49 protein-coding genes (2 of these 49 only partly in view) are annotated in these 57,671 nt (G+C 60.8%); 31 read left to right on the top strand and 18 right to left on the bottom strand.

The window, feature by feature from the left end:
- The 3 genes from V3W40_RS23335 to V3W40_RS23325 all read left to right on the top strand — a co-directional run.
- Positions 1 to 2,174, top strand: the 3' portion of a protein-coding gene (locus V3W40_RS23335) for a TonB-dependent siderophore receptor (protein ID WP_330215712.1). It extends 250 nt beyond the left edge of the window; 2,174 of the gene's 2,424 nt are visible here — the last part of the coding sequence; its start codon lies off the left edge, out of view; its stop codon occupies positions 2,172 to 2,174.
- A 352-nt stretch (positions 2,175 to 2,526) separates the two neighbouring features.
- A complete protein-coding gene (locus V3W40_RS23330; RefSeq protein WP_330215711.1) occupies positions 2,527 to 3,684 on the top strand; it encodes an AAA family ATPase in 1,158 nt (385 codons plus the stop codon).
- 310 nt (positions 3,685 to 3,994) lie between these two features.
- The gene (locus tag V3W40_RS23325) at positions 3,995 to 6,124 is read left to right on the top strand and encodes a M48 family metallopeptidase (RefSeq protein WP_330215710.1); all 2,130 of its coding nucleotides are present in this window, start codon (positions 3,995 to 3,997) and stop codon (positions 6,122 to 6,124) included.
- A gap of 73 nt (positions 6,125 to 6,197) precedes the next feature.
- Here the strand turns inward: V3W40_RS23325 and V3W40_RS23320 are convergent, their stop codons facing one another.
- Positions 6,198 to 7,514: an OprD family porin gene (locus tag V3W40_RS23320; protein ID WP_027605121.1), complete on the bottom strand. Its 1,317-nt coding sequence runs from the start codon at positions 7,512 to 7,514 to the stop codon at positions 6,198 to 6,200.
- Positions 7,515 to 7,922: 408 nt separating this feature from the next.
- On the opposite strand from V3W40_RS23320, the gene V3W40_RS23315 reads away from it, so the two are divergent.
- A complete protein-coding gene (locus V3W40_RS23315) occupies positions 7,923 to 10,010 on the top strand; it encodes a TonB-dependent receptor (RefSeq protein WP_330215709.1) in 2,088 nt (695 codons plus the stop codon).
- A gap of 199 nt (positions 10,011 to 10,209) precedes the next feature.
- Here V3W40_RS23315 and V3W40_RS23310 read toward each other — a convergent pair whose 3' ends face one another.
- From V3W40_RS23310 to V3W40_RS23300, 3 genes are all read right to left on the bottom strand, one after another.
- Complete coding sequence (locus V3W40_RS23310) at positions 10,210 to 10,425, bottom strand: hypothetical protein (protein WP_065925789.1); 216 nt, start codon at positions 10,423 to 10,425, stop codon at positions 10,210 to 10,212.
- A gap of 234 nt (positions 10,426 to 10,659) precedes the next feature.
- Entirely contained in the window at positions 10,660 to 11,766 is a 1,107-nt protein-coding gene (gene aguA / locus V3W40_RS23305; protein ID WP_330215708.1) for an agmatine deiminase, read from the bottom strand.
- A gap of 121 nt (positions 11,767 to 11,887) precedes the next feature.
- Positions 11,888 to 14,788: an aminotransferase gene (locus V3W40_RS23300; protein WP_330215707.1), complete on the bottom strand. Its 2,901-nt coding sequence runs from the start codon at positions 14,786 to 14,788 to the stop codon at positions 11,888 to 11,890.
- Positions 14,789 to 14,941: 153 nt separating this feature from the next.
- Between V3W40_RS23300 and rfbB the strand changes: the two genes are divergently transcribed.
- Genes rfbB through V3W40_RS23265 form a run of 7 tightly spaced genes read left to right on the top strand, consistent with a single transcriptional unit; the run spans position 14,942 to position 22,006 of the window.
- Positions 14,942 to 16,024 (top strand): dTDP-glucose 4,6-dehydratase, encoded by a 1,083-nt coding sequence (gene rfbB, locus V3W40_RS23295; RefSeq protein WP_259244605.1) that lies wholly within the window; start codon positions 14,942 to 14,944, stop codon positions 16,022 to 16,024.
- Positions 16,021 to 16,914: a glucose-1-phosphate thymidylyltransferase RfbA gene (gene rfbA, locus V3W40_RS23290; protein ID WP_065925793.1), complete on the top strand. Its 894-nt coding sequence runs from the start codon at positions 16,021 to 16,023 to the stop codon at positions 16,912 to 16,914. Before rfbB ends, rfbA begins: the two co-directional genes overlap by 4 nt.
- Positions 16,895 to 17,440, top strand: coding sequence for a dTDP-4-dehydrorhamnose 3,5-epimerase (gene rfbC, locus V3W40_RS23285; protein WP_065925794.1), 546 nt, complete (start codon positions 16,895 to 16,897; stop codon positions 17,438 to 17,440). The genes rfbA and rfbC overlap by 20 nt, the downstream gene beginning before the upstream one ends.
- Positions 17,437 to 18,306 carry a dTDP-4-dehydrorhamnose reductase gene (rfbD, locus tag V3W40_RS23280; protein ID WP_330215706.1) on the top strand — a complete coding sequence of 290 codons (870 nt, stop codon included), beginning with the start codon at positions 17,437 to 17,439 and terminating at the stop codon, positions 18,304 to 18,306. Before rfbC ends, rfbD begins: the two co-directional genes overlap by 4 nt.
- Positions 18,307 to 18,342: 36 nt before the next feature.
- A complete protein-coding gene (locus V3W40_RS23275; protein WP_065925796.1) occupies positions 18,343 to 20,151 on the top strand; it encodes a sensor histidine kinase in 1,809 nt (602 codons plus the stop codon).
- Positions 20,148 to 21,524: a sigma-54-dependent transcriptional regulator gene (locus V3W40_RS23270; RefSeq protein ID WP_065925797.1), complete on the top strand. Its 1,377-nt coding sequence runs from the start codon at positions 20,148 to 20,150 to the stop codon at positions 21,522 to 21,524. Before V3W40_RS23275 ends, V3W40_RS23270 begins: the two co-directional genes overlap by 4 nt.
- Positions 21,525 to 21,550: 26 nt before the next feature.
- Positions 21,551 to 22,006, top strand: a complete 456-nt coding sequence (locus tag V3W40_RS23265) for a YiiD C-terminal domain-containing protein (protein WP_065925798.1) — start codon at positions 21,551 to 21,553, stop codon at positions 22,004 to 22,006.
- A gap of 65 nt (positions 22,007 to 22,071) precedes the next feature.
- Here V3W40_RS23265 and cysQ read toward each other — a convergent pair whose 3' ends face one another.
- Both cysQ and nudE read right to left on the bottom strand, forming a co-directional pair.
- Positions 22,072 to 22,908 (bottom strand): 3'(2'),5'-bisphosphate nucleotidase CysQ, encoded by an 837-nt coding sequence (cysQ, locus tag V3W40_RS23260; RefSeq protein WP_027605133.1) that lies wholly within the window; start codon positions 22,906 to 22,908, stop codon positions 22,072 to 22,074.
- A complete protein-coding gene (nudE, locus tag V3W40_RS23255; RefSeq protein ID WP_027605134.1) occupies positions 22,905 to 23,471 on the bottom strand; it encodes an ADP compounds hydrolase NudE in 567 nt (188 codons plus the stop codon). The genes cysQ and nudE overlap by 4 nt, the downstream gene beginning before the upstream one ends.
- 87 nt (positions 23,472 to 23,558) lie before the next feature.
- Here nudE and yrfG point away from each other — a divergent pair, with 87 nt between their 5' ends.
- Complete coding sequence (yrfG, locus tag V3W40_RS23250) at positions 23,559 to 24,221, top strand: GMP/IMP nucleotidase (RefSeq protein ID WP_065946703.1); 663 nt, start codon at positions 23,559 to 23,561, stop codon at positions 24,219 to 24,221.
- Positions 24,222 to 24,328: 107 nt separating this feature from the next.
- Here yrfG and lysM read toward each other — a convergent pair whose 3' ends face one another.
- Positions 24,329 to 24,769 (bottom strand): peptidoglycan-binding protein LysM, encoded by a 441-nt coding sequence (lysM, locus tag V3W40_RS23245; protein ID WP_065946704.1) that lies wholly within the window; start codon positions 24,767 to 24,769, stop codon positions 24,329 to 24,331.
- Between the two features lie 132 nt (positions 24,770 to 24,901).
- Here lysM and V3W40_RS23240 point away from each other — a divergent pair, with 132 nt between their 5' ends.
- From V3W40_RS23240 to V3W40_RS23225, 4 genes are all read left to right on the top strand, one after another.
- Positions 24,902 to 25,789 carry a LysR family transcriptional regulator gene (locus tag V3W40_RS23240; protein WP_065925803.1) on the top strand — a complete coding sequence of 296 codons (888 nt, stop codon included), beginning with the start codon at positions 24,902 to 24,904 and terminating at the stop codon, positions 25,787 to 25,789.
- A gap of 97 nt (positions 25,790 to 25,886) precedes the next feature.
- Positions 25,887 to 26,726 carry a formate dehydrogenase accessory sulfurtransferase FdhD gene (gene fdhD / locus V3W40_RS23235; RefSeq protein ID WP_065946706.1) on the top strand — a complete coding sequence of 280 codons (840 nt, stop codon included), beginning with the start codon at positions 25,887 to 25,889 and terminating at the stop codon, positions 26,724 to 26,726.
- On the top strand, positions 26,723 to 29,071 hold the full coding sequence (locus tag V3W40_RS23230; protein ID WP_065925805.1) for an FdhF/YdeP family oxidoreductase: 2,349 nt from the start codon (positions 26,723 to 26,725) through the stop codon (positions 29,069 to 29,071). Before fdhD ends, V3W40_RS23230 begins: the two co-directional genes overlap by 4 nt.
- A 205-nt stretch (positions 29,072 to 29,276) precedes the next feature.
- Entirely contained in the window at positions 29,277 to 29,750 is a 474-nt protein-coding gene (locus V3W40_RS23225; RefSeq protein WP_027605140.1) for a glycine zipper domain-containing protein, read from the top strand.
- A gap of 83 nt (positions 29,751 to 29,833) precedes the next feature.
- Here V3W40_RS23225 and V3W40_RS23220 read toward each other — a convergent pair whose 3' ends face one another.
- The 3 genes from V3W40_RS23220 to V3W40_RS23210 form a co-directional block, all read right to left on the bottom strand.
- The gene (locus V3W40_RS23220) at positions 29,834 to 30,265 is read right to left on the bottom strand and encodes an acyl-CoA thioesterase (protein ID WP_065925806.1); all 432 of its coding nucleotides are present in this window, start codon (positions 30,263 to 30,265) and stop codon (positions 29,834 to 29,836) included.
- Positions 30,266 to 30,288: 23 nt separating this feature from the next.
- The gene (locus tag V3W40_RS23215) at positions 30,289 to 32,226 is read right to left on the bottom strand and encodes a RecQ family ATP-dependent DNA helicase (RefSeq protein WP_330215705.1); all 1,938 of its coding nucleotides are present in this window, start codon (positions 32,224 to 32,226) and stop codon (positions 30,289 to 30,291) included.
- A 226-nt stretch (positions 32,227 to 32,452) separates the two neighbouring features.
- Positions 32,453 to 33,628, bottom strand: a complete 1,176-nt coding sequence (locus V3W40_RS23210) for a tetratricopeptide repeat protein (RefSeq protein ID WP_065925808.1) — start codon at positions 33,626 to 33,628, stop codon at positions 32,453 to 32,455.
- A 176-nt stretch (positions 33,629 to 33,804) separates the two neighbouring features.
- On the opposite strand from V3W40_RS23210, the gene V3W40_RS23205 reads away from it, so the two are divergent.
- From V3W40_RS23205 to V3W40_RS23190, 4 genes are all read left to right on the top strand, one after another.
- Complete coding sequence (locus tag V3W40_RS23205) at positions 33,805 to 33,975, top strand: YhfG family protein (RefSeq protein WP_003236014.1); 171 nt, start codon at positions 33,805 to 33,807, stop codon at positions 33,973 to 33,975.
- A complete protein-coding gene (locus V3W40_RS23200) occupies positions 33,975 to 34,574 on the top strand; it encodes a putative adenosine monophosphate-protein transferase Fic (protein ID WP_330215704.1) in 600 nt (199 codons plus the stop codon). The genes V3W40_RS23205 and V3W40_RS23200 overlap by 1 nt, the downstream gene beginning before the upstream one ends.
- Positions 34,575 to 34,875: 301 nt before the next feature.
- The gene (locus V3W40_RS23195; RefSeq protein ID WP_330215703.1) at positions 34,876 to 35,172 is read left to right on the top strand and encodes a hypothetical protein; all 297 of its coding nucleotides are present in this window, start codon (positions 34,876 to 34,878) and stop codon (positions 35,170 to 35,172) included.
- A 1,040-nt stretch (positions 35,173 to 36,212) separates the two neighbouring features.
- Entirely contained in the window at positions 36,213 to 36,569 is a 357-nt protein-coding gene (locus V3W40_RS23190; RefSeq protein WP_027605145.1) for a DUF1493 family protein, read from the top strand.
- A gap of 127 nt (positions 36,570 to 36,696) precedes the next feature.
- On the opposite strand, the gene V3W40_RS23185 is transcribed toward V3W40_RS23190, so the two are convergent.
- Together V3W40_RS23185 and hslO are read right to left on the bottom strand one after the other, a co-directional pair.
- Positions 36,697 to 38,238, bottom strand: coding sequence for a phosphoenolpyruvate carboxykinase (locus V3W40_RS23185; RefSeq protein ID WP_065925812.1), 1,542 nt, complete (start codon positions 38,236 to 38,238; stop codon positions 36,697 to 36,699).
- A 179-nt stretch (positions 38,239 to 38,417) separates the two neighbouring features.
- On the bottom strand, positions 38,418 to 39,320 hold the full coding sequence (hslO, locus tag V3W40_RS23180) for an Hsp33 family molecular chaperone HslO (RefSeq protein WP_027605147.1): 903 nt from the start codon (positions 39,318 to 39,320) through the stop codon (positions 38,418 to 38,420).
- Positions 39,321 to 39,446: 126 nt separating this feature from the next.
- Here hslO and V3W40_RS23175 point away from each other — a divergent pair, with 126 nt between their 5' ends.
- Complete coding sequence (locus tag V3W40_RS23175) at positions 39,447 to 40,250, top strand: phosphatase PAP2 family protein (protein WP_330215702.1); 804 nt, start codon at positions 39,447 to 39,449, stop codon at positions 40,248 to 40,250.
- Positions 40,251 to 40,292: 42 nt separating this feature from the next.
- On the opposite strand, the gene V3W40_RS23170 is transcribed toward V3W40_RS23175, so the two are convergent.
- A complete protein-coding gene (locus V3W40_RS23170; RefSeq protein WP_027605149.1) occupies positions 40,293 to 40,700 on the bottom strand; it encodes an RNA-binding S4 domain-containing protein in 408 nt (135 codons plus the stop codon).
- Positions 40,701 to 40,816: 116 nt separating this feature from the next.
- On the opposite strand from V3W40_RS23170, the gene rimA reads away from it, so the two are divergent.
- Genes rimA through rimK form a run of 3 tightly spaced genes read left to right on the top strand, consistent with a single transcriptional unit; the run spans position 40,817 to position 42,994 of the window.
- Positions 40,817 to 41,596, top strand: a complete 780-nt coding sequence (gene rimA, locus V3W40_RS23165; protein WP_330215701.1) for a S6 modification regulatory phosphodiesterase RimA — start codon at positions 40,817 to 40,819, stop codon at positions 41,594 to 41,596.
- Positions 41,597 to 41,609: 13 nt separating this feature from the next.
- Positions 41,610 to 42,092, top strand: a complete 483-nt coding sequence (gene rimB / locus V3W40_RS23160) for a retropepsin-like aspartic endopeptidase RimB (protein ID WP_017526050.1) — start codon at positions 41,610 to 41,612, stop codon at positions 42,090 to 42,092.
- Positions 42,089 to 42,994: a 30S ribosomal protein S6--L-glutamate ligase gene (gene rimK / locus V3W40_RS23155; protein WP_003171022.1), complete on the top strand. Its 906-nt coding sequence runs from the start codon at positions 42,089 to 42,091 to the stop codon at positions 42,992 to 42,994. The genes rimB and rimK overlap by 4 nt, the downstream gene beginning before the upstream one ends.
- Before the next feature lie 97 nt (positions 42,995 to 43,091).
- Here rimK and V3W40_RS23150 read toward each other — a convergent pair whose 3' ends face one another.
- Positions 43,092 to 44,405 (bottom strand): ATP-binding protein, encoded by a 1,314-nt coding sequence (locus V3W40_RS23150; RefSeq protein WP_065925816.1) that lies wholly within the window; start codon positions 44,403 to 44,405, stop codon positions 43,092 to 43,094.
- 116 nt (positions 44,406 to 44,521) lie between these two features.
- Entirely contained in the window at positions 44,522 to 45,262 is a 741-nt protein-coding gene (gene ompR, locus V3W40_RS23145) for an osmolarity response regulator transcription factor OmpR (RefSeq protein ID WP_330215700.1), read from the bottom strand.
- A 356-nt stretch (positions 45,263 to 45,618) separates the two neighbouring features.
- Here ompR and V3W40_RS23140 point away from each other — a divergent pair, with 356 nt between their 5' ends.
- From V3W40_RS23140 to tauD, 7 genes are all read left to right on the top strand, one after another.
- A complete protein-coding gene (locus V3W40_RS23140) occupies positions 45,619 to 47,955 on the top strand; it encodes a Tex family protein (RefSeq protein WP_330215699.1) in 2,337 nt (778 codons plus the stop codon).
- Positions 47,955 to 48,338, top strand: coding sequence for a PaaI family thioesterase (locus V3W40_RS23135; RefSeq protein WP_090401099.1), 384 nt, complete (start codon positions 47,955 to 47,957; stop codon positions 48,336 to 48,338). Before V3W40_RS23140 ends, V3W40_RS23135 begins: the two co-directional genes overlap by 1 nt.
- Before the next feature lie 214 nt (positions 48,339 to 48,552).
- The gene (gene gshA, locus V3W40_RS23130) at positions 48,553 to 50,136 is read left to right on the top strand and encodes a glutamate--cysteine ligase (protein ID WP_330215698.1); all 1,584 of its coding nucleotides are present in this window, start codon (positions 48,553 to 48,555) and stop codon (positions 50,134 to 50,136) included.
- A 188-nt stretch (positions 50,137 to 50,324) separates the two neighbouring features.
- Positions 50,325 to 51,302, top strand: a complete 978-nt coding sequence (tauA, locus tag V3W40_RS23125) for a taurine ABC transporter substrate-binding protein (protein ID WP_330215697.1) — start codon at positions 50,325 to 50,327, stop codon at positions 51,300 to 51,302.
- 18 nt (positions 51,303 to 51,320) lie between these two features.
- Positions 51,321 to 52,100 carry a taurine ABC transporter ATP-binding subunit gene (tauB, locus tag V3W40_RS23120; RefSeq protein ID WP_065925820.1) on the top strand — a complete coding sequence of 260 codons (780 nt, stop codon included), beginning with the start codon at positions 51,321 to 51,323 and terminating at the stop codon, positions 52,098 to 52,100.
- The gene (gene tauC / locus V3W40_RS23115) at positions 52,097 to 52,933 is read left to right on the top strand and encodes a taurine ABC transporter permease TauC (protein WP_027605156.1); all 837 of its coding nucleotides are present in this window, start codon (positions 52,097 to 52,099) and stop codon (positions 52,931 to 52,933) included. The genes tauB and tauC overlap by 4 nt, the downstream gene beginning before the upstream one ends.
- A gap of 11 nt (positions 52,934 to 52,944) precedes the next feature.
- Positions 52,945 to 53,781: a taurine dioxygenase gene (gene tauD, locus V3W40_RS23110; RefSeq protein WP_065948521.1), complete on the top strand. Its 837-nt coding sequence runs from the start codon at positions 52,945 to 52,947 to the stop codon at positions 53,779 to 53,781.
- 64 nt (positions 53,782 to 53,845) lie between these two features.
- Here the strand turns inward: tauD and mgrA are convergent, their stop codons facing one another.
- From mgrA to betT, 3 genes are all read right to left on the bottom strand, one after another.
- Positions 53,846 to 54,883 carry an L-glyceraldehyde 3-phosphate reductase gene (gene mgrA, locus V3W40_RS23105; protein ID WP_092489293.1) on the bottom strand — a complete coding sequence of 346 codons (1,038 nt, stop codon included), beginning with the start codon at positions 54,881 to 54,883 and terminating at the stop codon, positions 53,846 to 53,848.
- A 108-nt stretch (positions 54,884 to 54,991) separates the two neighbouring features.
- The gene (locus tag V3W40_RS23100) at positions 54,992 to 56,341 is read right to left on the bottom strand and encodes an OprD family outer membrane porin (protein WP_330215696.1); all 1,350 of its coding nucleotides are present in this window, start codon (positions 56,339 to 56,341) and stop codon (positions 54,992 to 54,994) included.
- Positions 56,342 to 56,499: 158 nt separating this feature from the next.
- Positions 56,500 to 57,671, bottom strand: partial view of a choline transporter BetT gene (betT, locus tag V3W40_RS23095; protein WP_162844283.1) — the 3' portion only. It continues 790 nt past the right edge of the window; only the last 1,172 of its 1,962 coding nucleotides appear in the window; the start codon falls outside the window, past its right edge; the stop codon is at positions 56,500 to 56,502.

The following is a 57,671-nucleotide window of genomic DNA, read 5'->3' as shown; positions in this document are numbered from 1 at the left end:
TGGCGCAGCTCTTGCTCGGCTCTGGGCTGACCTATAAGCGCCAGGACGACGGTAGCCTGCTGCTGGTACCGAGCAACGGCGACGTGCTGGAGCTAGCGCCGACCGCCATCAGTGGCACCGCCTACGACACCTCGTTAGGCCGCAACGATGGCCTGGTCGCCAGCCGGACCATGAGTGCCAACAAGACCGATACGTCGATCATGGAAACGCCGCAATCGATCAGCGTGGTCACCCGTAAGCAAATCGATGCCCAGCAGCCACAAAGCATCGGGCAGGTGCTGCGCTACACCGCCGGGGTCAATGGTGAAGCCAACGGTGTCGATACCCGGCGCGACACGATTAGTATTCGTGGCTTTGACGCGACGACTGGCGGTGGTATCTATCGCGATGGCCTGCGCCAGTACAGCTTTGCCAACCAGAGCCGTGCCGTGGGTGAAGTCTATGGGCTGGAGCGCGTGGAAGTGCTGCGCGGGCCATCGTCGGTGCTCTACGGGCAAAGCTCGCCGGGCGGCATGGTCAACGTGATCAGCAAGCGTCCCACCGATGAGCCGCTGCATGAACTGGTGGCGCAGGCAGGCAGTTTTGATCGCAAGCAATTGGCTGCGGATTTCGGCGGGCCGCTTAGCGATGACGGCGTCTTGACATATCGCCTCACCGGGCTGTGGCGAGACAGCGGTACGCAAATCGACTACGCCCGTGATGACCGTCAATTCATCGCCCCGGCAATCAGTTGGCGCCCCTCGGACGACACCTCGCTGACGGTGCTGGCGTCCTTTCAAAAAGACCGCAATGTGCTGGGCTACTACGCGTTGCCCCGGGTAGGCACCCTCGACAGCTCGCGTTACGGACGGATCGCTACGGATCGTTTTGTCGGCGACCCTGACTTCGACAAATATGATGTAGAACAGTGGTCACTGGGGTATCAGTTTGAACATCACCTCAATGATATCTGGACATTCCGCCAGAACGCCCGTTACAGCCGTTCCTACCAGGAACAGCGCACGATTTACCAATACGGCCTGGATGACGACCAGCGCACCGTGGGCCGCTTCGGTTATCTGGGCCACGAAAAGGTGAAGAATGCCCTGCTCGATAACCACTTCCAGGCCCAGTGGAACGCCGGCCGTTTCGAACATACAACGCTGGTCGGCATCGATTTGCAACACGCCAGTACCAACCAGTTGGGGGGTGGCAACGTGGTTGATCCCCTGGATATCTATGCGCCGGTCTATCACCAGGATTACAGCGACCTGGACGCCTTTTACGACATCAACCAGCGTCGTCAGCTAGACCAGGCGGGTGTGTATCTCTCGGAACAGCTCAAGTTCGACGAACATTGGGTCTTCAACCTGGGCGGTCGCCAAGACTGGGCACGCTCGAAAACGGTCCATTACGCCACCGATACGGCGGCAGACCTCAAGCAGCGCGATCACGCCTTCACGTGGCGGACCGGTGTGATGTACCTGGCAGACAACGGCCTGGCGCCCTACGCGAGCTATTCGGAGTCGTTTTTCCCTAACATCACGGCGGTGGCGCGTGACGGCAGTGCGTTCGAACCCGAAACCGGTCGCCAGTACGAAGTCGGGATCAAATTCCAGCCCAAGGGCAGTGACAGCTACGTGACCGTCTCGCTGTTCGACCTGACGCGGCAAAACGTACTGACTGCCGATCCTGCCAACAATCGTTTCTCGGTGGCGACCGGAGAAATCCAGTCGCGCGGTATCGAACTGGAAAGCAAGGCGCAGGTGTCCGATGCTCTGGAGTTGATGGCCAACTACAGCTATTCACACCTTGAAATTACCCGCAGCAATACGGCCGATGAGAAAGGCAATCAACCTGGCAATACCCCTGAACAACTGGCCTCGCTCTGGTCGCAATACACCATTCAGGGCGGCGCGCTATCGGGCTTGGCGATAGGGGGAGGAGTACGCTATGTCGGCAAGAGCTATATCGACTCGCAAAACAGCGAAGGCATTCCCCACTACACGCTGTTTGACGCCAGCCTGAGCTACGACCTGGGCAAGCTGTCTTCATCCTATGCAGGGGCGAAGCTGGCGCTCAATGCGTCCAACCTGACCGATGAAACCTATGTCTCCCAGTGTGGTTACACCGGCGACAGCTGCAAATACGGGTATCGCCGAAATGTGACCGGGTCGGTGAGTTACAACTGGTAAGCACCACCTTGGCGACCGGATCGGCACGTAGCGCAATTGCCAGACAAAACCGCTTTCGTACTCGATATTTCAACAGCGTCGGCCGATAGAGGGCGTTGACAGCGGACTGCTTTCGGCAGCCTGCTGCCACGGCAGCTTTTGGCGGATTCCTGCCTATTCTCTACGGAAGGGATGATCGACAACGTTCGAATTCAGGAGGTTTACCATATATTCATCCTCGATCATCCCCTCCACGCCTCACCTCCCCTCCTGTTGAATCACCTCTTTTCGCGCCAAAGCTCCGGATTTCATCCTTTATGCTAAATTATGTATTGGCAATAATTATGGCGTATCCATAAAAAGGGATAATTGCATGAGCAGCATATTTCAGCGCCCTGAACTGGCTGAATCGATGGCAAACCAGCTTCTCAATCCAGGCGTATTAGATGAAGGTCTACGCTCGGGTCTTTTTCTGTCTGGCCTGCGCCGTACAGGTAAAACGACCTTCCTGCGCAACGACCTTATCCCAGCCCTGGAAGCAGCAGGCGCCCTGGTGATTTACGTCGACCTATGGAGCGATACGCTGGCCAACCCGGCAACGCTCGTGCACAACGCCATCCACAAGACCCTGAAAGAACTGCAAACGCCGGGCTCTTCAATCCTGGAAACGCTCAAGCGAGTCAACAATGTCGATCTGGGCGCAGCAGGATTCAAGTTCGGTTTCAAACTCGACAGCATCGGCAACGCCGACGGCCCCACATTAGCGCAAGCACTCGCAGAGGTCGTCGACCAAGCGAAGACCGATCTCGTGTTGATCATCGACGAGGTGCAACATGCCATTTCCTCCGACGATGGCAACCAACTGCTCCTGGCCCTCAAGGCTGCTCGTGATGCAATCAACCCGCGCCCGAATACGCCGGGCTACTTCCTCTTTATCGGCACAGGCTCCCACAGAGCCCAGGTAAGCGAGCTGACCGCCAAACGCAACCAAGCGTTTTCCGGCGCGACATCGGCCGCGTATCCACTGCTAAAGGGTGACTACGTTGAATTCCTGCTCAACCGACTGGCAATGACGGTGAAGAAGGAAAAGCTCCCCTCACTTGAAGCCGCCGTCGAAGCCTTCAATACCCTGGGCAATCGACCTGAGGAAATGCTCAAGGCATTGCGTCAGCTACTGCAACAGGGCGGTGATCCTGATCTTTTCCTCCCCGTGATTGCCAGCACCTTACGCTCAGCGGCGGCAAGTATTGAGCTTGAAAAAGTCGAACAACTGGGCAGCCTGGCTCAGGCGATTTTCAACAAGATCGCGGCTACGGAAGGCGATGCTCGGGGGATTTTCTCTACCGATGCAGCTGCGGAATATTCAAAGACGGTAGGTCGCGAAGTGCGGGTTGAAGAGATTCAACCCGTGGTGATTGCGCTGGTGGCGGAGAACATCATCATGCGGCGAGGGCATGGGATTTATGCGATTACGGATCAGTTTGTTCAGGAGATTTGGTTGGAGGAGCGGGCGTTGATTGAGGGGCGGTAGGGACAAGCAATAAATTTTCCACCTTAGTCACATGCTTGGACTTTGTAGGTCCGCTATTGATGATGTGGTGAAGGTGTTGGAGTCGCCTGGGAATACCGGGCTGTAAGTAGGGCTGTGAAGCGGCCCCAAAACCAGGCGCTTAGTTTTAACAGAAAAATCTCAGTGCCTTTATTGGGGCTGCTGCGCAGCCCGGCGCGGGGCAAGCCCGCTCACCACAGAGTTGTGTGCCCGCATTTAAGAGTGGTGTAGATACCCAGGGGCGTTTTTTTCGGTATAAACCTGAACATCCCTGCGTCGTGAACGAACTCCCATGAACGCCCTGAAACTGATCTGCCTTCTCATCGTTTTCCCGCTGTTGCTGGTCGCCCTCGGTGGCTGGGAGCGTCAGCGTGCTGACGAAACCACCACTGCGGTGGCCGATTACCACGTCACGGTGACTATCGCTAAACAGCAACTCCAGGCGCTGGCGGCGAAGGAGCCGACGGCGATGGTCGCCCTGGTCGATGAAAAAATCAGCGTGCAGATGGCCCTCTCGCGTCTGGAAAAAATCGAAGCCGAACTGCCCATTGCCCACCGCGTGAACCGTGCGATGCGGGTCCTGGCGCCGTGGGTGATGGGCTTGGGTCTGTTGGCGGCGTTGATTGGTGCGGCGGCATTGGCAGGTACGTACTGGGCCGGGCGGCGGGCACGGCACTCACGGGAGAGGTTATTGCAGGTGTTCTCCCTGGGCAGCCGCCTGTTGCCCTACGTGTTGGTGGGCCATGTGGTGGCGGTGGCGGCGGCCGTCGCGTTGGCGTTGAGTTTCGAAGGCTTGGGGATGTGGCATATCGGCCGGCTGGGCAGTGGCGAAGTCAAGCTGATGGCGGTGCTGGGGGTGATCGCGGCGTTCTGTGTGTATTCGATCTGGCAGTTGCTCAGACAGCTGCGCCCTATGCTGGGGATGTTCAAGCCCGAGCCGCTGGAGATGTTCGGCCAGGTGGTGACGCCCGCGCAGGCTCCAGGGTTGTGGCGCCATGTGGACGAATTGGCGGGTCGGCTCGGTGCGCTGCCACCGGACCACATCGTGGTGAGCCTGGCCCAGGGCTTTTACGTGACCTCCAGCGCGGCCACTGTGCAACCGGCGAATACTTTGCTGCAGGGGCGCACCTTGCATGTGCCGTTGCTGTATCTGGGCCTGCTGAGCCGTGAAGAAATCAGCGCGGTGATCGGCCATGAGCTGGCGCACTTTGTGGGGCAGGACACGGAATACAGCCTGCGCTTTTTGCCGATCTACGATGGGGTGAATCGCAGCCTGGAGGCGCTGCTGCAAACCCTGCTGGGCAGCGATTTGATCCAAGGCTGGCTGATGCGCCCGTCGTTGCTGTTCGGGGTGTTTTTCATGCAGCGTTTCGATCACGCGGTTAACCACTGGAGCCGTGAGCGCGAATTGCTGGCGGACGCTGCCGGCGCGCAGTTGGTGGGCCCTGAGGCGGCGGCTTCGGCGTTGTTGCGGATGTCGGTGTTGCAGCCGCACGTTGAGGATGCACTGTTGGCGTTGTGTGAGGCAGGTACGGCTACAGACCTGCCCGACGCCGTGTTCACGAGCTTGCGTGAGTGTAAATTGCAACCATCAGCCGAAGCCCTGGAGATTCATCAACCCCATCCCACCGACTCCCACCCCTCCAATGGCGAACGCCTGCAGGCGCTGCACGTGCCACTGGACGATACCCTGCGCGGCGCCACCCGCGTGGTGGATAGCGACATGGCGAATGCGCAGATGGATGCCTATTTCAGCGCACACCAGGCACTGCGCGAGCAGCTGTCTCGCGACGTGATGGACATGGCCGTGTCGGAGAACAGCGCGCACACCCAGCTGCTGGAAACCTTGGCCGCTTCGGCCGAGGGTGAGCGCCGCCTGCATGAAGGCGGCCAGTGGCGCGGGGTGCTGATGGCGGTGTCGGGCCTGCCCTTTGTGCTGGCGGCCCTGTTTATCCTGAGTCGAGTCTGGCTCGCCCCGGAGCGTTTGAAAGGCACGCCGCTGTCGGCAGTCGGCGCGGGCGCGTGCCTGGGTCTTATCGGGCTGGGCCTGCTGTGGCTGGGCATCCGTCGATTCAAGCGCGCGCCGCAGACCGCGTTGCGCCTGACACCGGAGCATTTTGTGTTCAATAACCTGGCGCAACCGCTGCCCATCGAACATATCGAGGAGATCACGTTGCAGTTTGTCCAGGGCATCTGGGTAACCGTCCAACTGACGCCCGAGGCGCCGTTACCCGTAACGCGCAAGACCGCGTTCGGTGTACCCGGCGTGCGGGTCAACAAGAAGAAACGCCAGGTACTGCTGCTGATGGCACAGCTGTGTATCGGCAATAAAAAGATCGAACCCTATGAGGGCTTGTCCTTGATGCTCGACTACAGGAATGCGGCGTTGGCGCGCAAGATTTTGCAGAGCCACGAGGACTGATGCACCCCCATAAAAAAACCCCGAACCAGTCGGGGTTTTTTATCGCCTGGAATCAGGCGCGACGTGTGATCACTTAGAAAACGTTGATCGGGTAGTCGGCGAACAGACGGATTTCGTTACCGCCTACGTTGTACTTGTCGGCATTGCTGGAAACGCGCAACCAGGACGCACGAGCACGCAGGCTCAGGTCTTTGGCCGGGCCGCTTTGGACGACGTATTTGAACTGGTTGAAGATCTCGCGCTCGGTGCCATTGCCACGGTTGGAACCGTCGTCAATGTTGGTGCCGCGCACGTAGGCCACGTTGTAGGTCAGGCCAGGCACGCCGAAGGTGCTGAAGTCCAGGCCGTAGCCGGCCTGCCAGGAGCGCTCGTCCTTGCCGTTGAAGTCGGACCAGTAGGAGTTGGCCAGCAGGATAGTGTTGCCACCGTCGCCGATGCCGCCAGCGTTGCGGTAGCCGCCGTACAGGTAGCCGGTGTCGCCCGTGCTGCGCTGGTGAGCGACGGTGAAGCTGTGCGGGCCGACAGCCCATGTGGCGCCCAGGCTCCAGATCTTGTTGTCGCGAGCGTCTTCGCTGCCTTGGTTTTCCAGGGCGAAGCTCTTGTCCAGCTTGGTCTTGTAGCCATTGAAGTCAAAGGTCAGCGACTGTTTCTCTGGCAGGGCCAGCACGTAGTTGACGTTGACGTATTGCTTCTTCAGCACGTCTTGCATGTCGGAGGCGTACAGCGCGGCCGACAGGTTTTCGGTGAATTTGTAGCTGCCACCGACGTAGTCGATGCTTTTCAGACGGCCGCTGTCGGTACCTTCGGCGCTCTTGCGAGCTTCCTTGGTGAAGTGACCGGCGTCGAGTTGCAGGCCCGCGATCTCTTTGGAGACGATCGACGTACCCGTGAACGTTTCGGACAGCAGACGGGAGTTGTCGTAGGCCAGGACCGGAACGTTAGGGAACTGATCACCGTACTTGAGCACCGTGTTGGAGACGCGGAACTTGACCGCTGCGCCGCCTTTGGCCAGGTCGTGTGGTGCCGAGCCAGGGTTTGCCGAGCCATCTGGGTTAGTGGTGCCATTACCCTGCTTGAAGAAGTCGATCCCCCCCGCGCCGGCGCGACCTTGGCCACCGTCCAGACGGATAGCATATTGGCCGATCACGTCCACACCCACACCGACAGTGCCTTGGGTGAAGCCGGACTCGAACTTGCCGATGAAGCCTTGGCCCCATTCGGCTTTGTCTTGCTTGCCGTTTTTGTAGTCGCGGCTGATGTAGGCGTTACGGGCCGCGATGTTCAGGTGGCTGTCTTCAACAAAACCCTTGGATTGCTCCTGGTCGTTTGCCATTGCTGTCGATGCGCTCAAAATCCCCAGAGCGATCAGACTCATCCGTTGCTTCAACATTTTTTGTATTCCTTATTACGGGTTGAGTACGCGCGATGACACCAGGCTCCATGTCGCTTTTCTGGTGTCGACTTTTCCGAAAAAAGAAGGCCCGCGGACGACTGAACATGCCGCGGGCCTTTTCTTATTGGATGAGTCATGGCTGTTAGCCACAGGCGTTGGGCGCAATCCTAGTCGCGCGTTGAACTATGTGTCAATTTCGTGAATCGTCTGTATTTAGGCGAAATAATTCTAAGCAAAGGCCTACTGCCTTTCTGAAAACGACCAGATTCTGTCTTTAACGACCCATGAAACACATCTCGTAACATATTTCAAAGCCGATACGTTTGGTAATGGATAACGCGCGCAAATGCAAAGCATTACCATTAGCGTGCTTTTTCCTGCCAAACCCTTTGGATGCATTCCACCATGCCTGCCCTTCGCCTGACGCCCATGACCCTTGGGCTTTCTGTTCTGCTGTCTGCCGGTTTTGCCTGTGCGGCCACCACCTTGCCCGAAACCTCGATCAGCGCCGAAGCTGACGAAGACGACCCGCGCGTCAAGGAAACCAGCACCGCGACCCGCACCGCCACACCGGTACGGTATGTGCCCCAGGCCATCGACTCGGTGAAGACCGAAAGCCTGCGCGCCTACGGCACCAACGACCTGGGCCAGGCCTTGAGCGGCATCCCCAACGTCAGCAGCGGCGCCGACACGCGCTTCGACAGTCTGCGCATCCGTGGTTTCGACGCGAGCAACGACTTCTACCTCGATGGCATTCGCGACGACAGCCAGTACGTGCGCGACCTGCACAACATCGAGCGAATCGAAGTGCTCAAAGGCCCGGCAGCCGTGCTTTACGGGCGAGGCGGCCAGGGTGGGATCGTCAACCGCGTGAGCAAACTGCCAACGGCCGGGCGCAAGTCGAGCATCGAGGCCCAGGGCGGCAGCAACGATTTGCGCAGTGTGTATGCCGACCTGAGCACCGACCCCACCGACAACATCAGCCTGCGTCTGAACATGGGCAACCAGGACAACAACAGCTTCCGCGACGGCGTCAGCGGCAATCGCCAACTGTTCGCGCCGTCCATGAGCTGGCAGCTCACCCCGGATCTCAATTGGCTGGTGCAATACGAATACAGCCGCTACAACCGCACGCCGGATCGCGGCATCCCCGGCGTCAACGGCCGCCCCGCCGACGTCAGTCGCAGCACCACCTACGGCGACAGCCGCGATTACATCGACGACAAGACCCAGTCCCTGCGCTCCAAGCTGGCCTACGAACTCAACGACAACTGGCAACTGCGCCAGACCCTCGGCGTGTTCAAGCTCGACAGCGATTTCGACAACACCTACCAGACCGCCTATGTTGCCTCGACCAATCGGGTGACGCGCCAACGCTGGCAGCAAGACCTGACCACCCTCAACGTCTTCAACAACGTCGAGCTGGAAGGAGGCTTCAGCACCTTCGGCCTCGAACACCGCCTGCTCACCGGCGTGGAGCTGGGCAGCCAGCGCCGCGATCCAAAGCTGTACACCGCCACTGCTGTGAACCGCGGTGGCCAGGCCGTGCCAGCCCTGGACCTCAACCAGCCCAACCGTCGCCTGAGCCACACCGGGCGCATGAGCGTATCGAGTAACAACCACACCGAAGTCGAAAGCCGCGCCCTGTATGTGCAAGACCAACTGCGCCTGAACGACCAGTGGCAAGTGCTGGCCGGCCTGCGTTACGACCGTTTCGAAGTGGACACCAAAAACAAACTGCTCAATACCCGACAAGACGTCAAAAGCCACAGCACCAGCCCGCGCTTTGGCCTGGTGTGGACGCCCCTGGAACACCACTCGTTCTATGCCTCGTGGAGCAAGACCTTCTCACCGGCCGGTGGCGGCCTGATCGGCATCACCCCGAACGCCGCCGGCAGCGTCAACGACCTGAGCCCCGAGCTGACCAAGCAAAAAGAGATCGGCGTGAAAAGCGACTGGCTCGACGATCGCCTGAGCACCACCCTGGCGGTGTACGAACTGGAACTCTACAACCGCCGCACCAGCGACCCGCTGGACCGCACCATTACCCTGCTCAGCGGCCTGCAGCGCTCGCGCGGCGTGGAGCTGACAGCCACCGGCAAAATCGTCGGCAACTGGTCTGTACGCGGTGGTGTCGGCCTGCAGGATGCCAAGGTCGAGAAGGACAACAACGGTTTTGAAGGCAAGCGCGTCAGCGACGTGGCCAAGCGCAATGCAAGCCTGTTTGTCACCTGGAAACCGGAGATGGGCTGGTACGCGGAAACCGGTTTGACCCTGGTCGGCGACCGCTACGCCGACAGCCTCAACACTGTGGTACTGCCGGGTTATGGCAGTTGGGATGCGTTGGTCGGGTTCCGGCAGAAAGAATGGGATGTGCGCGCGGCGCTGAACAACATCGCCGACAAGACCTACTACGAATCGGCGACCAGTGTGGCGCAGATTCAGCCGGGCGATCCGCGTAACCTGGTGGTGACAGGCACCTACAGTTTCTAACCCCGATAAACCCGTAGAGGTCGTCTCAAGCAACACCACACAAACCCCGTAGCAGCTGCCGAGCGCAAGCGAGGCTGCGTAGGGCGCGCAGCCGATTCAATCTCGAGTCGCGGCCGACGCAGCCTCGCTTGCGCTCGGCAGCTGCTACAGATTTACGCGGTGTTGGATAGACGGTATCTACGACATCAGTGGTGATTGTTCAGTTTTCAATCAACTCGCACAACGCGTGCATTTCATCCTCGCTGAACAACCCCACCGGGTAGCGTTCACTCATCACACTGCGCAAATCCGGCTGCTGCCTGACTTGTCGCGAGCCGTTTTCCTTCAACCAGAGCCCCAGCGCATGGATCGCGTCACCGTCAACCCGCGAAGGGTGGAAGGTGCGCGTGTACATCGGGTTGATATTGGCATTCATTTCGGCGCTCTCTCCTGCTGCGTGAGCGGCTAACTTACTCAAGGTTTATGACAGAACTGTGCGGTCATCACCCTGGGACACTGGGGCAACACCGATACAAGAGCTATGCCAATGTCGCGTGTTTATAGGTGGGCGGACACAAAAAAGCCCACGACCGTGATGGGCCGTGGGCTTGCTGTAGAGGCCGAAACCAAGGAGCGCCCGGCTGCCGGAAAGGCATTGTTACAACTGCACTCAGTTTTTATGCGGGGCCGGCTGTTGTTGGGTCAGGCAATGGATATTACCGCCACCCAGTAACAGTTCACGGCCCGGCACCATCACCACTTCGTGCTGCGGGAACAGGTTCTGCAAGATGGCCTTGGCTTCAGCGTCCAACGGGTCGTCGAAACTTGGCGCGATGATGCCGCCGTTGACGATCAGGAAGTTGACGTAGGAACCCGCCAACCGCACAGTCGGATTGCGTTCCTGTGTGCCGTCCACCGGGTCGACCCCTGCGCACTCTTCCTCAGTGGCATACAACGGCCCCGGGATCGGCATTTTATGCACTGTGAACGAGCGCCCCTGGGCGTCGGTGCTGCTTTGCAGGACGCCCATGGCGGCGTGGCAACGCGCGTAGTTCGGGTCTTGCGGGTCGTCGGTCCAGGCCAGCAATACTTCGCCCGGGCGCACGTAGCAGCAGAAGTTATCCACATGACCGTCGGTTTCGTCGTTGAACAGGCCGTCCGGCAGCCAGATGATCTTATCCACAGCCAGGTTGGCGCTGAGCACCGCTTCGATTTCGGCACGGTCGAGGTGCGGATTACGGTTGCGATTGAGCAGGCACTCTTCGGTGGTGATCAGGGTGCCTTCGCCGTCGACGTGGATCGAGCCGCCTTCCAGCACGAAACCCTCTGTGCGGTAACGCGGCGCGCGCTCGATTTCGAGGATCTTGCCGCCCACCTGCGAGTCGCGGTTCCACGGCGAGTACAGGCCACCGTCAAAACCGCCCCAGGCGTTGAAATCCCAGTTCACGCCGCGCACTTCGCCACGGTCGTTGATCACGAACGTCGGGCCGGTATCGCGCACCCAGGCGTCATCGCTGGACATTTCCACCACACGGATATTCGGCACGTCCAGGCGGGCGCGGGCGTTTTCGTACTGGCCGGCGGAAACCGCAACGGTCACCGGCTCAAAACGTGCGATGGCCTTGGCCACGGCCACGTGAGCGGCCTGCGCGGGCTTGCCGCCCAGGCGCCAGTTGTCCGGGCGCTCGGGCCACACCATCCAGGTTTGGGTCTGTGGCGCCCATTCGGCGGGCATGTGGAAGCCATCGGCGCGGGGGGTGCTGTGCAGGGTGGTCATGGCGATCAGGACTCCGAATGGGGTAAAGGCCGACTTTATAACGGATAAAAATCGGCTTTAAAAGCGAACAGACAGCCTGGATGAAAAATATGACAGCCAATCACCGATAACAATCGATTATTTACAGTTGCTCATCCAGCACCTTCGACAGCATGTCGACAAAGAAGTCCACGCTACGTTTGGAGGTCACCATCGGCGGCTTGATCTTGAGGATGTTCAAATAATCGCCAGTCGGCTGCATGAAAATCCCCAACTCCCGCAAGCGATCACACAACAGGGTGGTCTCTTCGGTGGCGGGCTCCAGGGTTTGCCGGTCACGCACCAACTCCAGGCCCAGATAGAAACCGGAACCGTGAACCGCGCCCACCAGGGGATGACGGTCGATCAGCGCTTCCAGCCGGGCCTTGAAATGCCCGCCGACCACCTGGGCGTTTTCCCACAGCTTTTCTTCTTCCATCACATCCAGCACCGCCATGCCGATCCGGCAACTCACCGGGCTGCCCCCCGACGACGAGAAGAAATACCCCTCGGCCTCCAATGCCTCGGCGATCTCGCGACGGGTGATCACCGCGCCAAGTGGCTGACCGTTGCCCATGCCCTTGGCCATGGTGATGATGTCGGGCACCACGCCCTGCTCTTCGAAGCCCCAGAAAAAGTGCCCCATGCGGCCGTAGCCCACTTGCACTTCATCGGCGATGCACACGCCGCCTTGGGCACGCACCAACCCGTACACCTGCTGCAAGTAACCCGGCGGCAGGGAGATGCCGCCGGCGTTGCCGTACACCGGCTCACAGATAAACCCGGCCAGTTGGCGCTTGCTCGCAGCGATTTTCGCCAGGTTGTGTTCCACGCTTCGTACGTAGTCCGGCGCACTGTCCTGCCCGCGGAACTCACCGCGATAGGTGTTCGGCGCAGTGACCGGGTGGACCCACTCCGGGCGGCTGCTCAGGGCCTGGGGGTTGTCGGCAATCGAGGTGGACACCGCATCCGCCGCCACCGACCAGCCGTGATAGGCCTCCAGCACACTGAGCATGTCGCGCCCGCCGCTGTAGGCCCACGCCAGGCGGATGGCCAGGTCGTTGGCCTCGGTGCCGCTGTTGACCAGGAACACCCGATCCATGCCCGCCGGCGCCAGCGCCAGCAAACGCTCGGAAAACTCGGCAATGGCGGCATAGTGAAACCGCGAGTTGGTATTGAGCAACGACCATTGCCGCGCCGCCACCGCCGCCATGCGCGGGTGACCGTGACCCAGTACGGCGACGTTATTGAGCATGTCCAGGTAGGAACGGCCCTGCATATCGATCAGGTGGTTGCGCCAGCCGCGCTCGATGCGTGGCGGGTCGACGTAATAGTGCTTCTGCGAGCGGGCGAAACTGGCGTCACGCCGGGCCAGCAGGGCGTGGGGGTCGAGTTCCGGTTCGGCATCGCAGGCCAGTCCCAGTAACCCCGCAGGCGAGGGGCACAAGGCTTGCCAGGCCAAGGCCCGGGACGGTGTACAAAACAGCGGCGGTTCGAGGTCGGCACGGCACAGTTGCACGGTCAGCGGCCCATGGACCTCACCGAGAACCTGCCCCTCCACCAGCAATGAACCGTGCTTCAACCGGGTGTCCACGCCCCACAACCGCACGCTCAGCTCCACCCCTTGCACGCTCACAAGGCCATCGGCGTCCTGATGCAGCGTTCCGGCGAAAGGCGCTTCCAACACCGTGCCGTGGGGCAGATGCAGCTCTACGTGGAGGGGGAAAGTCTGCGGTTCGGTGGCACTGTCCGGGCAGGTACGCGACAGCCGATATTGGCCATAACGACTTGCCGCCAGCCCATGCACGGCCGCCGCCTGATCCAGCAGTTGCCGATCAATGCCGGGCAGTTCCCAGTTGCCGGCTTCGAAATGCGGGCTGAGCACACCCAGGTCGATCAGCGCGAACTCACGCCCCACCAGGCCCGGTAGCAACGGCGCGAAGTCCTGGCTGGCAATCGACGGCAGCGTCTCACCGACACTGCCGAGAATCGCAGCCTCCATCAGTTCAAACGGCACCGACGTCGCCACATGGAAAATTTGCCACTCGTGTTCGGCGTTTTTCAACAGGTAAGTGTTGTCCGGATCCAGGCGTTGCTGCTGTTCGCTGCTTAATACCAACACTGCCGCACGGGCGACGATCAGCGGCCACAACGCCTGCAACTCCTCGCGCTGCAGTGGAGTCACGGCATGGCAGGTCCGGACCGCCGGCAGGATGGCAAACGGGTCGCCCTCGGCATGGTGCAACAGAGCCGCACAGGTCACCGACAGGTCGGCAATCCGCCAGGTGTGCACCAGGTCGCCGAAATCGATGACGCCTTGCAGTTGCCAGTGCCGTTGCGCATCGCGCTGCCACACCACGTTGTCATCGGTGATGTCCATGTGCACCGCTTGCCAGGGCAGGCGGTCGGCCAGGGGGCGAATGCGCTGTTCAACCTGCTCGGCCACCTGTTCCAGCGCGGCGCGGTGGGGCAGGTTTTCCAGGGTGGCCAACAGATAGGTAATCAGTTCCCGGGCATGGCGCGGGTCCCATTGCAGGGTACGGTCCAATCCAGGGTGGGAGAAATCCGCCAGCGCGCGGCTCATGCGCCCGCACAGGTCGCCGAAGCCGGCGATCACGTCGCGCCCCAAATGCGGCAGATGGGTCAACGGCTGGCCGTCGATATAGTCCAGCAGCCGCAGGTGCAGGGGCTGGCCATCGACCGTCACGCTCAACAGCTCTTCACCGCTCAGGGCCTTGATGACCTTGGGCACCCGCACGGCCTGCAGGGTGTCGAGGGCCGCGTGCTGGGCCTGCAGCTCAATCGCCGCATAGTCGCCCCGGCAGATCTTCAGAACAAACCGGCCGCGAGTGCTGTCGACTTTGTAATTGAGGTCTTGCTGGCTGCCCAGTGATTGCAGGGTGCCCGTGAGGCCGTAGTGCTGCTCGAGCAATTGCGCTGCCTGGTCGGGGCCTACTTGCGGGCAGGGTAGATTGGCGCGATGGATCAACGTAGCAAGCAGCATGGGCGTGGCCTCGTTTTTTTCAGGGGTGTATATCGCCATTGTTCAGGTGAGTTAGGCAACCCCCCTACGCATACCGCGCTTGCGCCTATCTTCCGCACAACTCAAGCTATGCTTCATTCGCTTAATGTCCGTCTAAGGAAAAGGCCCTCCGACATGCGCATTCTCATCACCGGCGGCGCTGGATTTATCGGCTCCGCCCTGATCCGCCATCTGATCCAAAACACCGAACACGAAGTGCTCAACCTGGACAAACTTACCTATGCAGGCAATCTGGAATCACTGACCAGCATTGCGTCCAACAGCCGCTATGAGTTCGTACAGGCCGATATCATTGACCAGGCCAGCGTCAGCGCCGTGCTGACGCGCTTCGAGCCACAGGCAATCATGCACTTGGCTGCAGAATCCCATGTCGATCGTTCGATTGACGGGCCGTCGGATTTTATCCAGACCAATATCGTCGGCACCTACAGCCTGCTGGAGGCCACCCGCGCGTACTGGCACACGCTGGCGGAGCCCTCCAAGAGCGCTTTCCGTTTCCATCACATCTCCACCGATGAGGTGTACGGCGACCTGCACGGCGTTGACGATCTTTTCACCGAAACCACGCCTTACGCGCCCAGTTCACCTTACTCCGCGAGCAAGGCGGCGTCCGACCACCTGGTACGTGCCTGGCAGCGCACCTACGGCCTGCCGGTATTGCTGACCAATTGTTCGAACAACTACGGCCCTTTCCACTTCCCCGAGAAGTTGATCCCGCTGGTCATCCTCAACGCGCTCGCGGGCAAGCCATTACCGGTCTATGGTAATGGTTTGCAGGTGCGCGACTGGCTGTTCGTCGAGGACCATGCCCGCGCACTTCTGAAAGTGGTAACTGAAGGTGTGGTCGGCGAGACCTACAATATCGGCGGCCACAATGAGCAAAAAAACATCGACGTGGTACGAGGCATCTGCGGCCTGCTGGAAGAATTGGCACCGCAACGTCCGGCCGGTGTGGAAAAATTTGCCGACCTGATCACGTTCGTCAAAGATCGACCGGGCCACGATCAGCGCTATGCAATCGACGCCAGCAAGATCGAACGCGAACTGGGCTGGGTCCCGGAAGAAACGTTCGAGACCGGCCTGCGCAAGACCGTACAGTGGTACCTCGACAACCTGGAATGGTGCCGCCGGGTACAGGACGGCAGTTATCAGGGTGAACGATTGGGCAACACCGACATGAAGGATCTGATTGCATGATGAAGGGAATCGTATTGGCAGGAGGCTCAGGCACTCGCTTGCACCCCATTACCCTGGGCGTGTCCAAGCAGCTGCTGCCAGTGTATGACAAGCCGATGATCTATTACCCGATCTCGGTGCTGATGCTGGCGGGAATCAAAGACATCCTCGTGATTTCCACGCCGGTGGACTTGCCGCAGTATCGTAACTTGCTGGGCGATGGCAGCCAGTTCGGCGTGCGCTTCACCTATGCCGAGCAGCCGTCGCCGGATGGCTTGGCCCAGGCATTTATCATTGGCGAAGAATTTATCGGTAATGACCCGGTATGCCTGATCCTGGGTGACAACATTTTCCACGGCCAATATTTCGGCGAACAGTTGCGGACTGCAGCCAGGCGTCCTTCCGGCGCGACGGTATTTGGTTATTGGGTAAAAGACCCAGAACGATTTGGCGTGATCGACTTCGACAAGGATGGTCGCGCCCTGTCGATTGAAGAGAAACCACTGAAGCCAAAGTCCCCCTATGCCGTAACCGGCCTTTACTTCTACGACAACGACGTGATCGAGATCGCCAAAGCCGTGAAACCTTCACATCGTGGCGAGCTTGAGATTACCGACGTCAACAACGCCTATCTCAAGCGCGGCGACCTGCATGTGGAACGTTTTGGGCGCGGCTTCGCTTGGCTCGATACAGGCACCCACGACAGCCTGTTGGAAGCTTCGCTCTACGTGCAGACCATCGAGCATCGCCAGGGCCTGAAAGTAGCCTGCCTGGAAGAAATTGCTTACCAGAACCGCTGGATTGACCGTGAATACTTGCTGGAGCGGGCCAAATATTTTGGCAAGACCGGCTACGGTCAATACTTGTTCACCCTCGCAGGGGATAATCCATATGAATGTATCCGCCACTGAGTTGCCCGGGGTATTGATCATCGAGCCGAAGGTTTTTGGCGATGAACGCGGTTTTTTCTATGAGAGTTTCAATGCCCGGGACTTTGCGCAAGCAACCGGGCTGCAGCAAGAGTTTGTTCAGGACAACCACTCGCGCTCACAAAGAGGCGTGTTGCGCGGCCTGCATTACCAAGTGGAACACGCTCAGGGCAAATTGGTGCGAGTGACTGCCGGTGAGGTGTTAGACGTCGCAGTGGATATACGTCAGAGCTCACCTGCATTTGGCAAATGGGCCAGCGTTCGGCTATCGACCGAAAACAGTCGCCAACTGTGGATTCCTCCGGGGTTCGCCCATGGTTTTGTGGTGCTCAGCGACTACGCAGAATTCCTCTACAAGACGACTGATTACTACACACCCTCTGCAGAGCGCTGCATCCGCTGGGACGATCCGGACCTCAATATCGACTGGCAATTGACGGGGCCTCCAACCTTGTCTTCCAAGGACCAGAGCGGCAAAAGCCTGAAAGACGCCGATCTATTCCCATGAAAATCCTGATTACCGGCCAACATGGCCAAGTCTCCCAGGCACTGCAACAGCAGCTCCAGGGCCTGGGCGAACTGATTGTACTCGGCCGCGAGCAACTCGATCTGGCCAACGCCGAGCACATCCGCCAACAGGTACGCGCCCACCGCCCCGACCTGATCATCAACGCCGCCGCCCACACGGCTGTCGATCAAGCCGAAAGCGAAGCGGACCTCGCCTTCGCCATCAACGCCACCGCCCCCGGGATTCTCGCCGAGGAAGCCAAGGCCTTGGGCAGCCCGTTGATCCACTATTCCACCGACTACGTGTTCGACGGCAGCAAGCCTGCGCCCTACACCGAAGCTGACACACCCAATCCCCTGGGCGTCTACGGCCAGAGCAAACTGGCGGGTGAACAGGCGATTGCCGCAGTGGGAGGCCAGTACCTGATCCTGCGCACCAGCTGGGTCTACTCCAACCACGGCAAGAACTTCCTGCTGACCATGCAGCGCCTGCTGCAAGAAAAACCCCACCTGCGCATCGTCGCCGACCAGATCGGCGCGCCGACGTGGGCCGGGACCATTGCCGCCAGTACGCGCGCCCTGATCGAACGCTGGCAGGCGGGCAAGGCCGGGGAATGGGGCATCTACCACCTGACCGCCGAGGGTGAAACCTCGTGGTTCGGCTTTGCCCAGGCGATCGGCGAGCACCTGCGCGCCAGTGGCCGCGCCTGTGCCGAACTGGAGGCGATCCCGTCCAGCGCCTACCCGACCCCCGCCCGGCGCCCGCTGAACTCACGTCTGGATTGCAGCCACCTGCGCCAGCAATGGCACGTCAGCCAGCCCTTGTGGCAAGACGCATTGCGCGAGTGTCTTGCCGGGCAGCACTAGGCATAATGCGCCTGTACCCACAGGCGCACGACTCCCATGACTCCACCCCTTCCGCGAAGACCCCGCTGGCGCAGCCTTGCCCTGTTGGCCCTGTGCCTGGCACCGTTGCTGTGGCCGCTGGAGCACTTGGCCGAGCGTTACTATCGCAGCGAACTGGCCGGGCAAAACCGCCAGACCCTCGACCTGTACGTCGCCAACCTGCTGGGCACCCTGCATCGCTATGAAGTGCTGCCGCAGATCCTCGGCGACTTGCCGGCCTTGCGCACGGCACTGGACGCACCGCAGGTCAGTACCAACCTGGTCAACGCCAACCTGCTGCTCAAGGACGTCGCCGCCCAGGCCGGGGTGGAAGTGATGTATTTGATGGACACCACCGGCAAGACCCTCGCCGCGTCCAATTGGGACAAGCAGGACAGTTTCGTCGGGCGCAACTTCTCGTTCCGGCCCTATTTCAGCGAAGCCATGGCCGGGCGCCTGGGGCGGTTTTTCGGGCTGGGCACCACCTCGGCCAAGCGCGGCTATTTCTTCGCCGCCGCAGTGCGCGATGGCGACACGATCATCGGCGTACTGGTGGTCAAGGTCGACCTGGACCACACCGAAAGCCTGTGGGGCAATACCCCGGAACAACTATTGGTCACCGACCACAACGGCGTGGTGATCCTCACGTCACGCCCGCAATGGCGCTTCCGGGCCACCCGGCCGCTGACCGCCGAAGAACGCCAGGCCATCATCGCCATCCAGCCCTACCCCACGCGCGACCCGCAACCGTTGAGCCTGAGCAACAGCGCATGGCTGCGCCAATCCACCGCCATTGCCGAGACCGGCTGGAATGTGGAGATCCTTGCACCGCAATCCTTGATCAGCCGCCCGGTGCGCACGGTGGTCGCCGTGGGCGGCGCCACGTTGCTGGTGTTGATGCTGCTGCTGGGCCTGTTGATGCAGCGCCGTCGCCACTACCTGGAACGCATCGCCTTCGAAGCCAAGGCCCGCCGCGAGCTGGAGATGCGCGTGGTCGAACGGACCAGCGATCTGGAAGGCCTCAACCGTCGCCTCAAACAGGAGGTGCTGGAGCGCGAACACGCCCAGCAGGAACTGGTGCGCGCCCAGGATGACTTGGTGCAGGCCGGCAAGCTGTCAGCGCTGGGCACCATGTCGGCAAGTATCAGCCACGAACTCAATCAACCCCTGGCGGCGATCCGCAGCTATGCGGAAAACGCCGAGATCCTGCTCGACCACGAGCGCACCAGCGATGCCCGGGGCAATCTCAAGCTGATCAGCGAACTGACCGGGCGCATGGCCTCGATCATCGCCCACCTGCGCGCCTTCGCCCGGCGCGATCGCCATGCCCCGGAGAGCGTGGCCCTGCAACCGGCGCTGGACGATGCGCTGGCCTTGCTGGCCAAGCGGCGGCGGTCGATGGAAGTGGAACTGATCCGCGATTTGCCGGAAGCGACCCTGTGGGTGCAGGCCGGCGAAACCCGCCTGCGCCAGGTGCTGGGCAACCTGCTGGCCAACGCCCTCGACGCCCTTACCGAAAAAGGCCCGCCGCGCAAACTGTGGCTGAGTGCCGAAACCACCGCCCAGGGCGTCAACCTGTACATTCGCGACAATGGCCCAGGCTTTTGCATGGAAGCCCTGGGCCGCGCCAGCGAACCGTTCTACACCACCAAGACCCGCACCCAGGGCTTGGGCCTGGGCCTGGCGATCTGTGAAACCCTGATGCGTGCCTTTGGCGGCGAACTGCTGTTTGCCAACCACAAGGAAGGCGGCGCGCTGTTAACCTTGAAATTGCGCGCCGGCTCGCCGGGCGTCAGTCTGCAACCGTCCGAGGACCGCAGTGTATGAGTATCGATAACCAGATTCAGGTGGTGTTGATCGACGATGATCCACACTTGCGTCAGGCCCTGTGCCAGACCCTGGACCTGGCCGGGCTGAACGTCCTGCCCCTGGGCGAAGCCACCGGCCTCACCGCGCGCCTGTCGCGGGATTGGCCGGGCGTGGTGGTCAGCGACATCCGCATGCCCGGCATGGACGGCCTGGAGCTGCTGGCCGAGCTGCACGGCCAGGATCCGGACCTGCCGGTGCTGCTGATCACCGGCCACGGCGACGTGCCGCTGGCGGTGCAGGCCATGCGCGCGGGGGCCTATGACTTCCTCGAAAAACCCTTCGCCAGCGACGCCCTGCTCGACAGCGTGCGCCGCGCCCTGGCCCTGCGCCGACTGGTGCTCGACAACCGCAGCCTGCGCCTGGCCCTCAGTGACCGCCAGCAGTTGAGCACCCGCCTGGTGGGGCACTCGCCACAGATGCTGCGCCTGCGCGAGCAGATCGGCGCCCTGGCAGCAACCCGCGCGGATGTGCTGATCCTCGGCGAAACCGGCGCCGGCAAGGAAGTGGTGGCCCGCGCGCTGCACGACCTGTCGAGCCGGCGCAGCGGGCCGTTTGTGGCGATCAATGCCGGGGCGTTGGCCGAGTCGGTGGTGGAGAGCGAACTGTTCGGCCATGAGCCCGGCGCCTTTACCGGCGCGCAGAAACGCCGCATCGGCAAATTCGAATTCGCCAACGGCGGCACGTTGTTCCTCGATGAAATCGAAAGCATGAGCCTGGACGTGCAGGTCAAGCTGCTGCGCCTGTTACAGGAGCGTGTGGTGGAGCGCCTCGGCGGCAACCAGCTGATCCCGCTGGATATCCGCATCATCGCCGCCACCAAGGAAGACCTGCGCCAGGCCGCCGACCAGGGCCGCTTCCGCGCCGACTTGTACTACCGCCTCAACGTCGCGCCGTTGCGTATTCCGCCACTGCGCGAGCGCGGTGAAGATGCGTTGATGCTGTTCCAGCACTTCGCCGACGAAGCCAGCAGTCGCCACGGCCTGCCTTTGCACGAGCTGCAACCGGGCCAGCGTGCCCTGCTGTTGCGTCATAGCTGGCCGGGCAATGTGCGCGAATTGCAGAACGCCGCCGAGCGCTTTGCGTTGGGCCTGGAGCTGGCGCTGGACAGCACCCCGGACAATCCCGCCAGCAGCGTGCTGACTTCCACGCCGGGCGGCTTGAGCGAACAGGTCGAGCAGTTCGAAAAAAGCCTGATCGCCGCCGAACTGACCCGCCCCCACAGCTCCATGCGCAGCCTCGCAGAAGCCCTCGGCGTACCGCGCAAGACCCTGCACGACAAACTGCGCAAGCACGGCCTGAACTTCGCCAACCAAAGTGCTGACGACGAATGACCCTGCCCACCCATCAAGAGGCCCCCATGAGCCGTGACAGCCGTTACCTGGAATCCATCCTCCACCACGACATCCCCCTGACCCGCGAAATGGGCCTCAAGGTACTCGACTGGCAAGACGGGCAACTGCAGCTGCACCTGCCTTTGCAAGCCAATATCAACCACAAGAGCACCATGTTCGGCGGCAGCCTTTACTGCGGCGCGGTGCTGGCGGGTTGGGGCTGGATGCACCTGCAACTGCGCGAGGAAGGGATTGAAGACGGGCATATCGTGATTCAGGAAGGGCAGATCAGCTATCCGCTGCCGGTGACGCACGACGCGACCGCCATTTGCGCGGCGCCGGAGGAGAAGGTGTGGAAGCGCTTTTTGGCGACCTACAAGCGCTATGGCCGAGCGCGGCTGGCGTTGGACACCTGGATCGCGAATGAGGGCAGTGAAGAGCGGGCCGTTACGTTCACCGGCCAATACGTCCTGCACCGCTAGAAGCCAATACACAAAACAAATGTGGGAGGGGCACCGCCCCTCCCACATTTAGATCGGCTGAGGTATTAAGAGCGGGCCAAGGTCAGCAACCGCTCACGCCACGCCGCCTTCGCCGGCAACGCCAGGAAAAACGGATTCAGCAACGACGCCCGCGCCGGATAGCTGAACGGCTCGCCACTCAACTCCAGCACCTCGCCGCCCGCCCCTTCCAATACACCCTGCGCCGCCGCCGTATCCCACTGCGAAGTCGGCGCCAGCCGCGGGTAGCAATCGGCACTGCCCTCGGCCAACAGGCAGAACTTCAACGAACTGCCGATATTCGCCAGTTTCAACTCCCCCAACCCTTCGCTCAAACCGTCCAGCAGACGCTCTTGCTCGGGGCTGGTATGCCGGCGGCTGGCGACCACGGTAAACGCCTCACCCACTGCTGGGGCCTCGCGCACCTGGATCTGCCTGGGCGCTTCGTTCACATCGGAGCGCCACGCCCCCAGGCCGGCTCCACCGAAGTAGCAACGGCCACTGGTGGGCATGGACACCACGCCGAACACCACGCGACCCTGTTCGACCAGGGCAATATTGACGGTGAATTCTTCGCTGCCGGCGATAAATTCCTTGGTGCCATCCAGCGGGTCCACCAACCACCAGCGCTGCCAGCCGGCCCGTACGCTCTGGTCGATGTCGGCGTCTTCTTCGGACAGCACAGGGATGCTCGGGTCCAATGCGGTTAGGCCCGCAAGAATCAGATGGTGGGCGGCCAGGTCGGCCGCCGTGACCGGCGAATCATCGGCCTTGGAGGTCACCGCCACATCGGCGCGCCAGTACGGCAGGATCACTTCACCCGCCTGGCGGGCCAGCTCGATCACAGGGGCGATAAACGGGTGGCCTAAAAACAGTTCGCTCATGGGGTAAACGCTCCACGCTGAATCAACAAATCTCGTACCAGGTACAACGCCGCCAAGGCGCGGCCTTCGCTGAACTGCTCGTTTTGCGCAAGCTGCGACAGCTCGCGCAGATTGACCCGGTCCACACGCATCGGCTCGGGCTCATCGCCTTCCAGGCGTTCTTCATAGAGTTCGGTGGCGAGCACCACCTGGATTTTCTGGCTCATGTAGCCAGGAGACAACGACAGCTCGGTAATGTGTTCCAACTGCCGTGCGCCGTAGCCGGCTTCTTCCTTGAGTTCACGGTCTGCTGCCGCCAGCACGTCTTCGCCGGGTTCGATCAGGCCCTTGGGCAAGGACAGCTCATACTCATCGGTACCGCCGCAGTACTCTTCAACCAGCAACGCATGATCTTCGTCGATCATCGCCACGATCATCACTGCGCCGTAGCCGGCACCGCGGCCCACCAGGCGCTCGTAGGTCCGTTCAACGCCATTGGAAAAGCGCAATTGCACTTCCTCCACGCGGAACAAACGGCTACTGGCGACTATTTCGCGGGCGAGGACGGTGGGTTTCTGGCGCATAAGCGGCTCCTTGGCGTGATCGGGTTACTATACCGTGGCTTTTCCGATTGTCTGTGTCGGATATCTTTACTTACATGAGACCGCACCATGCCCTCTTTGCCCTGGCACGCCATCGACACCGTCCTGCTGGACATGGACGGCACCCTGCTCGACCTGCATTACGACAACCACTTCTGGATGGAGCACCTGCCCCAGCGTTACGCCGAGCTGCACGGGGTGAGCCGGGCCATGGCCGAAATGGAGTTGCAGCCTCTGTTCGAGCGTAACGCCGGACAGTTGCAATGGTATTGCCTGGATTTCTGGAGTGCGGAGCTGAACATCCCGGTGCGCGAACTCAAGCTGGAAACCGCCCACCTGATCGCCCTGCGCCCGGATGCCGATACCTTCCTGGCGGCGATCAAACGGGCAGGCAAGCGCGTGATCCTGATCACCAATGCCCACCGTGACTCGCTGTCACTGAAGTTGGAGCGCATTGAACTGGCGCCGTACTTCGAGCGATTGATCAGCTCCCACGACTACGGCTTCGCCAAGGAAAACCCGCAGTTCTGGGATGCCTTGCAGGCTGACATCCAGTTCGATCCGGCTCGCAGCCTGTTTATCGACGACACCCTGCCGATCCTGCGCAGTGCCCAGGCGTTTGGCGTGGGGCATTTACTGGCGGTGAAAGAGCCGGACAGCCAAAAAGGGCCGAAGGACACCGGGGAATTTGCGGCGGTCGAGGATTACCGGGATCTCATTGCCGGGCTCTGAACCATGTGGGAGGGGGCTTGCTCCCGATAGCGGTGGATCAGTCAACTTGATGTCGACTGACACTCAGCTATCGGGAGCAAGCCCCCTCCCACCTTTTCGCCCGTGTATTACTCAGGAATACGCAGCGTCTGCCCTGGGTAAATCTTGTCTGGATGGGACAACAGCGGCTTGTTGGCCTCGAAGATCTTGTTGTACAGGTTGGCGTTGCCGTACACCGTCAGGGAAATCGCGCTGAGGGTGTCACCCTTTTTCACCACGACGAAACGGGCGGCGGTCACTGCCGGGCCGGTTACGGTGATCTGGTCATCCACACTGGCCACGCCTTGGATGTTACCCAGCGCCAGCAGAATCTTCTCTTTCTCTTCCTGGGTGGCGACTTCACCGGTCACGGTCACCTTGTCGCCCTCTACCGTGGTCTGCACATTCGGATTCCCCAGACCCACCTTCGCTACGTGTTCCTTCAACTGCTCACTCGCATTGGCGTTACCCGGCGTCAACAGGTCGACAATCTTTTCGCCGGCTTCTTTGATAAAGCTGAAAATGCTCATAGTGCGCTCTCCTTGGTAGTTGATTTCCAGATGCCCAAGACTAGACCAGTCCGGCAGACTTGGGTTCCAGCCCGACCAAAGACGCAAACGCGCTAGAATCCCCCCGCCATTGGAATAAGCCCTGGAGCGAAGATGGACATCAAGCAGCTGAAATTCCTCATCGCCCTCGACGAGACCCGTCACTTCGGCCAGGCCGCGGCGCGTTGCCACATCACCCAGCCAACCCTGTCGATGCGCCTGCGCAACCTTGAAGAAGAGCTGGACTTGCCGCTGGTCAATCGCGGCCAGCGTTTCGAAGGGTTCACCGCCCCCGGCGAGCGCGTGCTGGCCTGGGCCCGCACGGTGCTGGCGGCCTATGACGGCTTGCAGGCCGAAGCCGCCGCCTGCCGTGGCAACCTGGTGGGTACGTTGCGCCTGGGTGTGGTGCCGTTGTCGAGCTTTGATCCGCTGGCGTTGATGCAACAACTGCACAAGGAGCATCCGAGCCTGCGCTTTGAGCTTTCGGCCCTCAGCTCCGAGCAGATCCTCGAACAGTTGGCGAACAATCGCCTGGACCTGGGCGTGTCCTACCTCGACCGCCTGGACAACGAGCGCTTCGATTCCCTGGCCCTCGGCGATACCCGCATGGGCCTGCTCTACGACCAGCGCTATTTCAGTTTTGGCGACAAGCCGCTGAGCTGGGAGGCATTGATCGAACTGCCCCTGGGCATGCTCACCAGTGGCATGCACTTCCGTCAGTCCATCGACCACAACTTCCACAGCCGGGGCCTGCACCCGCAGCCGCTGTTACAAACCGACGCCGTCCATCAGTTGTTACAAGCTGTGCATGGCGGACTGTGCTGCGCCGTCATGCCGCTGGACGGCGGTCTGGACGCCCTCACCGAACATTTGCGCCTGCAACCTATCGAAGACGCCCACACCCTGGCGCGCCTGGGCCTGATCATGCGGCGCAGCGCACCGCGTTCGGCATTGGCAGAGGCGTGTTTCGCGCTGTTTCAGAAATCGCAAACAGAGTCTTGATCGACGTCATCTATCGGTAGATCAGTACTGGCAATTAGACGCGACGCTTTGTCGCGCCTAGTCTAAACACTGATCAATCCGCCGGTGGTACTGCCCCATGAACGCCAAGCGCCCAGTCTGCGCGGCGCCTGCTCCGGAAACGTCCGCGCCCGTCGCCAGCCAGAGCTACCAGTTTTGCAACCTTGAGCACACTGAAGTCACCAGCACCGCCTTGGCGGAAGAAGTGGCGTTGGCGATTGCCTATAACGACATCAGCCAGGCCGTCATGCTGGTCACGCCCACGGACCTGGAAGACTTTATTGTCGGGTTCAGCATCGGCAGCGGCATTATCGCCGACGTCAGCGATATTTATGATCTGAAACTCAGCGGTTCGGGTTCGGCCCAATACGCTCAGGTGCAGATCTCCAGCCGTGCGTTCTGGAACCTCAAGCAGCAGCGCCGCCAGCTGGCAGGTACCAGCGGCTGCGGCCTGTGCGGAGTGGAAGCCGTTGAACAGGCCCTGCCGGACCTTCAAGTGCTGCCCGGCGCGCCCTTGCCGCCTGCCGAATGGCTCGACGGCCTGCGCCAGCGCATCAGCGCGTTCCAGCCTTTGGGCCAGTGCAGCGGCGCTGTGCATGCGGCTGTGTTCATGAATAACCAGGGCGAATTGCTGATGGGCCGTGAAGACATCGGCCGGCACAACGCCCTCGACAAGTTGATCGGTGCGCTGATCCGCCAACGGATCCCCACCGACGGCGGGCTGGCGATTGTCACCAGCCGTTGCAGCCTCGAATTGATCCAGAAAGTCCTGCGCGCGGGCATACAGACCCTGGTCAGCCTGTCGTCGCCCACCGGCCTGGCCCTGCAATGGGCTCGCCGGCATAACCTCAATCTCATCCACCTGCCGCAGAAAAGTGCGCCGCGGGTCTACAGCCCTGCGATGGAGAACCAGCCGTGAGCAATCATCATCAAGCCGACCAAACCCCAACCCCGCGCTACAAGCCTTACAAGGGCCCGGCTGGCGGCTGGGGCGCGCTGATCAGCGTGGCACAGGCGTGGTTGACCAGTGACAACGCGCTGAAAAACCTGCGCATGATGCTCAAGACCAACCAGAACGGCGGCTTCGACTGCCCGGGCTGCGCCTGGGGCGACTCGCCGGAAAGCGGCATGGTCAAGTTCTGCGAGAACGGCGCCAAGGCGGTCAACTGGGAAGCCACCAAGCGCCGCGTTGACGCAGCGTTTTTCGCCAAGCACAGCGTCACCGCGCTGCTGGAGCAAAGCGACTATTGGCTCGAGTACCAAGGCCGCCTGACCGAGCCCATGCGCTACGACGCCGAAACCGATCGCTACCAGCCCATCAGCTGGGAAGCGGCCTTCGACCTGGTCGGCAAGCACCTCAACGCCCTGCCCAGCCCGGACATGGCCGAGTTCTACACCTCGGGCCGTGCCAGTAACGAAGCGGCGTACCTGTACCAGCTGTTTGTGCGCGCCTACGGCACCAACAACTTCCCGGACTGCTCGAACATGTGCCACGAGGCCAGCGGCGTGGCCCTGGCGCAGAGCGTGGGTGTCGGCAAAGGCACCGTGACCTTTGATGACTTCGAACATGCCGATGCGATATTCGTCTGGGGCCAGAACCCCGGCACCAACCACCCGCGCATGCTCGAACCGCTGCGTGAAGCGGTCAAACGCGGTGCCCAGGTGGTGTGCATCAACCCCCTCAAGGAGCGCGGCCTGGAGCGCTTCCAGCATCCGCAGCATCCGCTGGAAATGCTCACCAACGGCGACAAGCCGACCAACACCGCGTACTTCCGCCCGGCCCTGGGTGGCGACATGGCGATCCTGCGCGGCATGGCCAAGTTCCTGCTGCTGTGGGAGCGCCAGGCTCAGGCCGAAGGCAAGGAAGCGGTGTTCGACCACGACTTCCTCAATGAACACACGGCCAACGTGCTGGATTACCTGGGCCAGATCGACGACACCTCCTGGGATGAAATCGTCGAACAGTCCGGCCTGACCCTGGTCGAGATCGAGCAAGCGGCACGCATGTACGCCAAGGGCAAGAACGTGATCATGTGCTGGGCGATGGGTATCACCCAGCACCGCCACTCGGTGCCGACCATCCAGGAAATCGCCAACCTGATGCTGCTGCGCGGCAACATCGGCCGCCCCGGCGCCGGCCTGTGCCCGGTGCGTGGCCACAGCAACGTGCAGGGCGACCGCACCATGGGCATCAACGAACGCCCACCGGTGGCGTTCCTCGACGCCTTGGAGCGACGCTTCCAGTTCCAGGTGCCGCGCACCAACGGGCACAACGTGGTGGAAGCGATCCACGCCATGCTTGAAGGTCGCTCCAAGGTGTTTATCGGCCTGGGTGGCAACTTCGCCCAAGCCACGCCGGACAGCCCGCGCACCTTCGAAGCACTGCGCAATTGCGACCTGACCGTGCAGATCAGCACCAAGCTCAACCGCAGCCACCTGATGCACGGCAAGGACGCGCTGATCCTGCCGTGCCTGGGCCGCACCGACATCGACATCCAGGCCGAAGGTCCGCAAGCGGTGACGGTAGAAGACTCGTTCAGCATGGTCCACGACTCCAACGGCCAACTGCAGCCGCTGTCGAAGTTGATGAAATCGGAACCGGCCATCCTCGCCGGCATCGCCGCCGCAACCCTGGGCAGCAAACCGGTGGACTGGAACTGGTTGGTGGCCGATTACAGCCGCATTCGCGACCTGATCGCCGATACCATCCCAGGCTTCAAGGACTTCAACGAACGCCTGAAACACCCCGGTGGTTTCTACCTGGGCAACTCCGCCGGTGCCCGACGCTGGAACACGCCTTCGGGCCGTGCCAACTTCCGCCCGAACATCCTGCCCAAGGACCTGATCCACGAGCGCACCCATGCCACGGGCCACGTGCCGGACCTGATCATGCAATCGATGCGCTCCCACGATCAGTACAACACCACCATTTATGGCCTGGACGACCGCTATCGCGGGGTCAAAGGCCAGCGTGACGTGCTGTTCGTCAACGAAGCCGACATCATCCGCCTGGGCTTCAAGCCGGGGCAGAAAGCCGACATCGTGTCGTTGTGGGAAGACGGCCGCGAGCGTCGGGTGAAGGGCTTCACCTTGCTGGCGTTTGATATTCCGGCGGGGCAGGCTGCGGCTTACTACCCGGAAGTGAACCCGTTGGTGCCGCTGGAAAGCACCGGGGATGGCAGCCATACACCGACGTCGAAGTTCGTGGCGATACGTTTGGAAGCTGCCAGTGACAATGGGCTGATCACGGCGCGTTCGGCCTGACTGATCATTTCGGACACAAAAAAGGCCGCTTTTGCATAAAAGCGGCCGTTCCGAAGTAGCTAAAGACTCGCAAAAACCACTTAAGTTCCAGAGCTAAAACAGTAACTTAGAGAATTGTGTACAACTCGTGCTACTGGTCGGATTTCTATTGTAACCATGTCAATACAGCCTCAGGATCGCGCCGTCATCCTCTTGAGGTCTCTCTATGAAGTTCTCCTCGATTCTCTTGTTGTCCCTTGGCCTGGTCAGTGGCGCAGCCATGGCCGGTGGCACCACCGAAGCCGGTGTGGGCGGCGCATTGGGCGGGGTTCTAGGCTCGGTTGTCGGCCAGCAGTTGGGCGGCAACACCGGTTCGACCATCGGCGCGGCCCTGGGCGGCGCAGGCGGTAGTGCGGTCGGCGCAGACAAGCGCAGCCGCGGCGAAGCAGCCATTGGCGGCGCACTGGGCGCAGCCGGCGGCAACGTGGTGGGCCGCAGTGTCGGCGGCAGCACCGGGGCACTGATCGGTTCAGCGGCCGGCGGTGGCGCGGGCGGTGCGCTGGGCAACTACATGGGCAACAAGAGCGATGACGATGATCGTCGTAGTCGTGATAGCCGCCGTTATGACCGCGACGACCATCGCGGCCGCGGCCATGCCTACGGGCATCGCAAGAACAAGCATCACTACCGTCACCGCTAAGCGCTAAAGAACACTGTAAAACCAATGTGGGAGGGGGCTGGCCCCCTCCCACATCGGGTTCCGTGGTGCCTGCAACGCCGAAGTCAGACCACCAACCGCTGCAACGCCTCGCGCAACATCCCCGGAATCGTCACCGGCTGGTTCGTCCCCCGATCCACGAACACATGCACAAAGCGCCCCGCCGCACAGGCCTCCTCTTCGCCTGCCTTGAACACCGCCAATTCGTACTGCACTGAGCTGTTGCCCAACTTGCCCACCCGCAGGCCGATGTCCAGGCGGTCGGGAAAGGCAATCGAGGCGAAGTAATCGCACGCCGAACTCACCACAAACCCCACCACCTCACCGTCATGAATATCCAACCCACCCTGTTCGATCAGGTAGGTATTCACCGCCGTGTCGAAGAAGCTGTAGTAGGTGACATTGTTCACATGGCCGTACACATCGTTGTCGTGCCAGCGTGTGATGATCGGCTGGAAGTGACGGTAATCGGCGCGTTGCGGCATTGAGTCAGGCATGGGCACGTCTCATGAAAGTAGGGTTACAGGTCACTCAAGTGGGCTTGGGCCCACTCACGCACGTCGGCGTAGGGGTAGTCTTCCAGCGCTGCGAAACCGGGAATGCCCCGCGCCTTCAACTTGGTAAACAACGGCACGCTGATACCCCCCAGGAACCGTGTCAGCCGCTCAGCGCCCGGCAGTTGGCCGGTGTGCTCATGATGCCTGTGGATAAAATCACCGCACAGCCCCATGAAGTTTTTATCCACAAGCGGCGGCAGGCTCGGCGGCGCCGGCAAATGCGCGACGTGGCCGTGGCACACAGAGCAGTGCCCGCAGCGCTGCGGTGCATTTTCATCACCAAAGTAACGCGCCAGGCGCTGCCCCAGGCAATGTTCGGTGGCGAACAGATCGAGCATGGCATGAATCCGCGCCACTTCCGTCACCTCGTGCTGCTTGAAGCCTGTGTATAACTCGGCGCTCAACACCTGTGGATCAAACTCGGTATCCAGCAGGCTGTAGACCTCCGTCATCTGCTTGCTTTCCAACTCGATCAGGCCTTGTTCCTGGAAGTAATCCAGGGCCTTCACCACCCGACTGCGTTCGGCATTGTGTTGTTGGTAAAGCGCGTCGAAATCCACGGTCGCCCAGGTTTTCGCGCGCTTGCACACCTGGATGATCGCCGCGACAAACTGCTGGCGCTCGCCGGAAAAACGCACCAGCAGGGCCTCGGGCTCGACCAGGTACTTGAAGCGGTACTCGGCATAAAACGCGTAGCGCGGCGCGATCACGCCCCTGAGCTCCAATTGCACCAGCAGTGTCTTCAGTGGCAGTTCGCGGATGTTGCTGTGGTCCGACAGCGACCTCAGCAGGAACTCCCACTGCCCTTCACTGCGCGCTGCCTGCAACTCTTCCAGCACCCGCCGAATACCGTCCTGCTCGGGCGTATCGCCGTACACGAAGTTTTCCAGCACATTGAGGCTGTCGCGGTTGGCCAGCACCAGGCAGTCCGAGGGCTGCCCATCACGCCCCGCACGGCCGATTTCCTGGCTGTAGTTCTCGATGGATTTGGGCAGGTCAAAATGCACGACATTGCGGATATCGCTCTTGTCGATACCCATGCCAAACGCGATGGTAGCGACGATGCAATTGGAGCGCCCACCCATGAAGCGCTGCTGGATGCCCTCACGCCTGTCGTGGGGCAAGCCGGCGTGATACGCCTCGGCCTGGATACCGTTGCGGTTCAGGTGCTCGGCAATCTGCTCGGCGGTTTTCTGCAAGGTGACGTAGACGATGCTGGGCTGGTTGGCCCGCTCGCTCATCCACTGCACCAGGCGCCGATGCTTGTCCGCACCGGCGACCGGCTCCACCAACAGGTCGAGGTTGGGCCGGTAGAAGCCCGTGGTGACCACGTCGTCCGGCGCAATGGCGAACTTGGCCTGCATGTCGGCAATCACCTTGGGCGTGGCCGTAGCCGTCAGCAGCAGCGCTTGTGGGATCTTGAACTGGCGCTGGTAGTCCGGCAGCTTCAAATAATCCGGGCGGAAGTTGTGGCCCCACTCGGAAATACAGTGCGCCTCATCCACCACCAGCAGCGAGATCTGCACACTTTGCAGGAAGTGGCGAAAACGCTCGTTCTTCAAGCGCTCCACGGAAATCATCAGGATTTTCAGCTCGCCGGAACGCGCGCGGGCCATCACGTCATTGGCGTCCTCGCGGCTTTGCGCCGAATCGATACTGCCCGCCGAAATACCGTGGCGTTGCAGGAAGCCCAACTGGTCCTGCATCAACGCCAACAACGGCGACACCACCAGCGTCAGGTGCGGCAGCAACACCGCCGACAGCTGATAACACAGGGACTTGCCCGACCCCGTAGGAAAAATGGCCGCAGCCGAACGACCTGCCAGTACGGCGCTGACCGTTTCTTCCTGGCCCAAACGAAACTGTGGATAACCAAAGACCTGCTGGAGGGTGTCGTGCATAGGCTGTCACTCCATTGACCGCTGAAGGTGGCTTAAAAACGTAGCCCAGCAAGCTCAGCGAATCGAGAAAGGTCGCATGGAAAAAAGAGACAGGATGATACACAGGGTGCAGCAATGGCCTTGGGCCAAATTTGACAAGTTCGACTGTGGCTGTAGGAACACCACAAACCAAATGTGGGAGGGGGATTGCCCCCCTCCCACATTTCAGACCTGCGCTACAGCTGAATCAGCGATTCTGCACCCGCTCAATCGCCGTGTCATACACCGGGTTGGCCTTCTGCTCCTTGGCCAACTGGTAGTGACGCAATGCATCCGGGAACTGCCCCGCCGCTTCGTAGATCCGCGCAATGTTGTAGTAGGCACCTGCACGCACGGTGGCAGCATTGGCGCCGGTGGCAAGGGCGATAGCCTTGCGATTGGCCCAGATCGACTCGGCAGTGTTGCCGGCTTTCTGATACGCCAGGCCGAGGTTGCCGTAGGCCTTGCCGAAGCCATTGTCCAGCTCGATAGCCTGGCGGAACAGGTCGATGGCCTGGTCCAGCTTGCCGGCCTGGTAGGCCGCTTCACCCTGCAGGTTCAGACGCTTCGCATCGGTTTGTACGGAAGAGCTGACGGTGACGGCGGTGACCGCCACGCTGTCATCCAGCAGCGGTTTGACTTCGTTCAGCACATTCGCCGCATTCACGGTCACGCCACTGAAAGTGTTGATGTCCTGGAAGTCGCCGCTGCCGGTCATGCGGAACACCGTCCACAGGTTGCCGCTGCGGTTCTTGGGCACGTAGTAGGTACGCACCAGCGATTGGCCCATGTACACGAACACCTTGGCTTCGCTGTCGGACAACTGGCGCGAGCCTGGATTGCCGCCATTGCTGTAGTCGTGCACGGCATAGACGTAGCTTTCGCCGTAGTGCTTTTTCTGCAGGGTGATGGTTTCCGGACCGTAGCTGTCGGTGTCATCCACATCCAACTCGGCGTCAGTACCCTTCTGGTTCTCGAAGTAGATGTTATTGCCGGGGAAAATCATGTGGGAGTCGAGGTCACTCGGCGTCTTGCCCCAGGTCAGCACCACACGCAGGCCATCGAGGTTTTCCATCACCGGGCTGATGGCGTAGGTCATGCCCGCGCATGGGCACTTCACCACCAGGTTGGAGTAGCCAGGTTTCTTGATGATCAGCAGGTTGCTCGCATCATCAGCGGCCTCACTGGTCAGCGTCACTTGGCCCTGGGCGTTGGTGCGGCCCACCACATTCTGTGCGCCGTTGCGTTGCAGCAGCACTTCGGCATCAGCGATTTTCTGGTCCTTGACCACCGCACTGAGCACTTCGATCGGCAACTGCCCGGCCTGGACCGAAAAAGCCACCGCACACAACGACATCGCCGAAGCAACACGAAGCAAACCCATGCTTAACTCCCTTTAAGTAGCGGGCGGAAATCGCCCTGCAAGATTTTGCGGTGAAACATACGCTGAATTCCGAGTGTCGGCGGATTTTTTGTACAGAATGTGACGTGGTTTTTATCCCGCCTTCCCGTTGAAGCATTGCGCTACAATCAAACCTTGCTACCCAGGAGTGCGCTGCGATGAGCGAACTGACGTTTGAGCAAAAACAGGATCATTACCACAAGATCCGCCGTTCCAATTACCTGGCCAGCCTGCGCCTGGAAGGGTTCGACACCCAACCGGCCGACGTCGACAAACCCCTGCCGACCCGCGAAGCCGTCCTTGCCAAGTACCGCAACACGCCACGCTGATGCTCGACAAATACGGGGTGGGCCAGGATCCGTACTGCTATCCCGGTAGCAGCGTCCTGCGCAACCGCCTCGATTTGCTCGACGAAACTCGCCTGCACCAGGCCGAGCGGGAATTATCCGAAATCGCCGTAGGCAACCTCCCTCTCTTCCCCCCGCCCTACGACCTCGACCGCCTGCAACACATCCACCGCACGCTGTTCGGTGACATCTACGACTGGGCCGGTGAGTTGCGCAGCGTGAACATCCAGAAAGGCGACACCCTGTTCTGCACCCCGGAGCGCATCCCCCCGGAAGCCGCGAAGATCATCCGGCAGATGGAAGAAGCAAACTGGTTTGTCGGTGCCAGCCAAACCGAGTTGATAAGCAGGATTGCCGAAGCCTATGGCGACCTCAACGTCATCCACCCCTTCCGCGAGGGCAACGGCCGGGCGCAGCGGATTTTGTTCGAACAGATCATCGTCAACGCGGGGTTTTCAGTGAACTGGTGGCTGGTCAAACACGCGGCATGGATACCGGCGAATATTGATGCGGTGGCGTGTGATTATCGGGGGTTGGAGGCGATTTTTGAGCGGTGTGTCAGCAGGCCTGCCAGCGCCTGATCGAACCACGAACGATTAAACCATCTGTTTATTGCCCGAGCGCACACTCACTTCTAAGGTTCGCACCGTCGCTGCCAAATCAGCGGCCGGGTTTGGTCACCCGGAAAACAGCACACATAAGTGCCATTACTCGCTCTGCGAACGTCTATCGTCTCGTATAGCAGTGCTATGGCGGCTGTGTGGGGGACGTCTTCGGACGTGTCGGAGTGCTGTTTCCGGCTGGCCAACCCGCGCACAGTCCGCCACCCACCGTTTGGCCACGGTGATGTCGGTTACCTAACAGCAAACCGAGCACCTTCAAATGCAAATACCTGAAACGATGAACCGCTATCGTCATCTACGCACCAATTTCACTGATACCCATCCGCTTCTCATCGACACCCAAGCCAAAGCCGAAGACATCCAGTCCGCCGCCCACCAACGCATCCGCGCAGCCACCGACTTACTGGAAACCTTCTCCTGCCTGACCTTCGAACACTCCGACCTCAAAGACATCTCCCACATCACCAACGCCTTGTACCTGCTCGTCCAAGACGGCTGTGATTTGCTGGAAGCGGCGCAACACGTACAACTACAAACCGAACAAGCACAAATCTAAGCAACACCCTTTTTAGAAGCGAGCCTGTTCGCGAAAATCATCAACGATGACGCGGTAAGCCAGAAGAAACGCGGCGTCCTTGAGTTTTTCGCGAGCAAGCTCGCTCCTACCATTGACCCGCGTTGCCTGTTAAAGCACTGCCAAGCCACAAATGCCGGAAACCGTTGTAGGAAACCTCCAAACAACGCGACATCCCCTTCCCAAACTGCTCCAAACACACGCTTAACCCTCTACAGAAGTTACCCGTAGCTGAATGAAAATAGCGCGGTCTCAACTTTCTCGGCAGAAACCTGTGAACATCGAAAGGGCTCAACACATCGGCCACTATGGCGTCATCTTCACAGTGATTCGCTTCACTGTTGTGCCTGACAATCGGCATGCTTTGGCCAATCTATGCCTGCTTGAAACAAAAACGGCAGCGCGACAAGTGCGCGATCAGATACGTAGGCTGTACGAAAAAATGCTGGCCAGAGACTTGCCATGCGAAAGGGCGGTCGCGATTTCCCATCCTTTGAGACGGAATCAGGCCGATCGGTTAAACGACCAAAACGTGCTCATCAAACAAATAATCTCCGGAGCGGTTAAAGCACCAGGGATTGCCATTTCAACCGTAACCGCGGGCTTCGTTGGAGATACGATTTCCGGCAAGCTTCGTAGATATCACGCTGGAGACATCATCATCGGTCTGGATGCCAGTGTGAGAGGAGGCATAGGGCCTCAGCGGTCAACACTCTCAATGCATGTCTACTCGGACGAGTCTTAGTGGCATGGCCCTTTACCTTCAATCCGCTTCCTTTCTCATTATCTATTTGGTGCTGCACTACCAAATCACAGACCCAATGCTCAGAAAGCACTTCGCAGTCACATTTCTTACAACAGGCCTTATTTTGACGTTCCTACTACCCTATGTAGCGGTGATCCTCAGAATGCCCCTCCTACCTGTCTTTGTATTCTTGATAGGCTTGGCGCTCTTCATCACTCGAAACAAATACCGCCTCCAACGCAACCAGCCCCTTCACCCACTCCTGCGTGCACCCACCATGAACCTCGCCCCTAACTTCCCCGAAGACCCCGTGATGCAGCAACTCCTTCAACTGCTGCACGAAGAAATCGGCCTGCCGAAACACAAGACCATCCGCCTGCAAACCTCACTCAATTTCGACCTGGGCTGTGACGGCAGCGAAGCCAAGCAGCTCATGGAAGCGCTGGAGCAGGAGTTCGCCCTCGACCTGGGCGACTACGACACTTATCGTTACTTCAACCCACCGGTCTTTGACGTGTTCCTCAAGCGTCGGGGCAAGGGGCATGGCGACAAGGTCCCGTTGACCATCGGCATGCTCTACCTGGCCATCAAGACCCACAGCTGGGACACGCAGACGCTGGAAAACCTGAGCTGAGCGAATACCGGCTCCAGGTCCACCGCAAGTCAAAGGTGGAGGGGCAATGGTTCGGCCTATCGTCGACGAACCTTTCGCGCACAAAAAAGCCGCTCACAAGGAGCGGCTTTTTAACAGCGACCGAATCTTACAACTTCGGACCCGCAGCCTTGATCGCATCGCTCACTTCAAACTTCTTGAAGTTCTCGATGAACAGACCAGCCAGGGCCTTCGCTGCTTCATCGTAAGCGGCCTTGTCAGCCCAGGTGTTACGTGGGTTCAACAGGCCGGTCTCAACGCCCGGTACGGCCAATGGCACGTCGAGGTTGATGGTGTCGAGGTGTTCGGTTTCAGCACCGATCAACGCGCCGCTCTGGATCGCTGCGATCACGCCGCGCGTGGTCGGGATATTGAAGCGCTTGCCAACGCCGTAGCCACCGCCGGTCCAGCCGGTGTTGACCAGGTAGACCTTGGAGCCGAAGCCGCGGATGCGCTTGATCAGCAGCTCTGCATATTCGCCGGCCGGGCGCGGGAAGAACGGTGCGCCGAAGCAGGTGGAGAAGGTCGACTTGATGCCGCTGCCCGAACCCATTTCGGTCGAGCCCACCAGTGCGGTGTAGCCGGACAGGAAGTGGTAGGCCGCTTGTTCTTCGCTGAGGATGGACACGGGCGGCAGTACGCCGGTCAGGTCGCAGGTCAGGAAGATCACCGCGTTTGGCTCGCCGCCCAGGTTCTTCTCGGAACGCTTGGCAACGTGCTCCAGCGGGTAGGCGGCGCGGCTGTTCTGGGTCAGGCTGACGTCAGCATAGTCGGCGTGCTTGGCCTCGTCGATCACGACGTTTTCCAACACGGCGCCGTGCTTGATGGCTTTCCAGATCACCGGCTCGTTCTTCTCGGACAGGTCGATGCATTTGGCATAGCAACCGCCTTCGATGTTGAACACCACGCCTTCGCCCCAGCCGTGCTCGTCGTCACCGATCAGGTAGCGGCTTTCGTCGGCGGACAGGGTGGTCTTGCCGGTACCCGACAGACCGAAGAACAGGGTCACGTCGCCGGCTTCGCCAATGTTGGCGGCGCAGTGCATCGGCAGTACGTCGGAAGCCGGCAGCAGGTAGTTCTGCACCGAGAACATGGCTTTCTTCATTTCACCGGCGTAGCGCATGCCGGCGATCAGCACTTTTTTCTGGGCGAAGTTAAGGATCACGCAACCGTCGGAGTTGGTGCCATCACGCTCAGGCACGCACTCGAAGTTGGCCACGTTGAGCACTTGCCACTCGTCACGACCGGCCGGGTTGTACTGGGCCGGGTTGATGAACAGGCAACGACCGAACAGGTTCTGCCAGGCAGTCTGGGTGGTCATTTTCACGGCCAGGTAGTGGTCTTCGGAGGCCCCTACGTGAACGTGGGAAACGAAATGCTCTTGCGCATTGTTGAACGCCTCGACGCGTGCCCACAGGGCATCGAACTTGTCGGCCGGGAACTTGCGATTGATCGGGCCCCAGGCGATGGAATCCTGGGTGGAAGGCTCTTCAACGATGAAACGGTCGACTGGCGAACGGCCGGTACGGTGACCGGTTTCCACGACCAGCGCGCCGGTATCGGCAAGCACGCCTTCACCGCGCTGCAGGGCTTCTTTGACCAGATCGTCAACACTCAGATCGGTGTATACGGCGTTATTGGCTTGCGTCATGAGGTTCCCCGTCGGCCTGTGGCCGAGTGCTCCAAACGTTTTGTAGTAGAAAGTTGCGCACTACTACCGCGAAAAAAGTGGGCCGGATTATGCCAGAAAAGCCCAAAAAGAGTAGGGCCCTCCCGTCAGAACGCCTCTAATCCGGCATTTGACAGGTGATTTACCTGTGCTTAAACGTTTTAGTGGCGGGTGTCGGAAGGCGTGTCGATGCCTGCGCCAGCGAACAATTGCGCTACATCGGCAGCGTCGAACAGGTAGCGCTCGTTGCAGAACTGGCAGTCGATCTCGATATTGCCACCGTGTTCCACCACCAGGTTCTGCGCATCTTCCAGGCCCAAGCTGACCAGGGCGTTGCCCGAACGCTCACGGGAGCAGCTGCAGTGGAAGTGCAAGGTCTGCGCGTCGAACAGGCGTACCGGGTCTTCGTGGTACAGGCGGTGCAGGATGGTTTCGTTGTCCAGGCCCAGCAGTTCTTCGGCTTTCAGGGTATCGGCCAAGGCAATGCAGTGCCGCCAGCTTTCAGCGCGATCTTCGTCGTCCTTGATACGGTCGGCCGGCAGTTGTTGCAGCAACATGCCACGGGCGCGCTTGCCGTCGGCGTTGAGCCAGAACTTGGTGCCCACTTGCTGGGACATCACGAAATAGTTGGTGAAGCATTCCGACAGCGTTTTGCCGTCGAGGTCGACGATGCCCTGGTAACGTTGGCCTGAGGTCGGGTCGACGGTGAGCGCCAGGACACCGTTGGGCATCAGCTCGGCCAGGCTGGCGTCCGGGGCAATCTGGTCGGCTTCATAACGGGCCAGGCCACGGATTTCGCGCTCGCTGGAGCACTCGATCATCAACAGCGGAATCGGCCCTTCGGAACGGGCTTGCAGGATCAGCAAACCGTCGAACTTCATGGTGCCTACCAGCAACGCAGCAGCGGCCATCAGCTCACCGAGCAGTTGTGCGACCGGTTCCGGATAGGGGTGCTTGGCGAGGACTTCGGCGTAGCTGCGCTCCAACGAAACCATTTCGCCGCGGGCGTCGCTCTCATCGAAGATGAAGCGTTGGGTGAAGTCGGTATCCGGTAGATCAGTCATAGGTCTGGGTATCTGAATTGATGACAAATTGGTTACAAGGTTTATAAAATTAAACGCTTTAGCACCATCTTGGTGCGGCTTTCTCCTGGAAACAGAGAGCTTATTTAGAGCGAAGAGGGACAGTTTATGAACAATCCGGGTTTGTTCCAAGCCAAGTGGAACCTCCGGCGATGGGCTCTGTGCAATCTACTCGCTATCGGGCTGCTGTGTTTTTGGCTGTGGCCCACGGGGCAGATGCTGTGTGTGATTTTCGACGAGTGGCTGTTTCACCTTCTCAACGACCCGCTGGCGAGCAACGCGACATGGCTGCACGTGTGGGCCGTGGCCAGTTTGCGGCCGTTTGATGCGGTGGTCGGGGTGATCCTGCTGATGCTGATGATTCGCGGCGACTGGGTGTTCAAAGCCGCGCAGGTACGCCAGGCCCTGTTAGGTTTTGTCGGTGTTTTGTTGCTCTTGCTGTTTATCCGCATGCTGTTTTCCAAACTCGCAGCGCAGATGGGCTGGCAACACAGCAGCCCGTCGATGGTCCTCGCCGGGGCGATCCAGATGAGCGACTATTTCCCGGGGCTGGAGAAGACCTGGGAGCTGAAGGACCGCTCAAGCCAAAGCTTTCCGGGGGATCACGCCTCGGTGTTGCTGATCTGGGCAATGTTCATGAGCGTGTTCGCCAAGCGTATCGGCCAGGTGCTGGTGATCTGGGGCCTGGCGCTGTTGTTCATGATGCCGCGGCTGGTAGCGGGCGCGCATTGGGGGCAGGACGACTATATCGGCGGGGTGCTGCTGGCACTGTTGGCGTTGGGCTGGGGTTGTTACACGCCGTTTGCAGCGAAGGTGTCGGCCGCTTTGTTACACGTGACGACGCCGATCTTCAGGTTACTTGGCAAGCTGCCAGTGATCAGTGGATTGAGCGTCGTGCGTACATCCCCTTAACGCTGCAAGCCCCCTCCCACATTTGAATGGGCCGCTGCGCGATCAGTCATCATTGCCACTGCCGCGAAACTTGAACAGGTCGCGGCGCTGCTTCTTGCTCGGCTTGCCATCGGTGGTCATCCCCGTGGCGCCCGCCTTGCGCAGGGCAGCCGCATTTTCGCGCCTGGCAATGCTGGCTTCGGTTTCGGTGTACAGCGCCTGTGCTTCGGGAGCGCCACGGCGCACGATGGAAAGTGCCTGAACCACGACGGTCTTTTCGTCAAAACCTATCCGAATCTGCAGCTCATCACCGACACGTGGCTCTTTGCCCGGCTTACAGCGCTCGCCTCGATGATGCACCTTGCCGCTCTCAATCGCGGCCTTGGCCAAGGCACGTGTCTTAAAGAAACGCGCCGCCCAAAGCCACTTGTCCAGACGGACCTTTTCTTCCTCTTCCTGCTTTTGAGCCACTTGAATTCCTCGCTCTGACAAATGTCGCAACTGTAACGTTGAAACCCTTCGACGCATAAACCTCAAGGCTCACCTAAGATACGCCAGGTAGCACCCTGTTTTCGCGAGGATACGCCGTGACCGACTTTCCTACTTCACTCACCTCGCCTGAACAGCGTTGCCCAGGCTGCCAGCAAAGCGAACCCTTGGGTTTCGAGTTTGCTTTCGCCTACCAGCCTATCGTTGACCTTCGGGACCATTCGATTTTTGCCCACGAAGCCTTGGTGCGCGGTACACAGGGCGAAGGGGCATTGTCGGTGCTGGACCAGGTCAACGACAGCAACCGCTACCGCTTCGACCAGCGCTGCCGCACCCAGGCGATTGCCGGTGCTGCAGCTTTGGGGATGCAAACCCACCTTTCCATCAACTTCATGCCCAACGCCGTGTACCGTCCGGAGTTGTGCATCCGCAGCACCCTGGAGGCGGCGCGCGCGCACAATTTTCCGCTGGATCAACTGATTTTCGAGACACTGGAAAGCGAGCATGTAGATAACTATCGCCATTTGACGAATATTCTGCGTGAATACCGCGAATTCGGCTTCAAGACCGCTATCGATGATTTCGGCGCGGGCTATTCGGGGCTGAATCTGTTGGCTGATTTCCAACCTGACTTGATCAAACTCGACATGGCGCTGATCCGCGATGTCGACCAGGATCGTGTCCGTCAGGTGATCGTCCAGGGGATTGTCACAATCTGTGAGCAGTTGAACGTTACTGTCATCGCCGAAGGCATCGAAAGTGCCGGCGAACGCGACTTTCTGTCTGACTGTGGAATATTTCTGATGCAAGGCTACTGGTTCGCCAAGCCTGCATTCAAAGCCCTGGCCGAGGTTTCTCCTCAGGCGTGGGCGAATTGACCGGTTACCCATATTGAAGACATTTGACCATTTGACCGTTGTAGGTCTGCGTGAATGGGTGGCACTTCCCGACTTGGGAGTGGCAGGCCTGCGTGCCAAGATCGACACCGGTGCCAGCACCTCCAGCCTGCATGCCACCGACATCGAGCCGTTTGAGCGCGACGGCGAGAAGTGGGTGCGCTTTACCGCGCACCTGGGCAGCGTCGTGCAACTGCGTCACCGCCGCTGCGAAGCGCCCCTGGTGACGATGAAAACCATCAAGAGCTCCAATGGCCATGCGCAGGTGCGCTACGTGATCAGCACCACCCTGGCACTGGGTGATCGGGTATGGCGGGTGGAGTTCACCCTGGCCTGCCGCAAAGCCATGCGTTATCGCCTGTTGCTGGGTTCCAAGGCGCTGATTGACGGCCACCTGGTGGTCAATCCCGGCGTCAAGTACGTTCAAGACAAGCCGGTGTTCCCGGTCTCTACTATTTCTGCCCCAGGTGCTGCATGAAGATTGCTGTGCTGTCGCGAAACCCGCGTCTGTATTCCACCCGCCGCCTGGTCGAGGCCGGCACCGAACGTGGCCACGAAATGGTGGTGATCGACACGTTGCGTGCCTATATGAACATCGCCAGCCACAAGCCGCAGATCCATTACCGCGGTAAACCGCTGGAGGGGTTTGATGCGGTGATCCCTCGGATTGGCGCCTCGGTGACGTTCTATGGCTGCGCCGTGTTGCGCCAATTCGAAATGATGGGGGTTTTCCCCCTCAATGAATCCGTGGCCATTGCACGCTCGCGGGACAAATTACGCTCGTTGCAACTGCTCTCGCGGCGGGGCATCGGCCTGCCGGTCACCGGCTTTGCCCACTCCCCCGACGACATTCCCGACCTGATCGAAATGGTCAACGGCGCGCCGCTGGTGATCAAGGTGCTGGAAGGCACCCAGGGCATCGGTGTGGTGCTGTGTGAAACCGCGACCGCAGCGGAATCCGTGATCGAGGCATTCATGGGCCTCAAGCAGAACATCATGGTCCAGGAGTACATCAAGGAAGCCGGCGGTGCGGATATTCGCTGCTTCGTGGTGGGCGACAAGGTGATCGCAGCCATGAAGCGCCAGGCCAAGCCCGGAGAGTTCCGCTCCAACCTGCACCGTGGCGGCAGCGCCAGCCTGATCAAGATCACCCCGGAAGAACGCATGACCGCGCTGCGGGCGGCCAAGGTCATGGGGTTGGCAGTGGCGGGTGTGGATATCCTGCGCTCCAACCATGGGCCACTGGTAATGGAGGTGAACTCGTCGCCGGGCCTGGAAGGGATAGAGACCACCACTGGGAAGGATGTGGCGGGGATCATCATTCAACATCTGGAGAAGAATGGTGGACCGAATATGACCAGGACCAAGGGCAAGGGTTAGAGACGGGAGCTGTCAGCTTCAAGCTATAAGCTGCAAGAAAGGGCAAAAGCTGTGTGCCTTTCTCTTGCGGCTTCAAGCTTGAAACTTGCAGCTGTTTCTATACCGCATCTCTGGGCAGCATCAGCCCAAGCGGCAAGCGTACCCGCGCCTCAAGGCCACCGCCTTCGCGGTTACGCAACTCGACATTGCCGCCGTGCATCGACGCAATCCGCCGCACGATCGCCAGCCCCAAGCCGGTCCCTTTGCCACCCCGGGCACGGTCGCCACGGGTGAAGGGGTTGAAGATACCCTCCAGCTCGTCCGGATCGATGCCCGCCCCCCGGTCCATCACACTCAGCACTACGTACGGCGCAGCACTGTCGCCAGACACATACGCAGCCACTTCAACATCCGAACCGGCGTGGTGCAAAGCGTTGCCGATCAGGTTGTTCAGCAGGCGCTTCATCGACACCCGACGCAACGCAAACGGCTGGATCGGCTCAAGGCGCATGCGCACTTGCTCGCCATTCTGGTTGTAGGGCGCCACAACCTCACGCACCAGGTCCGTGAGATCGACTTCCTCCACCACCTCGTCACGACCATCACGGATAAACGCCAGGAACTGGTCGAGAATCGCGTCCATGTCTTCGATGTCGCGAACCATGTCGTCGGTGAGGTCGCTATGGTTGCCCATCAGCTCCAGGGACAGGCGCAATCGCGTCAAGGGCGTGCGCAAGTCATGGGACACCCCCGCCAGCATCAGCTCGCGCTCCCGCCCGGCCTGTTCGACATCCTCCGCCATCTGGTTGAAGGCGCCATACACCTCGGTCATTTCACTGGGCGTATCGCTGACCGGCAGGCGCACGCTGCGCCCCTGGCCCAATTGGCGGGCGGCAAACACCAGGCGCTTAAGCGGTTGGTTGAGCTGGCGAACGAAAATCCACGCCGACGCGGTGGAAAGCAAGCCGATGGCCAGGAACCAACCCAACACGTTCCAGATCTTCTGCCCCCGCAAAGGGTGCGGATACAGCGGAACCTTGATCCAGGCATCACCAAGGCTCGGCGCCCTTACCCACAGCGCAGGTGAAACATGCATGCGCAAGCGCACCTCGGTGTCCTCGCCCAGTTCGGCCTGCATCTGGCGCTGGTAGATCTCGCTGTAGGGCCAATGCTGCTCACCCTCGGGTACACCAGCCCCGTCAACGCGGGTCAACGTCGAGGCCTTGGCTACCTTTTCGCGGTTCTCAGGGTCTACAGCCCAGTAACCACGCAGCGTCAGGGCGACACCGTGGCTGTACTGCCGGTCCACCAGCACGTCTTCGTTCATCAGCAGATAAACCAGTGTCAGCGCCTTGGAAAACAGCACGACGATCAGCACCAGCCAAAGGGTGCGGGAGAAGAAACTTTGCGGGAACCACAGAGGGGTTTTCATAGAAGACAGCTGGACACCTTGCAGGAACGAGCGGCGCTCGCAGAATTGCAGACGCCGGGCATCCCGTCGACCCTCATGGAGTCAAGCGCCAGGATGCCCGCCCTGCAAATCATCGGTCACTTGGTTGCGGTGCCATCCGGCACAAACACATAGCCCACACCCCAGACAGTCTGGATATACCGAGGTTTGGACGGGTCCGGCTCGATCATCCGGCGCAGACGGGAAATCTGCACGTCGATGGAGCGTTCCAGGGCGTCCCATTCGCGACCGCGTGCCAAGTTCATCAGTTTGTCGCGGGTCAGCGGCTGACGCGCGTTCATCACCAGCGCCTTGAGCACGGCGAATTCACCGGTGGTGAGCATATGCACTTCGTCGCCACGCTTGAGCTCGCGGGTCGCCAGCGACAGCTCGTAGTCGCCAAAGGTGACGCTTTCGTCTTCGCTGCCCGGCGCGCCCGGTACCGGCGGCGCCTGACGACGCAGCACGGCTTTGACCCGCGCCATCAACTCGTCAGGGTTGAAAGGCTTGGCAAGGTAGTCATCGGCGCCCAGCTCGAGACCCTTGATGCGGCTCAGCTCATCGCCCTTGGCGGTCAGCATGACGATTGGAATCTGGTTGTTCGCGCCGCGCAGGCGCTTGCAGGCGGTGAGGCCGTCTTCGCCGGGCAGCATCAGGTCGAGTACGACCAGGTTGAATACTTCACGCCCCAGGAGACGGTCCATCTGCTCGGTGTTCGGCACCGCGCGGGCACGGTAGCCCTTGGAGTTGAAGAAACGCTCCAGCAGGCTGCTCAGCCCCGGATCGTCATCAACGATGAGAATTTTTTCGCCTTCAGCAGTTTGTGCAGTGCTGCTCATTGGATGCTCCTCTTATCTCGGCGCGCATTATGGCGTAGCTGCCGTTATACGCACCGTGTGCATTGTTAGCAGATTTTTCCTCTACTGCCAGCGAACCCTCGCCTTCCAACCACTGGCGCAGTACCCCCCAAGGGCAGAACGCTGGTTATAATGCGGCGCCTTCGTGCAGGGCAACGTCAGATCGTTGCCGTTTACTGCCGGGCTTTTTTTCCCCGCTTGTGGTGATTTTTTCGATTTCGAGGGTCAATAGGCTGCCTCTTGACCCAGGTAGCGGCGCCGGTCGGGCCGCTCAACCAGCCGCGCCAGGCCTTGTTTCCCGGGCCTGCGGGCTGCTTTTCAGAATTTCAGGTGGTTTTATGGACAGCATCAACAGCCGCATCGCCGAAGAACTCGGCGTACGCCCACAACAGGTCGAAGCGGCCGTCGCTCTACTGGATGAAGGCTCCACGGTGCCCTTCATCGCCCGTTACCGGAAAGAAGTGACCGGCAGCCTCGACGACATCCAGCTGCGGCACCTTGAAGAACGCCTGCGCTACCTGCGAGAACTCGACGAACGGCGTATCAGCATCCTCGCCAGCATCGAGGAGCAGGGCAAGCTGACGCCTCAGCTTGAACGCGACATCAAGCTCGCCGACACCAAGACCCGCCTCGAAGACCTTTACCTGCCGTACAAACAGAAGCGCCGCACCAAGGGCCAGATCGCCCTGGAAGCCGGCCTGGGCGAACTGGCCGACGGCCTGTTCAACGACCCCTCGCTGACCCCGGACACCGAAGCCGCGCGCTTCGTCAACGCAGAGAAAGGCGTTGCCGACGTCAAGGCCGCCCTCGAAGGTGCCAAGTACATCCTGATGGAGCGCTTCGCCGAAGACGCCAACCTGCTGGAAAAACTGCGCAACTACCTGAAACAGGAAGCCACCCTCAGCGCCCGCGTCATCGCCGGCAAAGAGGAAGAAGGCGCCAAGTTCCGCGACTACTTCGAACACGACGAACCGCTGAAAAGCATGCCGTCCCACCGTGCGCTGGCGATTTTCCGTGGCCGCAACGAAGGCATTCTCAGCTCCGCGCTGAAAGTCGGCGACGAATTGCCGGGCACCATGCACCCGTGCGAGGGCATGATCGGCCAACAATTCGGCATCCAGAATCAGAATCGTCCTGCGGACAAGTGGCTCGGTGAAGTCGTGCGCTGGACCTGGAAGGTCAAGCTCTACACCCACCTGGAAACCGACCTGCTCGGCGAGTTGCGCGACGGCGCAGAAACCGAGGCGATCAACGTCTTCGCCCACAACCTGCACGACCTGCTGCTGGCCGCACCGGCCGGCCCGCGCGCCACCCTGGGCCTCGACCCGGGCCTGCGCACCGGCTGCAAGGTCGCCGTGGTCGATGCCACCGGCAAGCTGCTGGACCACGCCACCGTGTACCCACACGTGCCGCACAACAAGTGGGACCAGACCCTCGCCATCCTGGCCGCCCTGTGCGCCAAGCATGCGGTGGACCTGATCTCCATCGGCAACGGCACTGCCAGCCGTGAAACCGACAAGCTGGCCGCCGAACTGATCAAAAAATACCCAGCCATGAAGATGACCAAGGTGATGGTCTCCGAAGCCGGTGCTTCGGTGTACTCGGCGTCGGAACTGGCCTCCAAGGAATTCCCGGACCTCGACGTGTCGATCCGTGGCGCGGTGTCCATCGCCCGTCGCCTGCAGGATCCGCTGGCAGAGCTGGTGAAAATCGATCCTAAATCCATCGGTGTCGGCCAGTACCAGCACGACGTGTCACAGCTGAAACTGGCACGCGGCCTGGATGCGGTGGTGGAAGACTGCGTAAACGCCGTGGGCGTGGACGTGAACACCGCCTCCGTGGCGCTGCTGGCGCGTATCTCCGGCCTCAATGCCACCCTGGCGCAGAACATCGTCACTCACCGCGACGAAAACGGTGCGTTCAAAACCCGTGCCGCGCTGAAAAAAGTCGCCCGCCTGGGTGAAAAAACCTTCGAGCAAGCCGCCGGTTTCCTGCGCGTAATGAACGGCGACAACCCGCTGGATTCGTCCGCCGTTCACCCGGAAGCCTATCCGTTGGTGCAACGTATCGCCGCCGAGACCGACCGCGACATCCGCTCGTTGATCGGCGACGCCGCGTTCCTCAAGCGCCTGGACCCAAAGAAGTACACCGACGAAACCTTCGGCGTGCCGACCATCACCGACATCCTGCAAGAGCTGGAAAAACCTGGCCGCGACCCGCGTCCCGAGTTCAAGACCGCCGAGTTCCAGGACGGCGTCGAAGACCTCAAGGACCTGCAACTGGGCATGATCCTCGAAGGCGTGGTCACCAACGTGACCAACTTCGGCGCGTTTGTGGACATCGGCGTGCATCAGGACGGTTTGGTGCACATCTCTGCGCTTTCGGAGAAGTTCATCAAGGATCCGCGCGAAGCCGTGAAGGCCGGTGATGTGGTCAAGGTCAAGGTCATGGAAGTCGACATCCCGCGCAAACGCGTTGGCCTGTCGATGCGCATGAGCGATACCCCAGGCGAAAAAATCGACGGCGCCCGTGGTGCACGTCCTGGCTCGGCGCCGCGCCAGTCGCAGAACCGCTCTGAAAACAGTCAACCGCGCAAGGAAACCGCCACCGCAGCGCCAAGCAACAACGCCATGGCCTCGCTGTTCGCCAACGCCAAGCAGTTGAAGAAACGCTGATGGAAATCCCCGCCGGTTTGACCCAGAGCGCGTTCAGCGAACTGATCGGCTGCCGCCTGCAACGCCTCGAAGAAGGCGTTGCCGAAGTGGCCCTGACCCTGGAGCCGCACCTGCGCAACCGCGCGGGCAAGCTCCATGGCGGGGCGATTTTCAGCCTGGTGGACATCACCATGGGGCTGGCGTGTTCCAGCGCCCATGGTTTTGATCAGCAGAGCGCGACCATCGAATGCAAGATCAACTACATCCGCGCCGTGGAAGACGGTGATGTGATGTGCACCAGCCGGGTGATCCACGCCGGCCGGCGCACGCTGGTGGTCGAAGCCGATGTGTATCAGGACGAAAGACTTGTCGCAAAAGCACAGGGCACGTTCGCTGTCCTATAGCTCCCCGCCCCCGATTTGAGTTAATTTCGGCGCTGCGATAACAGCGTCGGAATTTTCTTGCTGCGCTATAGCCCAATTCATGGAGTGAAGTAGGCTTTTTTAACGCGGGTCAAATCGACTCAAAACCAGGCGATCACGCCAGTTTTAACTTCACCCTTGTAGACCGTCCTGCCCACCCCCATATTGGGGCGACTGACGCGTGAAGGAATCCAACTTGAGCGAACTTCTCAACCGCCGCCTGGCCCTGCTCGGCAAGCGCGAACACCTCTCCCTGCTAGAGCAGTGCTTGCACGGCATCGAGCGTGAATGCCTACGTGTCACCGGTGAGGGTCGCCTGGCACAAACGCCGCACCCCGAAGCCCTGGGCGCCGCGTTGACCCATGAACAGATCACCACCGACTACTCGGAATCGCTGCTGGAGTTCATTACCCCGGCCCTGCCCAACCCGGCCGACACCCTGAGCAGCCTGGACAAGATCCATCGTTTTGCCTACACCAAGCTCGGCAGTGAATACCTGTGGAGCCCCTCGATGCCGTGCCCGTTGCCGGCCGAGGAAGACATTCCGATTGCCTACTACGGCACCTCCAATATCGGACAGCTCAAGTACGTGTACCGCAAGGGCCTGGCCCTGCGTTACGGCAAGACCATGCAGTGCATCGCCGGCATCCACTACAACTTTTCCCTGCCGGAACAGCTATGGCCGCTGCTCAAGGAGACTGAAGGCTTCGTCGGCACCGACCGCGACTATCAGTCCACGGCCTATATCGCGCTGATCCGCAACTTCCGCCGCTACAGCTGGCTGCTGATGTACCTGTTCGGCGCCTCGCCGGCCCTGGACGCGGGTTTCCTGCGCGGTCGCTCGCACCAATTGGAAGTGCTCGACGCCGACACCCTGTACCTGCCGTACGCCACCAGCCTGCGCATGAGCGACCTGGGTTACCAGAGCAACGCCCAGGCCGGCCTGACGCCGTGCTACAACGACCTGAGCAGCTACACCGACAGCCTGCGCGAAGCGGTGGCAACGCCCTACGCGCCCTATGTCGAAGTCGGCACGCATAAGGACGGTGAGTGGGTACAGCTCAACACCAACATCCTTCAGATCGAAAACGAGTACTACTCCAACATCCGTCCCAAGCGCGTGACCTACACCGGCGAGCGGCCGATCCAGGCGCTGATGGCCCGCGGCATCCAGTACATCGAAGTGCGCTGCCTGGACATCAACCCGTTCCTGCCGATGGGCATCGACCTGCCGGAGTCGCGTTTCCTCGACGCATTCCTGCTGTACTGCGCGCTGAACGACAGCCCGCTGTTCGCCGACAACGAGTGCGGCAACGCCACGTCCAACTTCCTCAGCGTGGTCAAGGAAGGCCGGCGCCCGGGCCTGCAATTGCAGCGCAAGGGCCAGGCCGTGGACATGAAGGAATGGGCCACCGAGCTTCTGGAGAAGATTGCCCCGCTGGCTGCGCTGCTGGATGAAAGCCACGGCATCACCGAACACAGCCAGGCACTGGACGCCCAACTGGCCAAGGTCAAGGACCCGTCCCTGACCCCTTCGGCGCAGGTACTGGCGGCGATGGCCGAGCGCAAAGAGAGTTTCGCGCAGTTCTCCCTGCATCAGAGCGAGGTGCACGCCGAGTACTTCCGCCGCGAGCCGTTGCCGGCTGAAGAGCAGGCACGCTTTGAAGAGCTGGCGCGCACGTCGCTGGCGCAGCAAGCGGAACTGGAGCAGAACGAAGTGGGCGATTTTGACGTGTTTGTCGGGTCGTACCAGGCGAGCATTCTGGCGATCAGCAACTAACAGAAGCCGAACCCGGCTCAAAATGTGGGAGGGGGCAAGCCCCTCCCACATTTGCCCTCATCAAGCTCAAGATTCGCTTCAACCTTTCGCCCATAAGCTAATTCGAAAATGTTATTTATTTTCGGATTCTTAGATCATTTAGTCTCCTCACACGCCGACCCTCGGCCGCCTGATTGAGGAGCTTCCCCTTGAAACTGTTAACCCCTCTGCGCCTCATGGCCGCGTTGTCCCTGGCCGGTGCCAGCCTGTTTGCCCAGGCGGCGGATGTGACCATCGCCTACCAGACCACCGTAGACCCGGCCAAAGTCGCCCAGGCCGACGGCGCGTATGAAAAAGCCACCAACGCCAAGATCGACTGGCGCAAATTCGATAATGGCGCCGACATCATCGCCGCCATCGCCTCCGGCGACGTGCAGATCGGCTACCTCGGCTCCAGCCCTCTGACCGCCGCGATCACCCGCAAAGTGCCGGTGGAAACTTTCCTGGTTGCCACCCAGATTGGCGGTGCCGAAGCCCTGGTGGCACGCAATGGTTCCGGGATCAACAGCCCCCAGGACCTGATCGGCAAGAAAATCGCCGTGCCCTTCGTGTCCACCGGCCACTACAGCCTGCTGGCCGCGCTGAAGCACTGGAACATCGACCCATCGAAAGTGACCATCCTCAACCTCGCACCGCCGGCGATCATCGCGGCCTGGAAGCGCGGTGACATCGACGCCACTTACGTATGGGACCCAGCCCTGGGCGTGGCCAAGGAAAACGGCAAGGTGCTGATCACCTCCGGCGAGCTGGCCAAGTTCGGCGCGCCGACCTTCGATGCCTGGATCGTGCGCAAGGACTTCGCGCAGAAGCACCCGGAAATCGTCACCGCCTTCGCCAAGGTCACCCTGGATGCCTACGCCGCCTACCGCAAAGACCCACAAGCCTGGCTCGCCGACACAGGCAACGTCGACAAACTGGTGAAACTCTCCGGCGCCAAGGCCAGCGACATCCCGCTGCTGCTGCAAGGCAACGTCTACCCGCTGGCCGCTGACCAGGTGACCCTGCTGGGCGCACCAACCACCAAGGCCGTGACCGATACCGCTGCCTTCCTCAAGGAGCAAGGCAAGGTCGACGCCGTGCTGCCGGACTACGCCCCTTACGTCAGCGCCAAGTTCATCACTAACTGATTCAAGGAGTTCATCGCGATGGCCTTGCTACAACTGGAGCGCATCAGCGCACAGTACCCAGGCGCCACAGAACCGGTACTGTCTGACATTTCACTCGACCTGGGGCCCCAGCAGCTGCTGGTGGCCCTCGGCCCGTCCGGCAGTGGCAAGACTTCGCTGTTGAACCTGATTGCCGGCTTTGTCGAGCCTTCTGCCGGGCGCATCACCCTCGATGGCGTACCGGTCAAAGGCCCCAGCGCCGAACGCGGCGTGGTGTTCCAGGACGACGCGCTGTTGCCCTGGCAGGACGTGCTGGCCAACGTCGGTTTCGGCCTGGAACTGGCCGGCATGCCCAAGGCGCAGCGCGAAGTGCGCGCCCGGGAAATGCTCGCCCTGGTTGACCTCGCCGGCTTCGACAATCGCCGCATCTGGCAACTCTCCGGCGGCCAGAAGCAACGCGTCGGCCTGGCCCGCGCCCTGGCCGCCGACCCGCGCGTGCTGCTGATGGACGAACCCTTCGGCGCCCTCGATGCCTTCACCCGTGAGCAGATGCAGGAACTGTTGCTGCAAGTCTGGCGGCGCACGGCCAAGCCGGTGTTCCTGATTACCCATGACATCGAAGAAGCGGTGTTCCTCGCCACCGACCTGATCCTGCTGGCGCCCAACCCGGGCCAGATCGTCGAGCGCCTGCACCTGGACTTCGGCCAGCGCTACGCGGCCGGTGAGTCGGCGCGGGCGATCAAGTCCGACCCGCGCTTTATCGAAACCCGCGAACACGTGCTGGGCAAAGTGTTCTCGCAACGGCAGGTGTCCGCATGAGCAGCTACGAACTCCCCGCCACCGCTGCCAAGCCGGTGGCGCACGCGGTCATTCCTGTGCGTCGCAGCCTGAGTACACGCTGGATCAGCCTGTTGACCCTGGTCGCCTTGCTGGCCCTCTGGTGGGCCGTCACCGCCACCGGCCTGATCGAACCGTTGTTCCTGCCACCGCCCTCGGCCGTGCTGCAAAAAGGCTGGCTGCTGGCGACTACGGGCTATATGGATTCCACCTTGTGGCAGCACCTGGGCGCGAGCCTCAGCCGGATCGGCCTGGGCCTGGGCTTCGCGGTGCTGACCGCCGTGCCGGTAGGCATTGCCATCGGCGCCAACCGCATCGCCCGCGGCATTCTCGACCCGCTGATCGAGTTTTACCGGCCGATTCCGCCCCTGGCTTACCTGCCATTGATCGTGATCTGGTGCGGTATCGGCGAGCTGTCCAAGGTGCTGCTGATTTACCTGGCGATCTTTGCGCCCATCGCCATCGCCACCGCGACCGGCGTACGCACCGTCGACCCGGCCAAGCTGCGGGCGGCGCAGTCGCTGGGCGCCACCCGTGCGCAGCTGATTCGCCATGTGATCCTGCCGAGCGCCCTGCCCGACATCCTCACCGGGGTGCGTATCGGCCTGGGTGTGGGCTGGTCGACCCTGGTCGCCGCCGAACTGATCGCCGCCACCAGCGGCCTGGGTTTCATGGTGCAATCGGCGGCGCAGTTCCTGGTGACCGATGTGGTGGTGCTGGGGATCCTGGTGATCGCCCTGATCGCCTTCGCCATGGAAATGGGCCTGCGCGCCCTGCAGCGTAAGTTAGTGCCTTGGCATGGCCAGGCACATTGAGTGAGAACAGCATGAGCAGCCTGACCGTTACCCCCTTGAGCACCGCCCTGGGCGCCCAGATCAGTGGCGTCGATATTACCCGGCCGCTGAGCACCGAACATCGCGATGCCATCGAACAGGCGTTGCTCAGCCATTCGGTGCTGTTCTTCCGTGGCCAGCCGATCACCCCGCCGCAACAGGCGCGGTTCGCGGCGAACTTCGGCGACCTGCACATCCACCCGATCTACCCCAACGTGCCGGAACAGCCCGAAGTGCTGATCCTCGACACCGCCGTCACCGACGTGCGCGATAACGCCGTATGGCACACCGATGTGACCTTCCTGCCCACCCCGGCCCTCGGTGCGGTGCTGAGTGCCAAGCTGCTGCCGGCGTACGGCGGCGATACGCTGTGGGCCAGTGGCATCGCGGCTTACGAGGCGTTGTCCGAGCCGTTGAAGCGGTTGCTCGATGGGCTGACGGCTACCCACGACTTCACCAAATCCTTCCCGCTGGAACGCTTTGGCAACAGCGCCGAAGACCTGGCGCGCTGGGAAGAAACCCGCAGGAAAAACCCACCTCTGTCACACCCGGTCGTGCGCACGCATCCGGTGAGCGGGCGTAAGTCGCTGTTTGTCAGTGATGGGTTTACCACCAGGATCAATGAACTGGAACCGGCGGAAAGCGAGGCGATTCTCAAGCTGCTGTTCGCCCACGCGACACGCCCGGAATTCACCCTCCGCTGGCGCTGGCAGGAGAACGACGTGGCCTTCTGGGATAACCGCGTGACCCAACATTACGCGGTGGATGACTACCGGCCGCAACGGCGGGTGATGCATCGGGCGACGATTCTTGGGGATGTGCCGTTCTAAACCACACTGCAAATCAAATGTGGGAGGGGCTTGCCCCCTCCCACATTGACCCGGCGCTATCAGGTTATTCCGCGCTGGATGGCTTTTCCCACAAGTTGATTCCGCCTTCCTGCGCAAACCGATCGATCTCCGCCAGTTCTTCCGCACTGAAGCTCAAGTTCTTCAACGCGCCGACGTTCTCGATGATCTGCTCCGGCCGGCTGGCGCCGATCAGCGCGCTGGTCACCCGTGGGTCGCGCAAGGTCCAGGCGAGCGCCAATTGCGCCAGGCTCTGGCCACGGCGCTGGGCGATTTCGTTCAGCGCACGTACGTGGGCAAGGTTGGCTTCAGACAGGTGCTTGGCCTGCAACGAACCACCCCCCGGGCGGTTGACCCGTGCGTCGGCCGGCACGCCATTGAGGTACTTGTCGGTGAGCAAACCCTGGGCCAGTGGCGTGAAGGCAATCACTCCGGCGCCGAGTTCTTCGGTGGTGTCCAGCAGGTCTTTTTCCACCCAGCGGTTGAGCAGGTTGTAGGCCGGTTGGTGGATCAGCAGCGGCACCTTCCACTCTTTGAGCAGCGCGGCGATTTCGCGGGTTTTCACCCCGGAGTAAGACGAGATACCGATGTACAACGCCTTGCCCTGTTGCACGGCGGTGGCGAGGGCGCTGGCGGTTTCTTCCAGGGGCGTATCGGCATCAAAACGGTGGGAGTAGAAAATGTCCACGTAGTCGACGCCCAGGCGTTGCAGGCTCTGGTCCAGGCTTGCCAGCACGTATTTGCGTGAGCCGCCGCCCTGGCCGTAAGGGCCCGGCCACATGTCCCAGCCAGCCTTGCTGGAGATGATCAATTCGTCGCGGTAGTGCTTGAAGTCTTCGCGCAGCAAACGACCGAAGTTGATCTCGGCGCTGCCGTAGGGTGGGCCGTAATTGTTGGCCAGATCGAAGTGGTTGATGCCCAGGTCGAACGCGGTGCGCAGCAGGGCGCGCTGGGTGTCGATCGGGGTGCTGTCGCCAAAGTTGTGCCACAGCCCCAGGGACAGTGCCGGCAGCACCAGTCCACTGCGGCCTACGCGGCGATACGGGATAGATTCATAGCGGTTTTCGGCAGCAATGTAAGTCATCGAATCCTCTCTTGGACGTAGGCAAATAAGGCCTGGGAATAACGATATTCCCAGGCCTTTTAACCAGCTGAATCGCTTAAGTCTGCCCTTCCGTTTTACAGCAATTTCCTACCAGAGTGGAACGACATAGCTGACATAGAAGCGGTTTTCATCCTGCACGGTGGCACCGGTAATGTCCGGACTGGCGTGGGCGTTTTTCCACGTGACGCCAAGGCCTTTGAGGGTACCGGTCGGCACTTGATACGCCACCGCCACGTTTCGCTCCCATTCGCTGGTGGTGCCCTGGGCGGTGCGGATGTCATCGCCGTGGGCGTAGGCGGCGGAGAACGTCAGGCCGTTGAGGCCGAGTTTGCCCAAATCATATCTGTACTGCGCCAGCCAGGTCCGTTCGCCGGCATGCTGGAATTTGTTCAACTGCATGTTGGTCAGCGCCGGGGTGTCGGCACCCGAGCCTGGGCCTTGGCGCGCGTCACCGCTGTTAAGGCCGGAGTCGAGGTACGGGAAGTCGCTGTCGCCGCTGTTTTTCTGGATGCCCAGGCCGACGGTATGGCCGTCCAGGCTGTAGCTTTCCAGCAGGCTGACGGTGGACTGGTTGATGCGGCCCTTGTTCACGCCGTCGCCATACAGGCCCGCTGCGGCAAAGTCCTTGTCGCCGTCGGCGTTGCCGCCCACACCCAGGCTGCGGAACACGCGCACGTCGGTATCGATCGCACCGACCGACAAGGCGTCATGGCGCTTGGCACCGAGGAAAAACTGCTGGTAGTAGTCCTCAAGGTTGGAGTACCACAGGCTGACAGTGGTGTTCTGTATCCCGGTGTAATCCGCACCGCCGAACAGGAAGCGGTCGCTCTCTTTGGTCCCGCCAGCGGTGATCATGCCCTGGTCGCCGGTTTCGTTGCGGATCTTGGTCTTGAAGATATCGCCGCCGGTGAAGGTGAAGTCGCTGAGATCCTTGGACACCAGTTGCACACCGGTATTGGTCTGCTGGTAAAGGCGCCCGTCCGTGTTGGCGAGTATCGGGTTGTTACCGTACAGCGTACCGACGCGCAACTCATCCTTGGCAAAGCGCATCTTGAACGTCGGGCTGAGCACGCCGAACTGATCGGCGGATTTGCCGTTGTCCAGTGGGAACATGCTGCCGGGGTAGCGGCCCTGGTGATCCTTGTCGTTGAGGTCGCCGCCGGAGTCCAGTTTCAGGCCGTAGAACGCCTGTAGATCGAGGCCGAAGCCCACCGGCCCCTCGGTGTAGCCGGACTTGAAGTTGAACTCGAAACCCTGGCCCCAATCCCGAATGCTATGGGCCTTGGCATTGCTGCCCACCACGTCCCGTCCCTGCTGGTTGAGATAGCGGTTGAGCAGGGTCACGTCGGCGTGGCTGTCATCGATAAAATCGGCGTGGGCGGACAGCATAAAGCTCGCCATGGCGGCTCCCACCACAGGGCTTAAAAACGTCTTCATGGGTACCGGTCTCCGTCACTGTTCTGAAATGAAAGCGTCAAACGCTTCACACAATTACGCAGTGGCCAGATGACAGTTACGCGTCAAAACAGCGTCTTGACGGATGAAATTAAGTTTAAGAAAGCCCCGTAGAACGGGGCTTTGCGGGGAGTTTAACGTCAGCGCACCAAGTGCAGGAACTGCAGGTGGCGCTCGTACTGGTCGAGGATGTCGTTGATGATCTGCTCCTTGGTGTAGCCCACCAGGTCGTAGTCCTGACTGCCCTCGCTCAGGTGCACTTCCGCGCGGTAGTAGCGGCGATTGTTGAGCTGCTTGGAACCCATGCCGCCGCGTGCAAATGAGGGCGTGAAATAGCCGCGCATCTGCACCTGGTACACGAACGGATGCTCTTCGCCGTGACCGATTTCCAGGCTGACGCTGTCGTTGGACGGGTCCGGCTGGGTGACGACGTTGAGGCCTTTTTCGACAAACACCGCCGTCACTTCTTCGATCGCCGGACGCACCGTGGTCTCAAGGAACCGGTACACCTCGTCCCTCGACGGGAAATGCACGGCCTGGCTCAAACGCTGGCGCCAACCGCCGGTGCCCTTGCGGGAGCCCGACACCGGCGCCAGCGAATGCAACTGCGCAATCTGCTTTTGCGACTCGAGGTAGAAGGCCTTGTGCAGCCCCCACATCATCAGCAGCAGGATCAGCGAGAACGGCAACGAGGTCAGCACCACCGCCGATTTCAGCGAATCAATACTGCCGGCAAACAGCAAGGCACTGGTGACCAGCGCGGTCATCGCACCCCAGAACACCCGCAGCCATTTCGGCCCGTCTTCATCGGCGTTGCCGCCTTTGGACGAGAGGGTGGACAGCACTACGGTGCCCGAGTCAGCGGAAGTTACGAAGAATACGAAGCTGATGAACACCGTGACCGCGATCACCGTCTTGCTCCACGGGTAGGTTTCCAGCAGCAGGTAGAGGCTCATCGACGGATCATCGATGGCCGACTGGCCGAGTGCAGTCATGCCGTGGTTGAGCACCTGGTCGATGGCGCTGTTGCCGAAAATCGACATCCACGCCAGGGTGAAACCCAGCGGGATCAGCAGCACACCGAACACGAATTCGCGGATGGTCCGGCCACGGGAAATGCGCGCGATAAACAGGCCTACGAATGGCGACCATGCAATCCACCAGGCCCAGTAGAACACCGTCCAGCCGCCCAGCCAGTCGCTCGGTTTGTCGTAGGCGTACACATCGAAACTCTTGGTCGGCAATGCGCCCAGGTAGTCACCAATGTTCTGGATCAGGGTATTGAGCAAGTGCTGGGTCGGCCCGGCGAACA

The sequence above is a fragment of the Pseudomonas sp. AM8 genome, from assembly GCF_036346475.1.
Taxonomy (GTDB): Bacteria; Pseudomonadota; Gammaproteobacteria; order Pseudomonadales; family Pseudomonadaceae; genus Aquipseudomonas; species Aquipseudomonas marginalis.
Note: the sequence above shows the minus strand (reverse complement) of the source record. Positions and strands in the feature narration are given on the sequence as shown.

Coding starts and splice junctions, on each gene's coding strand:
- V3W40_RS23330 (WP_330215711.1), top strand. CDS start 2,527: ATGAGCAGCATATTTCAGCGCCCTGAACTGGCTGAATCGATGGCAAAC.
- V3W40_RS23325 (WP_330215710.1), top strand. CDS start 3,995: ATGAACGCCCTGAAACTGATCTGCCTTCTCATCGTTTTCCCGCTGTTG.
- V3W40_RS23320 (WP_027605121.1), bottom strand. CDS start 7,514: ATGTTGAAGCAACGGATGAGTCTGATCGCTCTGGGGATTTTGAGCGCA.
- V3W40_RS23315 (WP_330215709.1), top strand. CDS start 7,923: ATGCCTGCCCTTCGCCTGACGCCCATGACCCTTGGGCTTTCTGTTCTG.
- V3W40_RS23310 (WP_065925789.1), bottom strand. CDS start 10,425: ATGAATGCCAATATCAACCCGATGTACACGCGCACCTTCCACCCTTCG.
- aguA (WP_330215708.1), bottom strand. CDS start 11,766: ATGACCACCCTGCACAGCACCCCCCGCGCCGATGGCTTCCACATGCCC.
- V3W40_RS23300 (WP_330215707.1), bottom strand. CDS start 14,788: ATGCTGCTTGCTACGTTGATCCATCGCGCCAATCTACCCTGCCCGCAA.
- rfbB (WP_259244605.1), top strand. CDS start 14,942: ATGCGCATTCTCATCACCGGCGGCGCTGGATTTATCGGCTCCGCCCTG.
- rfbA (WP_065925793.1), top strand. CDS start 16,021: ATGATGAAGGGAATCGTATTGGCAGGAGGCTCAGGCACTCGCTTGCAC.
- rfbC (WP_065925794.1), top strand. CDS start 16,895: ATGAATGTATCCGCCACTGAGTTGCCCGGGGTATTGATCATCGAGCCG.
- rfbD (WP_330215706.1), top strand. CDS start 17,437: ATGAAAATCCTGATTACCGGCCAACATGGCCAAGTCTCCCAGGCACTG.
- V3W40_RS23275 (WP_065925796.1), top strand. CDS start 18,343: ATGACTCCACCCCTTCCGCGAAGACCCCGCTGGCGCAGCCTTGCCCTG.
- V3W40_RS23270 (WP_065925797.1), top strand. CDS start 20,148: ATGAGTATCGATAACCAGATTCAGGTGGTGTTGATCGACGATGATCCA.
- V3W40_RS23265 (WP_065925798.1), top strand. CDS start 21,551: ATGAGCCGTGACAGCCGTTACCTGGAATCCATCCTCCACCACGACATC.
- cysQ (WP_027605133.1), bottom strand. CDS start 22,908: ATGAGCGAACTGTTTTTAGGCCACCCGTTTATCGCCCCTGTGATCGAG.
- nudE (WP_027605134.1), bottom strand. CDS start 23,471: ATGCGCCAGAAACCCACCGTCCTCGCCCGCGAAATAGTCGCCAGTAGC.
- yrfG (WP_065946703.1), top strand. CDS start 23,559: ATGCCCTCTTTGCCCTGGCACGCCATCGACACCGTCCTGCTGGACATG.
- lysM (WP_065946704.1), bottom strand. CDS start 24,769: ATGAGCATTTTCAGCTTTATCAAAGAAGCCGGCGAAAAGATTGTCGAC.
- V3W40_RS23240 (WP_065925803.1), top strand. CDS start 24,902: ATGGACATCAAGCAGCTGAAATTCCTCATCGCCCTCGACGAGACCCGT.
- fdhD (WP_065946706.1), top strand. CDS start 25,887: ATGAACGCCAAGCGCCCAGTCTGCGCGGCGCCTGCTCCGGAAACGTCC.
- V3W40_RS23225 (WP_027605140.1), top strand. CDS start 29,277: ATGAAGTTCTCCTCGATTCTCTTGTTGTCCCTTGGCCTGGTCAGTGGC.
- V3W40_RS23220 (WP_065925806.1), bottom strand. CDS start 30,265: ATGCCTGACTCAATGCCGCAACGCGCCGATTACCGTCACTTCCAGCCG.
- V3W40_RS23215 (WP_330215705.1), bottom strand. CDS start 32,226: ATGCACGACACCCTCCAGCAGGTCTTTGGTTATCCACAGTTTCGTTTG.
- V3W40_RS23210 (WP_065925808.1), bottom strand. CDS start 33,628: ATGGGTTTGCTTCGTGTTGCTTCGGCGATGTCGTTGTGTGCGGTGGCT.
- V3W40_RS23205 (WP_003236014.1), top strand. CDS start 33,805: ATGAGCGAACTGACGTTTGAGCAAAAACAGGATCATTACCACAAGATC.
- V3W40_RS23200 (WP_330215704.1), top strand. CDS start 33,975: ATGCTCGACAAATACGGGGTGGGCCAGGATCCGTACTGCTATCCCGGT.
- V3W40_RS23195 (WP_330215703.1), top strand. CDS start 34,876: ATGCAAATACCTGAAACGATGAACCGCTATCGTCATCTACGCACCAAT.
- V3W40_RS23190 (WP_027605145.1), top strand. CDS start 36,213: ATGAACCTCGCCCCTAACTTCCCCGAAGACCCCGTGATGCAGCAACTC.
- V3W40_RS23185 (WP_065925812.1), bottom strand. CDS start 38,238: ATGACGCAAGCCAATAACGCCGTATACACCGATCTGAGTGTTGACGAT.
- hslO (WP_027605147.1), bottom strand. CDS start 39,320: ATGACTGATCTACCGGATACCGACTTCACCCAACGCTTCATCTTCGAT.
- V3W40_RS23175 (WP_330215702.1), top strand. CDS start 39,447: ATGAACAATCCGGGTTTGTTCCAAGCCAAGTGGAACCTCCGGCGATGG.
- rimK (WP_003171022.1), top strand. CDS start 42,089: ATGAAGATTGCTGTGCTGTCGCGAAACCCGCGTCTGTATTCCACCCGC.
- V3W40_RS23150 (WP_065925816.1), bottom strand. CDS start 44,405: ATGAAAACCCCTCTGTGGTTCCCGCAAAGTTTCTTCTCCCGCACCCTT.
- ompR (WP_330215700.1), bottom strand. CDS start 45,262: ATGAGCAGCACTGCACAAACTGCTGAAGGCGAAAAAATTCTCATCGTT.
- V3W40_RS23140 (WP_330215699.1), top strand. CDS start 45,619: ATGGACAGCATCAACAGCCGCATCGCCGAAGAACTCGGCGTACGCCCA.
- V3W40_RS23135 (WP_090401099.1), top strand. CDS start 47,955: ATGGAAATCCCCGCCGGTTTGACCCAGAGCGCGTTCAGCGAACTGATC.
- tauB (WP_065925820.1), top strand. CDS start 51,321: ATGGCCTTGCTACAACTGGAGCGCATCAGCGCACAGTACCCAGGCGCC.
- tauC (WP_027605156.1), top strand. CDS start 52,097: ATGAGCAGCTACGAACTCCCCGCCACCGCTGCCAAGCCGGTGGCGCAC.
- tauD (WP_065948521.1), top strand. CDS start 52,945: ATGAGCAGCCTGACCGTTACCCCCTTGAGCACCGCCCTGGGCGCCCAG.
- mgrA (WP_092489293.1), bottom strand. CDS start 54,883: ATGACTTACATTGCTGCCGAAAACCGCTATGAATCTATCCCGTATCGC.
- V3W40_RS23100 (WP_330215696.1), bottom strand. CDS start 56,341: ATGAAGACGTTTTTAAGCCCTGTGGTGGGAGCCGCCATGGCGAGCTTT.